Source organism: Enterobacter sp. BIDMC 29 (assembly GCF_019378755.1).
Taxonomy (GTDB): Bacteria; Pseudomonadota; Gammaproteobacteria; order Enterobacterales; family Enterobacteriaceae; genus Enterobacter; species Enterobacter ludwigii.
Genome location: NZ_CP080000.1, coordinates 4,773,638 through 4,826,223, shown reverse-complemented (window position 1 = coordinate 4,826,223; position 52,586 = coordinate 4,773,638). Strand labels below are relative to the sequence as shown.

Here is a 52,586-nt window from a genome sequence, read left to right as displayed (position 1 = left end):
CTGCCGCAGTTCAAAATGGACGGAAAACTGATCTTCGAACGCGATATGGGTCTTCTGGCGGAGGGTTATACCCAGACGCTTGAGCCACGTATGCAGTATCTGTACGTCCCGTATCGCGATCAGAGCAACATTCAGAACTATGACTCCTCATTCCTGCAGTCTGACTACAGCGGTCTGTTCCGCGACCGTACCTACGGTGGCCTCGACCGTATTGCGTCAGCAAACCAGTTAACGACCGGCGTCACAACACGCGTTTATGATGATGCCGCCGTTGAACGTTTTAACGTTTCTGTTGGTCAAATCTACTATTTCACCGAGTCCCGGACCGGTGATGACAACATTAACTGGGAGAAAGACGACAAAACGGGTTCTCTGGTGTGGGCGGGTGATACCTACTGGCGTATGACCGATCGCTGGGGTTTACGCGGGGGTGTGCAGTACGATACGCGTCTCAACAACGTTGCGACAAGCAGTGCGGCGATTGAATATCGTCGTGATGAAGACCGTATGCTGCAGTTGACCTATCGTTACGCCAGCCCGGAATATATTCAGGCCACGTTGCCAAACTATGCGAATACGGATCAGTACAAAGACGGCATCTCGCAGGTGGGTGGCGCAGCGAGTTGGCCAATCGCCGATCGCTGGTCAATCGTCGGTGCTTACTACTTTGACACCAACACCAGTAAACCTGCTGACCAGATGGTTGGTCTGCAATATAACTCCTGCTGCTACGCGCTGCGTGTCGGTTACGAACGTAAGCTTAACGGCTGGGATACCAAGAATGAACAGGGCAAATACGATAACGTGATTGGCTTTAATGTCGAACTGCGCGGCCTGAGCTCCAACTACGGCCTGGGCACGCAGCAGATGCTGCGCTCGAACATTCTGCCGTACCGCAGTTCCTTGTAATGTGCTTAATTTGCAACGTAATCCGCTTTGCGGTTAATTGAAATGGAAAAAGTATGAAGAACTGGAAAACGCTGCTGCTCGGTGTCGCTATGGTTGCGAATACCAGCTTCGCGGCCCCCCAGGTTGTTGATAAGGTCGCCGCTGTGGTTAACAACGGCGTCGTGCTCGAAAGCGACGTTGACGGTTTGATGAAATCTGTGAAGCTCAATTCGGGTGAAGCAGGTCAGCAACTCCCGGATGACGCTACCCTGCGCCATCAGATCCTGGAACGTCTGATCATGGATCAGATTGTCCTGCAAATGGGTCAGAAAATGGGTGTGAAGGTCACTGACGAGCAGCTCGATCAGGCCATTGCTAACATCGCGAAGCAGAACAACATGAGCCTGGACCAGATGCGCAGCCGTCTGGCCTATGATGGCATCAGCTATGCAACGTACCGTAATCAGATCCGTAAAGAGATGCTGATTTCGGAAGTGCGCAACAATGAAGTCCGTCGTCGCGTCACGATCCTGCCTCAGGAAGTGGACGCGCTGGCAAAACAGGTGGGTAACCAGAACGACGCCAGCACCGAACTGAACCTGAGCCACATTCTGATCCCGCTGCCAGAGAACCCAACCTCCGACCAGGCTGCGGAAGCTGAAAGCCAGGCGCGTTCGATTGTCGAGCAGGCACGTAACGGCGGTGACTTTGGCAAACTGGCCATCACCTACTCCGCTGACCAACAGGCGCTGAAAGGCGGCCAGATGGGCTGGGGACGTATCCAGGAGCTGCCTTCCATCTTTGCCCAGGCGCTGAGCACGGCGAAGAAAGGTGACATCGTGGGTCCCATCCGTTCAGGCGTGGGCTTCCACATCCTGAAAGTGAACGATCTGCGCGGTCAGAGTCAGAACATTTCTGTTACCGAAGTTCACGCTCGCCATATTCTCCTCAAGCCGTCACCTATCATGACTGACGATCAGGCGCGCGTGAAACTGCAACAGATTGCTGCAGACATCAAGAGCGGAAAAACCTCGTTTGCGAATGCCGCGAAAGAGTTCTCTCAGGATCCCGGCTCTGCTAATCAGGGCGGCGATCTGGGCTGGGCGGCCGCAGATATCTACGATCCTGCGTTCCGTGACGCACTGATGAAGCTGAACAAAGGCCAGATGAGCGCCCCGGTGCACTCCTCCTTCGGCTGGCATCTGATCGAACTGTTGGATACCCGCAATGTTGATAAAACGGACGCGGCGCAGAAAGACAGAGCCTACCGCATGCTGTTTAACCGTAAGTTCTCTGAAGAAGCAGCAACCTGGATGCAGGAACAACGCGCCAGCGCTTATGTGAAAGTACTGAGTAACTAATGAAACAGCATCGTGTTGTGATCACTCCCGGCGAACCTGCCGGGATTGGGCCTGACCTCGTTGTCCAGCTCGCCCAGCGCAGCTGGCCGGTGGAACTGGTTGTCTGCGCTGATGCAACACTGTTACAAGACCGGGCAACGCTGCTCGGTCTGCCTTTAACGCTCATCCCCTACGTTGAAGGCCAGCAGCCTGCACCACAGCAAGCCGGCACGCTTACGCTTCTTCCTGTTCCACTTCGTACTCCCGTCATCCCGGGTCAGCTCAGTACCGAAAACGGCCACTATGTTGTAGAGACGCTGGCGCGTGCCTGCGACGGTTGCCTGAAGGGTGAATTTGCCGCCCTGATCACCGGTCCCGTGCACAAAGGCGTTATCAACGAGGCGGGGATACCGTTTACCGGGCACACGGAGTTCTTTGAAGAGCGCTCACACAGCCCGAAAGTGGTCATGATGCTGGCGACAGAAGCAATGCGCGTTGCCCTCGTGACGACCCATTTGCCCATCAGGGCCATTCCGGATGCCATTACTCCGTCTCTTTTACGGGAGATCATCGGGATCCTGCATCACGACCTGCAAACCAAATTCGGCATCAAACAGCCGCATGTGCTGGTCTGCGGCCTGAACCCGCACGCCGGTGAAGGCGGACATATGGGTACCGAAGAGATCGACACCATTATTCCGGTGCTTGAAGAAATGCGGGCAAAAGGGATGAACTTAAGCGGGCCGTTGCCTGCCGATACCCTTTTCCAGCCAAAATACCTGGATAATGCGGACGCCGTGCTCGCGATGTACCACGATCAAGGCCTGCCCGTGCTAAAATACCAGGGCTTTGGCCGCGGGGTGAATATCACCCTCGGTTTACCTTTTATTCGAACGTCCGTTGACCACGGTACTGCGCTGGATCTGGCAGGCCAGGGGAAAGCGGATGTCGGCAGTTTTATTACGGCGCTTAATCTCGCCATCAAAATGATTGTTAATACTCAATGACTAATCGAGTCCATCAGGGCCACTTAGCCCGAAAACGCTTCGGGCAAAACTTCCTCAACGATCAGTTCGTGATCGACAGTATCGTGTCTGCCATTAATCCGCAGAAAGGTCAGGCTATGGTCGAAATCGGCCCGGGTCTTGCCGCTCTGACTGAACCCGTAGGCGAACGCCTGGACGAACTGACCGTTATCGAACTCGATCGCGATCTCGCCGCACGCCTGCAAACTCATCCGTTCCTGGGGCCAAAGCTGACGATTTATCAGCAGGATGCCATGACCATGAACTTTGGTGAGCTGTCGGAAAAAATGGGCCAACCGCTGCGCGTGTTCGGTAACCTGCCGTACAACATTTCCACACCGCTAATGTTCCACCTGTTTAGCTATACTGATGCCATTGCCGACATGCACTTCATGTTGCAAAAAGAGGTGGTTAACCGTCTGGTTGCAGGGCCGAACAGTAAAGCGTATGGTCGTTTGAGCGTGATGGCGCAATATTTCTGCAACGTGATCCCGGTGCTCGAAGTACCGCCAACCGCCTTTACGCCGCCACCAAAAGTGGACTCTGCGGTAGTGCGTCTTGTACCGCATAAAATAATGCCGTACCCGGTGAAAGACCTGCGCGTGCTGAGCCGCATTACTACGGAAGCGTTTAACCAGCGCCGTAAAACGATCCGTAACAGCCTGGGCAATCTGTTTACCGTTGAAGTGCTGACTGAGTTGGGTATTGACCCGGCAATGCGTGCAGAAAATATTTCCGTAGAACAGTACTGCAAGCTGGCTAATTACATCAGCGAAAATGCGCCGCCGAAGGAGAGTTAAGCCATGATTGATTCGCCCCGCGTATGTGTCCATGTACAAAGCGTTTATGTTGAATCCCAGTCTTCACCGGATGAAGAACGTTTTGTCTTCGCTTACACCGTGACCATTCGCAATCTGGGGCGGATGCCTGTGCAACTGCTTGGGCGCTACTGGCTTATCACCAACGGCAACGGCCGCGAAATCGAAGTTCAGGGTGAAGGTGTGGTTGGTGAACAGCCCCACATCGACCCTGGCGAAGAGTATCAATATACCAGCGGTGCCGTGATCGAAACGCCGCTGGGTACCATGCAGGGCCATTACGAAATGGTCGACGTCGATGGCAATGTGTTCCGCGTTGCTATTCCTGTGTTCCGTCTCGCCGTTACAACACTCATTCATTAATCTAATGTCTACATATCTGATTGGCGACGTTCACGGTTGCTACGATGAACTGATCGCATTGTTAAAACAGGTCGACTTTACGCCTGGACAAGATACGCTCTGGCTGACGGGCGATTTAGTGGCGCGTGGCCCTGGCTCGCTGGACGTTCTACGCTTCGTCAAATCACTGGGCGACAGCGTGCGCATGGTACTGGGCAACCACGATCTGCATTTGCTGGCCGTCTTTGCCGGGATCAGTCGCAACAAACCCAAAGATCGTCTCTCGCCTTTGCTGGATGCCCCGGACGCGGATGTTCTCATCAACTGGCTACGCCGCCAGCCGCTGCTGCAGATCGATGAAGAGAAAAAACTGGTCATGGCGCATGCCGGGATCACCCCTCAGTGGGATCTTGAGACGGCGAAAACCTGTGCGCGTGACGTTGAAGCGGTGCTGGCAAGCGACTCGTATCCTTTCTTCCTCGACGCGATGTACGGCGATATGCCGAATCACTGGAGCGAAGATCTTAGCGGTCTGGCCCGCCTGCGCTTTATTACGAACGCTTTCACCCGCATGCGTTTTTGCTTCCCGAACGGGCAGCTGGATATGTATTGCAAAGAGACACCGGAAAGCGCCCCTGCGCCTCTTAAGCCGTGGTTTGCCATTCCCGGTCCGGTGACCAACGCCTATCACGTGGTGTTTGGCCACTGGGCGTCGCTTGAAGGAAAAGGCACACCGGAGGGGATCTACGGTCTCGATACCGGCTGCTGCTGGGGTGGAGAATTAACCTGCTTGCGCTGGGAAGATAAAACGTACTTTGTTCAGCCATCCAACCGACAGCTGGACTTAGGGGAAGACGAGGCCGTTGCCTCCTGATGAGGATTTCCCTCCCCCGGACGGGAGAGGGACATTCACTTAGCGACGTTCCAGAATTTCGAAGCAGTAGCTGTGGGAGTTCTGCGCATCCGCGTCGTGGAATTCACTGAAGACAGATTCCCACTCATCAGGATCGTAGTCCGGGAAATGCGTATCCCCTTCCACTTCCGCATCAATGTGGGTCAGATACAGCTTCTGTGCTTTCGGCAGGAACTGTTCGTACACACGCCCACCGCCAATCACCATGATCTCTTCGGCATTACCGCATGCGGCAATGGCCTCGTCTACGGACTTCACCCATTCGACGCGATCGTCAGTGCCAGGCTGGCTACTGATAACGATATTTTTACGGCCCGGTAATGGACGACCAATCGACTCCCAGGTCAGGCGGCCCATCACTACCGGCTTGTTTAACGTAGTACGTTTAAACCATGCGAGATCGGCAGGCAGGTTCCACGGCATGGCATTTTCCATACCGATAACACGGTCCACCGCCAGCGCTGCAATCAGACTGATCATTGAAAATTTCCCGGATGCAAAAAATTGCCGCCACTATACGGAAAGCTTAATCTTTCGTCGACTGGCGGCTGAGTAAAGATAGAGAAATTTTTTAATATTGCTGGCAACTCCACTTCACGCGGAAGGTTTACTCTCCGGTTCGTCCGCCGGATCGCCGGTATGCTTGCCCTCTTCCGTGCCCTGCCAGCCGTGACGCTGGATAAGCGACAGGTGATTGCGGTCCTCGTTAATGATTTCCGTCAGCATCGCGCTGGTGCGTTTAAACACCGCTGCACGCTCGGTGGCTGTGCTGCCCGCCATCGCCACCATCTCTTCCACCATCTCGGTATTAAAGCGGCGGAACAGGTCCGCACGTTCACGGGCTTCATAGGCACCTAGCCCCAGATTTTCCAGCGCCATCCGGCCAGACTTGAGCGCACCTTCGAACGTTTCACGCTCTGGCGCCTCCACCCCTGCCTGACGCAGCCGGATGTAGTGATCCACATCGCGGGCGCGAGAGATAATGGTCAGCTCGGGGAAGTGTTCCTTGACCAGCTCCACCATCTGCATGCTGGTCTCCGGATCGTCGATTGCGTTAATCAACACTTCGGCTTTCGCCGCCCCGGCGGACTCCAGCAGATCGACACGCGTTGCATCCCCGTAAAACACTTTCATGTCGAATTTCCGCAGGGTCTCAACATGGTCGGGATCGTGGTCGAGGATCACCATTTTGACCCCGCTCGACAACAGCAAACGGCCCACGATCTGCCCGAAGCGACCAAACCCGGCGATGATCACCCGTGGCTGCTCCTCGTCGATCTCGTCGGCTTCGCGTTCTTGCTCGCTCCCCGTTTTTTCCAGACGCGCCAGCACCACCAGCAGAACAGGCGTTGCGGCCATCGACAGTGCGACGGCAAGCGTCAGCGCTTTCGCCCACTCAGCATCCAGTACGTTGGCCATCTGTGCCGCGCCAAAGACCACGAATGCAAACTCACTCCCCTGCCCCAGCAGTACGGCAAACCAACGACGCTGCTTGTTGGGCACCGTTAATGGACGCGCTATCAGCCACAGCATGCCCATCTTAATGACCAGGAAACCGACCAGCAGGATGAGGATCCGCAGCGGATGCGTTACCAGCGTGCCAAAGTCGATAGACATCCCCACGCCGATGAAAAACAGCCCCAGCAATAATCCCTTAAACGGCTCGATATCACTTTCCAGCGCATGGCGATATTCAGAGCTGGCCAGCAGCACCCCGGCCAGGAACGCCCCCATAGCCATCGATAGGCCGGCTTCCTCAAGCAGCAAACCAAAGCCAAACACCAGGAACAGCGCAACGGCACTGAAAACTTCACGCAGGCCGGAGCGAGCGACAAAGCGCAGCAGTGGTCGGGTCACGTAGCGGCCAAGCAGAATAACCAGCGCCAGGGCACCAACCACTTTCAGCGCGGAAAGCGCAAAAGCTCCCATGGTCGTTGAGGCACCGCTTGCGGCCAGCAGCGGGATCATCGCCACCAGCGGGATGGCGGCAATATCCTGGAACAGCAGCACCGAAAACGCGCTGCGCCCCATCTGAGAGACCGTCAGGTTACGCTCGTTCATTGCCTGCATGGCAATGGCTGTTGAGGAGAGTGCCAGCGTCAGGCCGATGAGTGTCGCAACTTTCCAGTCCATGCCCAGCAGGATACAGAACCCACCCAGCAGCAGACCACAGGCCACCATCTGCAACGCTCCCCCACCAAATACCGAAGCGCGCAGTTTCCATAACCGCCGCGGATCCAGCTCCAGGCCAATTACAAACAGCATCAGCACGACGCCGATCTCAGCGAAATGGAGAATCGCCTCGGCATCGGTCACCAGACGGAAGCCCCACGGTCCAATGACACAGCCGGCAATGAGGTAACCCAGCACCGAACCCAGCCCCAGACGTACCGCCACGGGTACAATCAGCGCAGCCGCGCCGAGGTAAATCAGCGCCTGTATCAGCGTATGGCTATCCATTGTTCGCCTCCTGCCACTCAAGTAACCGTTGTTTATAATGGCGTGCCTGCGCCTGCAACGTCTCATCATCGCAAACGAACGTACAGTGCATCGCAAAAGGAGGGAGCCAGTTCAGCCCACAATAGAGCGCCGTCGCCTGCAGCGGCTGTGACAGCACCTCAAAGCCCGGGAAAGCACCAATATCGAAGTGGCTTTCTCCCCCGCCGGTGGTCACGGCCCACATCAGGCTTTTACCTTTAAGCGCGTGACCGTTGTGGCCATACGCCCAGCCGTGGGAAAAGACTTTATCGATCCACAGTTTGAGGAGCGGAGGGGTGCTGTACCATTGCATCGGATGCTGCCAGATAATTAAATCGGCACGAGAGAGCGCCTCCTGTTCGGCGGCGATATCGATATTAAAATCGGGATAAAGTTGATAGAGGGAACGTATCTCTACGTTATCAAGCGTCCTTACCTGCTCAAGCATCCGTTTATTTGCATGCGAGTGATGCGGATACGGATGTGCGTAAATTATCAGAATCATTAATTAGCCTGTTGTTTTACTGCCTTCTTTTACCAAAAGAGTGTAGTCAGTAATTCAACAGGCTAATAGTGAATATTATTGACGGGCTAACGTCAGAAATCTGAACTAGTTATCCAGTTCGCCCATGGATTTCACCTGGTCACGGTTGATCTGTTCAGTTTGACCCGTTTCGGCGTTTTTATAGGAAACCAGACCGGTGTCATCATCGACCTGCGGCTTACCGTCAGTCACTATCGTACGGCCATCCGTGGTTTTTACTGCCTGATTAGATGAACAGCCCGCAACGGTAAACATGGCGGTGGCAGCCAGAACGGACGCGATCAGTAGTTTATTTTGCATGGTGTTTTCCCCTGCTCTCAGTTGAATTTCGTTATCGACCTAACCATTTTAGGCTAACTGACTGAATGCGGTTGGAAAACCAGAAGGTTCTGAAGGTGGGAATAATACCCGGCAGCGAATACTGCCGGGTATGTTGGCTTACTTGTTAATCTGGGCGTGCATTTCCTGAACGGAAATCACCTTCTCGGTGGCATCAGCGTTCAGTGCCATCGCGGTGGCGAAACCACCGTTAAGGGTGGTGTCGTAATGCACTTTGTACTGCAGCGCGCTGCGGCGAATCAGCTTGGAGTCTTCAATCGCCTGACGACCTGCGGTGGTGTTAATGATGTAGGTGTATTCGCCATTCTTGATGCGATCCTGAATGTGCGGACGACCTTCATGCACCTTGTTCACCAGACGCGGATTAATGCCCGCTTCACCCAGCACAATGGCCGTGCCGTGGGTTGCATCCAGCTCGAAGCCCTGTTTCAGCAGCTTAGCCGCCAGGTCAACCACGCGCTCTTTATCGCCTTCGCGAACAGAGAGCAGCGCACGGCCAGATTTTTTCATGGTGGAGTTACTGCCTAACTGCGCCTTCGCGAACGCTTCTGCGAAGGTGCGGCCCACGCCCATCACTTCCCCGGTAGAACGCATTTCTGGCCCTAACAGCGGGTCGACGCCCGGGAATTTGTTGAACGGCAGTACCACTTCTTTCACCGAGTAGTACGGTGGGATAATTTCTTTCGTCACGCCCTGCTGTGCCAGCGTCTGGCCCGCCATCACGCGCGCCGCCACTTTCGCCAGCGGAACACCGGTAGCTTTGGAGACGAACGGTACGGTACGTGCTGCGCGCGGGTTCACTTCAATCAGGTAGACTTCGTTGTCTTTAACAGCGAACTGGACGTTCATCAGACCGCGAACCTGCAGTTCGAAGGCCAGCTTCTGCACCTGCTGGCGCATCACGTCCTGAATTTCCTGGCTCAGGGTGTACGCTGGCAGGGAACATGCGGAGTCACCGGAGTGAACGCCTGCCTGTTCGATGTGCTCCATGATACCGCCAATCAGCACCATTTCGCCGTCACAGATGGCATCCACATCCACTTCAACGGCATCGTCGAGGAAACGGTCGAGCAGAACCGGCGCATCGTTGGACACGCTCACTGCCGTCTGGAAGTAGCGACGCAGGTCAGCTTCGTCGTAGACGATTTCCATCGCGCGGCCGCCCAGCACGTACGAAGGACGTACCACCAGCGGGTAGCCAATCTCTTTCGCCTTCTCAACAGCCATCTCGATAGCGGTGACGGTGGCATTGGCTGGCTGTTTCAGCTTCAGACGGTCAACCGCCTGCTGGAAACGCTCACGGTCTTCTGCACGGTCGATTGCATCCGGGCTGGTACCGATTACCGGCACACCAGCGGCTTCCAGCGCGCGCGCCAGTTTCAGTGGGGTCTGGCCACCGTATTGCACGATAACGCCTTTAGGCTTCTCGATACGCACGATTTCCAGCACATCTTCCAGCGTTACCGGCTCAAAGTAGAGGCGGTCGGAGGTATCGTAGTCGGTCGACACGGTTTCCGGGTTACAGTTGACCATGATGGTCTCGTAACCGTCTTCGCGCAGTGCCAGGGAGGCGTGAACGCAGCAGTAGTCAAACTCAATGCCCTGGCCGATACGGTTAGGACCGCCGCCCAGCACCATAATCTTGTCGCGGTCGACGGACGGATTCGCTTCACACTCATCTTCATACGTGGAGTACATGTAAGCGGTGTCGGTCGCGAACTCCGCTGCACAGGTATCCACGCGTTTGTAGACCGGGTGCAGGTCATACTGGTCACGCAGCTTGCGGATTTCCGCTTCACGTACGCCCGCCAGTTTGGCCAGACGCGCATCGGCGAAGCCTTTACGCTTCAGTACGCGCAGGAAGTCAGCGTCCAGGCCATTGATGCCCAGGTCCGCGACTCTTTCTTCCAGACGTACCAGCTCTTCAATCTGCACCAGGAACCAGCGGTCGATGTTGGTCAGGTTGAACACGCCATCAACAGAGAGGCCCGCACGGAACGCATCTGCGATGTACCAGATACGCTCTGCGCCTGCGTCTTTCAGCTCGCGGCGAATTTTGGTCAGCGCTTCAGGGTCTTCCAGGCTCACTTTCGGGTCAAAACCCGTGGCCCCCACTTCCAGGCCGCGCAGCGCTTTCTGCAGGGATTCCTGCTGAGTACGCCCAATCGCCATCACTTCGCCAACAGATTTCATCTGCGTGGTCAGACGGTCGTTTGCGCCAGCGAACTTCTCGAAGTTAAAGCGAGGGATCTTGGTCACAACGTAGTCGATGGACGGCTCGAAGGACGCTGGAGTGCGACCACCGGTGATGTCGTTCATCAGCTCATCGAGGGTATATCCCACCGCCAGTTTCGCGGCCACTTTCGCAATCGGGAAGCCGGTGGCTTTCGAGGCCAGCGCGGAGGAGCGAGAAACACGCGGGTTCATTTCGATAACAATCAGGCGACCGTTTTTCGGGTTCACGGCAAACTGAACGTTAGAGCCACCCGTTTCTACGCCGATTTCACGCAGTACCGCCATCGAGGCGTTACGCATGATTTGATACTCTTTGTCGGTCAGCGTCTGGGCTGGCGCTACGGTGATGGAGTCGCCGGTGTGGATACCCATCGCATCGAAGTTTTCGATGGAGCAGACGATGATGCAGTTGTCGTTTTTATCACGCACCACTTCCATCTCGTACTCTTTCCAGCCAATCAGCGATTCATCAATCAGCAGCTCTTTGGTGGGGGAGAGATCCAGACCGCGTTCACAAATCTCTTCGAACTCTTCGCGGTTGTAGGCAATACCGCCGCCGGTGCCACCCATGGTGAAGGATGGACGGATAATGCACGGATAACCAACGTCAGCCGCCACGGCCAGCGCTTCTTCCATGGTATGTGCGATACCGGAACGCGCAGTGTCGAGGCCGATTTTCTTCATCGCCACGTCGAAGCGACGACGGTCTTCAGCTTTATCAATGGCATCGGCTGTCGCACCAATCATGGTCACGCCGAACTCTTCCAGCACGCCCTGACGTTCCAGCTCCAGCGCGCAGTTCAGCGCCGTCTGGCCGCCCATGGTAGGCAGAACCGCGTCCGGACGCTCTTTTTCGATGATTTTGCGTACCACTTCCCAGTGAATCGGCTCGATGTAGGTTGCATCTGCCATTTCCGGGTCAGTCATGATGGTGGCCGGGTTAGAGTTCACCAGGATAACGCGGTAACCCTCTTCGCGCAGGGCTTTACACGCCTGGGCACCGGAGTAGTCGAATTCGCAGGCCTGGCCGATCACAATCGGGCCAGCGCCAAGGATCAGGATGCTTTTTATGTCTGTACGTTTTGGCATGGTCTTCTCGGCTCCTGATTATTTAGCGGTCTTACGGTATTGCTCAATAAGTTCGATGAAGTGATCGAACAGCGGCGCGGCATCGTGCGGGCCCGGGCTGGCTTCAGGGTGGCCCTGGAAGCTGAACGCTGGCTTATCGGTACGATGAATCCCCTGCAGGGTGCCATCGAACAGAGACTTGTGGGTCACGCGCAGGTTAGCAGGCATTGACGCCTCATCCACTGCGAAGCCGTGGTTCTGTGCCGTAATCATTACCGTGTTGTTATCGATATCTTTCACCGGGTGGTTCCCACCGTGGTGACCGAACTTCATCTTCACGGTGTTAGCACCGCTCGCCAGCGCCAGCAGCTGATGACCCAGACAGATGCCGAATACCGGGATATCGGTTTCCAGGAAGGATTTAATGGCGTCGATAGCGTAATCGCACGGTGCCGGGTCGCCAGGACCGTTGGACAGGAAGATACCGTCCGGATTCATCTTCAGTACCTCTTCAGCAGAGGTTTTCGCCGGGACGACCGTCAGGCGGCAGCCGCGGTCGACCAGCATACGCAGGATGTTGCGCTTGGCACCAAAATCGTACGCCACCACGTGGAATGGCAGGTCGCTCTCTTTTTTCGCTTCCGGCAGGTCTCCCGCCAGCGTCCAGCTTCCCTGCGTCCAGCTGTAGGCTTCTGCTGTGGTCACTTCTTTCGCCAGGTCCATGCCGTTCAGACCCGGGAAAGCTTTCGCTTTTTCCAGCGCCAGGGCTGCATCGAGGTTATCTCCTGCGATGATACAACCGTTTTGTGCACCCTTCTCGCGCAGCAGACGCGTCAGCTTACGGGTATCGATATCAGCAATCGCCACGATGTTATGGCGCTTCAGGTAGGAAGAGAGGTCCTCGGTATTGCGGTAGTTGCTGGCAATCAGCGGCAGGTCGCGAATGACCAGGCCTTGCGCATGTACCTGAGAGGATTCTTCGTCAGCAGCATTGGTGCCGACATTGCCGATATGAGGATAAGTAAGAGTAACGATTTGGCGAGAATAGGAAGGATCAGTGAGGATTTCTTGATAACCGGTCATTGAAGTATTGAAAACGACTTCCCCAACCGCCGAACCCGTTGCCCCTATGGCCCGACCGATAAACTGGGTTCCGTCTTCCAGAACCAATAGCGCTGACTTAATCAAAACACCCTCCAGAGAATATTCACTCACTTTATTTGCATATTAATTCATAACCGCGTCATGAATCAATGCAAATGTGTTGCCAGCGGATTTTTGGCAAACGGCGGCATTCTGGGGATTTGGTGGCTAAAAGTCAACTTAAAACGGAGATTTGTCATATTCTTTTGCGAGCCTGAGAGAGCCAGGAGAGCTTAAGCGGCAAAAAGATCAGGTAAATCACTGCGGGAAACGCTTGCGCGGCAAGTTTAATGGGAAAGACAGCTTCGTGGCATCAAAAAGTGGACCGGACGGTCAAAATTTACATTCAGATAACACAAAACACGAAGAAGAGATGAACTTTAGTGTGTAAATTCATGAAATCATGATGAAAGACATAAAATAAAAGGGCAATAAAATATTGCCCTATGCAATCAAAGCATTACGACTGCAATAACCACATCACGATGGGTAATAACGGTTACAAATTGTTGAGATCGAGCACATCTCGCATATCAAAAAGACCATTTCCCTTGCCTTTTAACCACAAGGCGGAGCGTACAGCGCCATTTGCAAACGTCATCCGGCTGGATGCCTTATGCGTAATCTCGACGCGTTCCCCAATATCGGCGAACATCGCCGTATGTTCGCCGACGATATCGCCCGCGCGGACGGTAGCAAAACCAATCGTGCCGGGAACACGTTCACCGGTGTGCCCTTCACGGGTGTAGACCGCGCAGTCTTTCAAATCTTTATCCAGTGCATGAGCAATCGCTTCCCCCATCGCCAGCGCCGTACCGGATGGCGCGTCGACTTTATAACGATGGTGCGCTTCAACAATCTCAATGTCGGTATAACTGCCCATGACCTTCGCTGCCTTCTCCAGCAGCTTCAGCATGACGTTCACCCCCACGCTAAAGTTTGCGGCGAAGACAATCGCAATCTCGTGTGAGGCATCCTGAATGGCCTGCTTCCCGGCATCATCAAAACCGGTGGTGCCGATCACCATTCCTTTACCGTGCTGACGGCAAAATGCCAGATGCGTGAGCGTGCCTTCCGGACGGGTAAAATCGATGAACACATCAAAGTCATCTTTTACCGCCTCCAGGCTGCTCTGCACGGTAACGCCTGTCTTACCCGCGCCCGCCAGCTCACCCGCGTCAGCGCCAAGCAACGATGAGCCGTCACGCTCCAGCGCCGCGCCCAGTGCCACGCCATCCATCTGTAGTGCCGCCTGAATCAGCTGGCGACCCATACGTCCACCCGCGCCCGCAATGGCGACACGGATCTGTGCATCATGCATAGTTATTCTCTTACGTTAAAATGATGTAAACCGTTTTCAGATTAACTAGCCTTTGCAGATGCTGCCAACTGAAAACGACGATAATTAGAATTTAATGATAAACAGGAAGAAATATCAGCAAAAGGCATAATCTTCAGCGAAAACCGCATGATTCGCGGACCACCAGCGCGGGCGGTAAAATAATGCGTTTCGCCGGCTCCCGGTTCCCCTGTATCCGGCTGAAAAGCAGCTCGCCGGCCTTACGCCCTATCTCCTTCGCGGCAACGGAGACGGTAGTCAGTGCAGGCTGTACCAGCCCGGCCTCGGTAATATCGTCAAAGCCCACCAGGGCAAAATGGCGTCCCGGCTCGCGTCCCATTTTGCGTAAACACTGCATAACGCCAAGGGCAACAATGTCCTGATAACACACTGCCGCGGTAATTTGCGGATGGTTCATCAACAACGCTTCCGCCACGCGCGCGCCATCACTCTGGCTTGCCTGTGAGGTGACGATCCATTCGGGATTCGGCGTCACACCATACTCCAGTAATTTACTGGTAAATCCGCCGATACGCTGAGCGCGAGACCCCGAATTCAGGCTACCGCCGATAAAGGCAATCTGACGATGCCCCATCCTCAGAAGATGCTCTGTCGCCATTTGGGTGCCAAGGAAGTTATCGGTTCCCACAAAATCAAAGTCCGGATCGTTTAGCGGTCGCACGACCATAATTGCCGGAATATTGCGTCGCTTAAGACCATCGAAAAAGGCCTGCGGGGTTTCTCGCGCGGCACACAGCACCATGCCACAGACGTTGTTACGCATCAGCGAATCCACAAACTTTTGCTGTCGCTCGGACGACTCTTCGCTGTTTGCCAGAAACAGCAGAAGGTCGTGGCGTTCCATCTCATGGCTTAGACCTGCCGTCATTTCGCCATAAAAAGGGTTCGTGATGTCATGCAACAGGAGCCCCACCTGATTACTGCTGCGGTTTCGCAGGTTGGCTGCCGTCTGATTGTAAACATAGCCCGATTCATCCAGCGCCTGAAGTACGCGCTCCCGGGTCCGTTGCGAGATCCGCCCTTTATTACACAGCACCATTGATACGGTGGCGGTTGAAACCCCGGCGCGTTTTGCCACATCAGCCAGCGTGATACCCGTCATGATCGCTCCTTGTCGTTCACATCAGATTAATCGAATAACCTCAATTTTGCACTTTTGCGCGTGAGCCCCTTCACATAATGGCCGCCTTTTCGCCACTTATCGCCAGAACTGGCGGGTTAATCGCGTTAATCACCCTTCCCAAACAAGGTTAATCGAATAACCTTAAGCAACGAAGACGGAGAGAAAAGATGGCAACTTACGATAAATTCCCGGAAGTCGCAGTAGAGGGGTATGACGATTGTGCCTGGCAGGGCTGGGACGCGATTGTGCGCGAGCTTACCCGCAGAGCGGGTCAATATACACGCACCGTACTGGTCATTGACTGCTACCCCGGCGTCAGGCTGGAGGAACTGGAGACAAAACTGCTGCCAGCATTGGGGGCCACGCTGACGCTCAATGCCGAACAGATGCGTCTCGACGAACACGCTTTAAGCCGGCTGCTGGCCCGACATCTCACTGACGACCGCGTCTTCGGCGTGCTCTCCTGCCACCAGCTCGAGGAATTCATCGACCCGGTGAAACGCGAGGCGTTGCAGGCGCAGGTCGAACTGTGCCGCGAAGGGATAATCGTTATTTACGGGCCGGGTGCCGCGCTGGTTAATGCAGGCGATATTCTGGTCTACGCCGATTTACCGCGCTGGGAGATCCAGCAGCGCATGCGCAGCGGTGAACTGGCTAACTGGGGCGCGGCGAACCAACACGAGGATATTCTGCGTCGCTACAAACGCGCCTTTTTCATTGAATGGCGCGTATTCGATCGTCACAAAACCCCGCTGCTACGGCGTACTGATTTTCTCCTGGATACCACCCAGGCGGATAATCCGGCGATGGTCGGCGGCGATGCGCTGCGCGCCGGGTTGCAACATACCACCCAACGTCCTTTTCGTGTAGTGCCCTTTTTCGACCCCGGCGTCTGGGGCGGACAATGGATGAAACAGAAATTCGATCTCGATCCCTCTGCGCCTAACTACGCATGGTGTTTTGACTGCGTGCCCGAGGAAAACAGCCTGTTGCTTCGTTACGGCGCGGTGCGGATCGAGATCCCCTCTCAGGATTTGGTGCTGCTGCACCCCCGGGCGCTGCTGGGTGAAAAAGTGCATGCCCGTTTTGGTGCGGAATTTCCCATCCGCTTTGACCTGCTAGATACCCTCGGCGGGCAGAACCTGAGTTTTCAGGTGCATCCGACCACGGAGTACATACAGCAGCATTTTGGTATGCATTACACCCAGGATGAGAGCTATTACATCCTTGAGGCAGAGCCAGGGGCTCAGGTGTATCTGGGGACCCGAACGGGTACCCGGCCCGAAGAGATGATGGACGACCTCAGACGGGCCAGCCGCGGTGAAAAGCCGTTCGACGACGCCCGCTTCGTCAATCATCTTGCGGCGAACAAGCACGATCATTTTTTGATCCCCGCCGGTACGGTTCACTGTTCTGGAGCAGGAACCGTGGTACTTGAGATCAGCGCCACGCCATACATTTTCACCTTCAAGCTCTGGGACTGGGGACGACTGGGAATGGATGGGCAGCCCCGCCCGGTTCATCTGGCGCATGGCGAAAAGGTGATCGACTGGCAACGCGATACGCAGTGGGTCGAACAGCATCTTGTGAATCAGTGTGAACCCCTCGGCGAAGACACCGGCTGGCGCGAAGAGCGGACCGGGCTTCACGAGCGTGAATTCATCGAAACGCGTCGCCACTGGTTCAGTGAACCGGTAACGCACTCCCCCCACGGAGGTGTGAATGTCCTTAATCTTGTTGAAGGTGAAGAGGCGACGGTAGACAGCCCCGGCGGCGCATTCGCCCCGTTCGTCGTGCACTACGCAGAAACGTTTATCGTCCCCGCTGACGCAGGCGAATACCGTATTTCTCCGTCAGGGCCGAGCTGTGGTAAATCCATTGCCACCATTAAAGCCTGGGTAAGAGGTTAACCATGATTCACATTATTGTGGCGACACACGGCCCGCTGGCCACCGCCCTGCTGGAAAGCGGAAAAATGGTGTATGGCGATCTTCCTCATCGACAGGCGGTATGTCTGAACGCACAGGCTGGCATAGCGGGGTTTCGCCGTGATTTCGCTGCGGCATACCACCGCGCAGGTGCGGGCGCAGACGGCATCGTCGTCCTGTGCGATATGCAGAGCGGAACGCCGTGGAATGTGGCCTGTGAATACGCGTTTAATCCCCAGACGCATCCACCGGTCGCCGTGGTGGCGGGAGTCAACTTCCCCATGCTCTTGCTCACCGACGACATTCTGATGGCCCGGGATGTCCATGCCGCCGCCGCGCAGCTCATCGAATTAACGCAGCCCACCCTGGTTCAGGCAAAACGGGTGGAATCCGCCCAGAACGACGATTTCTAAGGAGCTTATATGAGCATTTCGTTTGTACGTATTGACGACCGGGTGATCCACGGGCAGCTCGTCACGCGCTGGGCCAAAGAGCTGCCCTGTGATGGCATCGTGGCAATTGACGATGCCGTCGCGGCCGATCCGCTGCTCTCGTCGGTAATGAAAGGCGCGGTGTCAGATACCAGAGTGTGGCTGTTCGATACCCTGACCGCCATCGAAAAGCTGCCGAAAGTGATTGCCAGCGATAAGCGCTACTTCGTGATTGGCAAATCGCCTGTCACCCTGCAACGCCTTGAACAGGCAGGCATAAGCCTGAAGAACGGCAATGGCAAAATTAACGTCGGGCCAATGAGTGCCCGCGCCAACACCACCACCATTGGCCCTAATCAGTCCGTAACGCCAGAGGAGGCAGCAGCCTTTGACTGGCTGACTGAACAGGGACATGCCATCGAGTTTCGTCTGGTGCCCGATGCCAGTTTTTACAGCTGGCAGGACGCCCGGCAAAAACTGAAATAAGGAGCGCATGATGATTTTCGAAGCTTCTCTCATCGGTCTGCTTTGCTATCTCGGTGCACTCAGTAGTCCCTGGCTGTTTGGCCTGACGGGCGGCTGGTATCTCATCTCCCGCCCGCTGGTTTCGGGGATGCTGGTGGGCCTGATTCTGGGCGACGTTAAAACCGGGATCATGATTGGTGTGGCGGTGCAGGCCGTTTATATCGCGATGGTCACCCCCGGCGGTTCAATGCCTGCCGACCTCAATTTTGTCGCTTATCCCGCTATCGCGCTGGGCATTCTGTCGGGCAAAGGGCCAGAGGTGGCCGTGGCGCTGGCGGCGACCATTGGCATTGCCGGAACGATCCTGTTTAACGCCATGATGGTATTGAACTCGTTCTGGAACCACCGCGCCGACGTGGCGCTTGAGCTCGGCGATGAGCGCGGAATTTATCTTAACAGCGCAGTCTGGCCGCAGGTGATGAACTTTGTTCTGCGCTTTGTGCCGACGTTTATCGCCGTCTATTTTGGCGCGCAGTACATCAGCGGGTTTATGGACAGTCTGCCCGGCATCGTGCTTTCGACCATGAACGTGCTGGGGGGCATCTTACCGGCCGTTGGGATCGCCATCCTGCTTAAGCAGATCATCAAAAGCTACAGCATGCTGATCTACTTCCTGGTGGGCTTCATATGCATTGTGTTCCTGAAGCTCAACATGGTGGCGCTGGTGATTGTGGGCGCCCTGCTGGCGTTAATTCATTACAACTACAAGCCGGAAGCGCCGCAGGCTGTCACGCCGGGTAGGCCCGCCGACGATGAGGATGAATTCTGATGGAAGACCGTAAACTGACCCGAAAAGATCTGCGCCGCTGCTGGCGAGCGTGGATGATGCATAACCTCTCTTCGATGAGCTTCGAGCGTCTGGAATCGTTCGGCTTCTGTCTGAGCATGTTACCGGTCGCCAAAAAACTCTATCCGGATGCCGCCCAGCGCACCGAGATGCTGCGCCGCCACGCCTCGTTTTACAACACGGAGCCGCAGATCGGTGCCATCGTAAACGGTATGGCGCTTGGGCTGGAAGAGAAAAAAGCCAACGGCGAGCCCATTGATGGCGAAACGATCAATACCCTGAAGGTGGGGCTGATGGGGCCAATCGCGGGGATTGGTGACTCAATGATCCCCGGCATGCTGATCCCCATTTTGCTGAGCATCGGTATGGCGCTTGCCGCCGGAGGAAATGTTCTTGGCCCGTTGTTCTACACCGTCGCCTGGCTGGCCATCATTATCCCGGGATCCTGGTTTCTGTTTCTGAAAGGCTATCAGATGGGCTCAGGGTCGGTCGAGATGCTGGTGAGCAGCAAGTCAACGCGACTGCGCGAAGCTTTGTCTCTGCTGGGTGTATTTGTGATGGGCGGCGTGGCGGCAAGCTACGTTAAGCTGGGCACCGGGCTGGAATTTATCACCCGTGACGGGGTTAACATCCATGTTCAGCAGATGCTTGACGGTATCTTCCCGCAGCTATTACCGCTTCTGGTGGTTCTGGGCACCTGGTATTTGATGGCGAAACGTGGCGTCTCCCCGGTCAGGGCCATGATTGTGTTGCTTGCGCTGGCGGCGCTGGGCGTCGCATCAGGTCTGTTTGCCGGATAAGACAGCCGGGGCAATGCCCCGGTTTTTTTATGGGTGGAAGTTATGCCACAGCTCGGCCACTTTATCCGGGCGAGAGATAAACTGAAAGCGAGCAGGATCGGCAATAAATTGCGTATAGACAGGCTCATCCGTCAGGCCGAATTCGCTGTAGCGACGCGGTGTGATCATCTGTAGCCGCCCCGGCAGATAATGCGTGTTGTGCTGCCAGATGATATGGCTCCCCTGCAGCAGCGGATACCAGGCCAGTCCTTTACGCGCCCGCACGGCTTCATATTCAAAACCATATTCCCTGTCGCACCACGCACCGAAGGTCAGCGGTTCATCCGGCGAGGCAGAGATAGTGGCATGCCCCCAGCCAGGCGGAACCAGGACCTTTTCACCCGGCCCGGCCAGTACGGCGAAACAGCGCCCGGGATCGTCCGCAACAAACTCCTGCATATAGATAATGGCGCGCCCCTGCCAGATTTCATACAGCTCGGGCGGAGACCAGCCGCTGTGACGGCTTTTACAGTGAACATGCCCCTGGCTGCGGATCGGCTCTTCACCCAGCGTTCCCGTCGCGTAGGTCACGACCCCAAACAGCAGCATGCGTTTTTTCAGCTCCTGCCGGTCTGCCAGACGGGCGACATCCATCGCGATAGCATAAACGTCTTCCGGCCCTGAGCAGTCAGGATCCCGTAACGACGCGCGGATCTCATCAAGCGTACGGACCTCTGGCATCGGGCCGGTGACGTCATCACCGTAGCTGAACCCCAGCGGGTGCCGGGTGATGGTCATGTCGAGCCCAAAGTTATCCATTCTGAACCTCCCAGCCACCGTCAGTGGCCAATACCCGCACGGCAAAACCGTGGGGTAACGCGGCATAGTCGTGTCCGGCGACGGCGGGCCAGACCGCGAGTGAAGAGAGCGTGGTCTCACCGGTATTGATTAAACGGTGGGCGGTAAAAGGCGCAATAATATGGACGGATCCCGGCATCACGCACTCCAGACGGGTTTCGCCGGATGTCGTCTGGAGTAAAAGCAGGCCACTTCCCCGCAGTCCAAAATAGACTTCGCCCTGTTCACGACGTTGATGAAAATGGCCGCGGGTCATAAAAAATTCCCGGCCAATTTTACCTGCATGTAAATGGGTAACGCCGACAAACAACGCCCCTTCCTGTGCAGGCGATTCCAGCATTTCGACGTCATACACCGTCTGATGCGGATCGCATTGTGCCCAGGCGTCTCGATCGGCAAACAAACCATTGAGATCGGCAAGGCGTGTGGATTTAAGAATAAGTGCGCCGCGGGCAAGTGTACCACTGGCCCAGGCCACCAGAGGCGGCAGGATAATATCTGAAGTCATCGTCTTCTCCGGCCCGAGGAGAACAACCCGCCCAGCATAACAATTTAAACGATTAACCTGCGCATCAAAGGCGCAATGTGTCAGGTGAATCACAGTTAATCAGCGATAAAAATGCCGGCCACTGACGTGGCCGGCATTCGGGTCATGCGCGAGGAAACTTACTCGACTTCGCGTGCGTCGATACGCAGCTCTTTCGGGACCTCGAAAACAATATTCTCTTCGCGTCCTTCCAGCGGGACCGCTTCGCCGCCGCCCAGTTCCTGCAGACGGGAAATCACGTTCTGCACCAGGATATCCGGAGCCGAGGCGCCGGCGGTTACCCCGACACAGGCCACGTTTTTCACCCACGCTTCCTGGATATCGCTGGAATCATCAATCAGATAGGCCGCTTTCCCCATTCGCTGCGCAAGTTCAGCCAGACGGTTGGAGTTAGAGGAATTTTTCGAACCGACAACCAGCACCACGTCCGCCTGTTCAGCCAGAGCACGCACCGCTTCCTGGCGATTGGTGGTGGCGTAGCAAATGTCGTCCTTACGCGGGCCGACGATTTTCGGGAAGCGCTGGCGCAGGGCGTCAATCACGTCCGACGTATCGTCAACGGAGAGCGTCGTCTGGGTCATAAACGAGAGACGCGTTTCATTTTTGACGTTCAGCGTAAACACATCTTCCGGCGACTCCACCAGGTACATCCCCCCTTCCGGGTTGCTGTACTGGCCCATGGTACCTTCGACTTCCGGGTGGCCGGCATGGCCAATCAGGATCGACTCTTCACCACGACGGCTGGCGCGCGCCACTTCCATATGCACTTTGGTCACTAATGGGCAGGTGGCGTCGAACACGGTCAGATCGCGGCTTTTCGCTTCGTTACGCACCGCCTGAGAAACCCCGTGCGCGGAGAAAATCAGGATCGCGCCGTCAGGCACTTCGCTGATCTGCTCAATGAAGATCGCGCCACGCTCGCGCAGGCTGTCGACGACATAACGGTTATGCACCACTTCGTGACGCACATAAATCGGCGCGCCGTAAATCTCGAGCGCGTTTTCAACAATGCTGATAGCGCGGTCTACACCGGCGCAAAAGCCGCGCGGGTTAGCCAACAGGATCTGCATTTCAGGCCTCCAGTACCGGATCGATCTCCAGCACTTCAATATCAAAATGGACGGTGCGCCCGGCAAGCGGATGGTTGAAGTCAACGGTGATGGAGTCACCATTGATTTCGCGGATCACGCCAGGCATTTCGCTGCCATCCATAGCGGTAAAGAGCATGATCGCCCCGATTTCCGGCTCACCTGCATCCATAAACTCGCGGCGCGAGAAGTACTGAACAAGGTCCGGGCTTGGCACGCCAAACGCGGCATCCGGCTCCAGCGAAAATGCCTTTTTCTCGCCTTCTTTCAGGCCAAGCAGCTGTTGCTCAAGACCTTCAGACAGGGAGGTGTCGCCGAGACGAAACAGGGCGGGTTTGCCGTTATTGCGGGTGGATTCAGCCGTGGAGCCATCATCCAGTTTCAGCGTGAAATGAACGAGAACCGCGCTGTTGCTCTGTACGGATTTAGACATGCAAATTGCTCGCTTGTTTTGACCCACCGGTGAGAGACGGGAGGCCAGACATTCTGTAGGCCGGGGGCGCATGCGCCACCCGGCATTTACATTTAAGCCTGTTTCTTCGCGGCCGCGTTCGGCAAGAAGCCTTCCAGCACGATTAACGCCGCGCCGATGCAAATTGCGCTGTCGGCGAGGTTAAAGGTCGCAAAGTGCCAGTCGCCGACATAGAAGTCGATCATATCGACCACAAAGCCGTGCCACAGGCGATCAAACAGGTTGCCCAGCGCGCCACCGATAATCAGCGCATAGGCGATGTTATTTAGCTTTTGTGTTGCCTTCGAACGGTACATCAGCAGCGATAGCACCACGCAGATACCGATAGCGATACCTGCAAAGAACCAGCGCTGCCAGCCACCGCTGTCAGCAAGGAAACTAAACGCCGCACCGTAGTTACGTGCGTAATGCAGGTTAAGCGACGGGAACAGCGACACCGTCTCCCCCAGAGCAAAATTCTGGAGGATCAGGAACTTGCTGCCCAGATCGATAATCAGCACTACCACCACCAGCCACAGCCAGCGCAGTCCTGTTGAACAGAGAGTTTTACTCATCAGGCAAACTTACGTTTCTCGCCGTCACCGGCGACGTTGCTGACACAGCGTCCGCAGATATCTGCGTGTTCCGCCACCTGGCCGACATCAGTGGTGTAATGCCAGCAACGCGGGCATTTATCACCTTCGGCTTTGCTCAGTGCGACTTTCAGTCCTTTGAGCAGTTCGCTCTGCTGTGCATCAGCAGACGCCTGGGCATAATCCGCAACTTTCGCACCGGAGGTCAACAGGACAAATCGTAATTCATCGCCCAGCGCCGTCAGTTTCGCCGCCAGCTCTGGCTCGGCGTACAGGGTAACTGCCGCTTCCAGCGAGCCGCCGACTTTCTTGTCTGCACGCGCCTGCTCGATAACCTTGTTCACTTCGCCACGCACTTTCAGCAGCTCGTCCCAGAAGGCATCGTTCATCGCTTCGGTGCTGGAGAGATCGAACAGACCTTCATACCACTCGCCGGTGAAGACATACTTCTCACGGTCGCCTGGCAGGTAACCCCAGATTTCATCTGCGGTGAAGGACATGATCGGTGCCATCCAGCGAACCAGCGCTTCTGCGATGTGGAACAGCGCAGTCTGGCAGCTACGACGCGCCACGCTGTCCGCTTTCGCGGTGTACTGGCGGTCTTTGATGATGTCGAGGTAGAACGAGCCCATCTCGATGGAGCAGAAGCGCATCAGGCGCTGCACCACTTCGTGGAAATCGTAAGATTCGTAAGCCTTCAGGATATCTTCCTGTGCCGCTTTCGCGCAGCCTACCGCCCAGCGATCCAGCACCACCATCTCTTCCGGTTTCACCATATCTTTTACCGGATCGAACCCGTTCAGGTTCGCCAGCAGGAAGCGCGCGGTGTTACGGATACGACGATAGCTGTCGGCAGCACGTTTCAGGATCTCGTCCGACACCGCCATTTCGCCGGTATAGTCGGTAGAAGCAACCCACAGACGCAGAATGTCCGCGCCCAGTTTGTTCATCACGTCCTGCGGAGAGACGGTGTTACCGATCGATTTAGACATCTTACGGCCCTGACCATCCACGGTGAAACCGTGGGTCAGCACCTGGCGATACGGTGCTTTACCTTTCATGGCGGTGGAAATCATCAGCGATGACATGAACCAGCCGCGGTGTTGGTCAGAACCTTCCAGATACATATCTGCCGCGTGGCCGGCAAATTCCGGACGCACGTCAACAACAGACGCGTGCGTTGAACCGGAGTCAAACCACACGTCCAGGGTATCAGGCACTTTCTCGTAGTTGTCTGCATCAGCGCCCAGGATGTCGCGGGAATCGAGATCCCACCATGCCTGAATGCCGTCAACTTCAACACGCTTCGCGACTTCTTCCATCAGCGCCAGGGTGTTCGGGTGCAGTTCCTGTGTCTCTTTGTGCACGAACAGAGACATTGGCACGCCCCAGGTACGCTGACGGGAGATACACCAGTCAGGACGGTTAGCGACCATGGATTCGATACGCGCCTGACCCCAGTCCGGGATCCACTGCACGCCTTTGATCTCTTTCAGGGACTGCTCGCGCAGGCCTTTCTGATCCATGCTGATGAACCACTGTGGGGTCGCACGGAAGATGATCGGAGATTTGTGACGCCAGCAGCACGGATAGCTGTGCTGCATTTTCTCAACGTGCAGCAGCGCGCCGCTGGTGCGCAGCATGTCAACGATGATGTCGTTCGCTTTGAAGACGTTGATACCGTCCAGCGCCGGGTAGGTGCCTGGCAGGTAAGAACCGTCAGGACCCACCGGGTTAGCGATTTCAAGACCGTATTTCAGGCTGATGCTGTAGTCGTCAGGACCGTGGCCACCGGCGGTATGTACCGCACCGGTACCCGCATCCAGCGTCACGTGATCGCCCAGAATCGCCGGCACATCGAAGTCCAGGAACGGGTGTTTGAAGCGCATCAGCTCCAGCGCGTCACCTTTCACGGTGCCCAGCACGGTGTAGTCGGCGATGTTCGCGCGTTTCAGCACGCTTTCGACCAGATCTTTCGCCAGGATCAGCGCCTGACCGTCAACCTGCACCAGCGCGTACTCGAACTCACCGGACAGGGAGATCGCGCGGTTTGCTGGCAGCGTCCACGGGGTGGTGGTCCAGATAACCAGCGAGATGGGGCCGTTGACAGAGGTCACGCCAAATTTGGCTTTCACCGCCTCCTGATCGACCGCGTGGAAGGCCACGTCGATAGACGGAGAGGTTTTGTCGTAATACTCCACTTCCGCTTCTGCCAGCGCAGAACGGCAGTCCACGCACCAGTGCACCGGCTTCGCGCCTTTGTGCAGATGGCCGTTACCGATGATTTTACCCAGCGCACGGATGATGTTGGCTTCGGTTTTGAAGTCCATGGTCAGGTACGGACGTGACCAGTCACCCAGCACGCCCAGGCGGATAAAGTCCTGACGCTGACCGTCAACCTGCGTAGCCGCGTATTCGCGACATTTTGCGCGGAATTCTGCTGCGGTGAACTTCTCACCCGGCTTACCAAACTCTTGCTCAACTTTCAGTTCAATTGGCAGACCATGGCAGTCCCAGCCCGGAACGTAAGGCGAGTCATATCCCGCGAGGCCTTTGGACTTCACGATAATGTCTTTCAGAATCTTGTTTACAGAGTGACCAATATGAATGCTGCCATTCGCATATGGAGGGCCATCATGCAGAATGAAGGTTTTTTTGCCTTTTTTGGCTGCACGGATGATGCCGTACAGGTCATCATCGGTCCAACGCGCCAGCATTCCCGGTTCGCGCTTGGCGAGATCGCCGCGCATCGGGAACCCTGTTTCCGGCAAATTCAGGGTTGATTTATAGTCACTCATCAGATTCTCGGTTCCGTATTTTTCACGTAGGCATTTAAGCCGGGTTTACTCGCCCAAAAAACTCGCGGGCCGTTAATTCATCTCGCGCGATTTGCGCCTTTAGTTCATCCAGCGAAGCAAATCGCTGCTCATTGCGTATTTTTTTACGCAGTATCACATCTATATGGCGACCATAAAGGTCCATTACAACGTCCAGCAGGTGCACTTCTAATTGTTGACGGACACCGGCGACTGTAGGACGTGTGCCAATATTGGCGACACCGAAATACGGTTTATCGCCCAGACCAGCCACTTCCACCGCATATACCCCTTTAACCGGGGAGACCTGACGACGTAGCGGTATATTCGCCGTCGGGAAACCTATGGTGCGGCCCAGCGCATCGCCATGAACCACACGGCCTGAAATGCTAAACGGATGTCCCAGCAGCGTTTCCGCCGTATCCAGTTCATCGTTGGCCAGCGCTTGACGCACCGCAGTGCTGCTAACCCGGACGCCGCCTTCGCAAAAGGTCATTGCGCTGGTGACATCAAAGCCGTACTCGAGGCCAGCCTTCTGTAATAGCAAGAAATCGCCCTGACGACCAGCGCCAAAGCGGAAATCATCACCCACGGCCAGAAACTGCACGCCAAGGCGCCTGACCAGCAGGTCACTGACGAAATTTTGTGCTGTGAGCGCGGCAAAGCGGCGATCGAAACGCACGCACAATACGTAGTCCACCCCGGACTCTGCAAGGTAGCGCAACTTCTCGCGCAGGCGAGTGAGGCGAGCCGGTGATTTATCGCCGGCAAACAGCTCCAGCGGCTGCGGCTCAAAAATCATCACTACAACGGGCAGGCCACGCGCCTCCCCTTCTTTACGCAATCCCTGCAGCAGCGCCTGATGACCACGATGCACGCCGTCGAAATTACCAATGGTCAGCACGCACCCGTGCGGTGCTCTGCTGAGATTATGTATGCCGCGTATCAGCTTCATGTCTGGCTCAAAACAGTGAAAATCGCCAAAGTATACCTTGTACAGCGGTTAAGGTTAACCGGCGATTGTTCGCGCAAAACAGAAAGCCGTAATGATTTCATCAGGCTGACCTTTCACAGCAAAAAAATCTGCCCGTGAACTGCGTTTTTTGTGCCGAAAAGCTGTATTCACGAACGACAAGCTGGTAGAATCCTGCGCCATCACTACGTAACGTAGCGTCGCCAATCAACGGCGCTTATTTGCACAAATCCATTGACAAAAGAAGGTATAGAGGGCATATTCCTCGGCCTTTGAATTGTCCACATAGATCATATTTGGGAGTTGGACCTTGGCTAATATCAAATCAGCTAAGAAACGTGCTATCCAGTCTGAAAAGGCTCGTAAGCACAATGCAAGCCGTCGCTCTATGATGCGTACTTTCATCAAGAAAGTATACGCAGCTATCGAAGCTGGCGACAAAGCTGCTGCGCAGAACGCATTTAATGAAATGCAACCAATCGTGGATCGTCAGGCTGCTAAAGGTCTGATCCACAAAAACAAAGCAGCGCGTCATAAAGCAAACCTGACCGCGCAGATCAACAAACTGGCTTAATCGCCACTTGTTGTTGCTTGTTTTAAAAGAACCCGCTTAACGCGGGTTTTTTTATATCTTCAGATTGCCGGTGGCGTAAACAGCGCCGAGTAGTCGCGGTTACAGATGCGCTGTACCGCCGGATGTTGAATCATCCTTTCTGCAAATATCGCGTGATACTCCTCCATCACGTTATCGACCCGGCCAATCTCCGTAATCTTGTTATCTGAATAGAGATCGTGCACGTACAGTGTCGGTGCAACGAAGATGGCGTTATGCGCCTCACCAAAGGCTTTCATTAGCGCAGCATCATCAAACTCGCCGAGGATCTCCACCTTCAGTCCCTGAGAGTTAAACCAGTTCAGCAGTTTGCGCCCAAGCATGGAGCGCCGGCCTGGCACCAGCAAACGACGCTCCTCCAGACAGGCAGGAAACGGTTTTTCCGGCGGCGGGTTAATGCACCAGAAGCTGACCCCGCATTCGCCAATCTTCACAGAGAACAGCCCTTCCTGCTGCGTAGAGTCGATCGGGCAGTCCGAGATAATCATATCCAGCTTATGCTGGCTCAGCTGCTCCAGCAGCATCTCGTGCGTGGACTCAAAACAGCGCAGATGGATTTGCTCATCTTCGACCACCGCCGCATCCAGCACGCCGCTGACCAGCCGTTTTGACAACGCATCCGCCACGCCGACGTCAAAGAGCAGGTTTGACTCTTTGCGGTAGTTAACAATATCCAGCATCTCCTGGCTTAAGGTGAACATCTTATCCGCGTAGCGGAAAACCAGTTCGCCCAGCTCACTTGGCTCAATCCCACGGCCCTTGCGCTTAAAGAGCTTGCCCTGCAGCCGCTCTTCCAGCGCTTTGATTTGCCCGGTGATGGTCTGCGGCGTCAGGTAGAGCGCCTCTGCCGCCCCCACGACCGATCCCTGCTTATAGACGTGCCAGAAGTAGTAAAGGTGGTTGTAATTCAAATGAGACATCGTGTCTTCGCTCCCTGATCGTGTAGCGGGAGAAGGTGTTCTTCTCCCGGTTTCCTGTTATGCCTGAACGACCGGTCCGGACAGTTTGACCTTCAATAAGGTATAGCCAGTGACTGCGGCCAGTAACGATCCGATAAGGATACCCAGCTTCGCCCAGACGATAAGCTCAGGCGCATGGGCACCAAAAGCCAGCGTTGAGATAAAGATCGACATGGTAAACCCAATGCCGCACAGCACGCCCACCGCCATGATCTGCTTAAACGTGGTACCGTGCGGCAGTGACGCCAGCTTCAGCTTCAGCGCCAGCCAGCAGAACAGGCTAATACCCAGCGGCTTACCAATAAACAGTCCGGCAATAATGCCCAGCGGCAGCATTGAGGTCAGTCCCTCAAGGGTTACCCCTTCCAGCGAAACGCCTGCATTAGCGAAAGCAAACAGCGGCAGGATCATAAAGGCGACCCACGGGTGCAGCACATGCTCCAGCTGTTTAGCAGGCGATTTCCCCTCCTGCGGCTTAAGCGGAACGAAGAAGCCGACGATGACCCCGGCGAGCGTAGCGTGCACGCCTGATTTCAGTACCGCGGTCCACAGCACCATCCCCACCAGCACGTAGATCCCGATGCGGCGCACGTTGCAAATGTTCAACAGCGCCAGTACCGCAATCGCTCCTGCGGCAACGCTCAACGACAGGATCGACAGGTCGCTGGTGTAGAACAGCGCAATAATGACAATCGCGCCCAGGTCATCAATGATTGCCAGCGCCATCAGGAAGATTTTCAGTGCCACCGGCACGCGGCTTCCCAGCAAGGCCAGCACACCCAGGGCAAACGCGATATCCGTTGCTGCCGGAATAGCCCAGCCATGACGCGATACCGGATCCTGCCAGGTGAACACCAGGAAGAGCAACGCCGGAATGACCATCCCCCCGAATGCGGCAATCACCGGGAACGCGGCACGCTGACGGCTGGCAAGCGAACCCAGGACCAGCTCACGCTTAACCTCCAGTCCTACCAGCAGGAAAAACACGGCCATCAGTGCATCGTTGATCCACAGCAGCATGTTCTTGTTAATTTCCAGCGCCCCGACTTTCAGCTCGACGGGAGTTTCCAGAAACGCGTGGTAAAAGTCGCGTGTGAAACCCATATTGGCCAGCGCCATCGCGGCCGCAGCGGCAATAATCAGGATGATGCCGCCTGATGCTTCACTGCTAAAAAAACGGTGTATTAATTTCACGTAGGCTCTCTCTTACAGCAATACTTCGGTAAAACCATAATACCAGGCCAAACAGCTCGGCAAAAGCAGATTAATGTTGAGTATATATTCAGTTTTACCGAATGATAGCCATGAGGACAGCTACAAAAAGAAAAAGCCCGAAATCGCTTCCGGGCTTTTTGAGATGAACACCAGCTAACGGATCAGCGGGTCAAATCGTCGAAGAATTTTTTGACGCCATCGAAGAAGCTTTTGGAGCGCGGGCTGTTTTTCTCACCCGTCGGGCCGCCAAAACTTTCCTGCAGCTCTTTCAGCAGCTGTTTCTGCTTGTCGTTCAGGCCAACCGGGGTTTCAACCACCACGCGGCACAGCAGGTCGCCCTGCGCACCACCGCGAACGGATTTAACACCTTTACCACGCATGCGGAACAGCTTGCCGGTCTGGGTTTCGCCTGGAACCTTCAGATTGACGCGACCATCAAGCGTTGGCACTTCAATTTCGCCACCGAGTGCCGCCATGGCGAAGTTGATGGGCACTTCACAGTACAGGTTGTTGCCTTCACGCTCGAAGATGGCGTGCTGCTTGACCTGAACCTGAACGTACAGATCGCCTGCCGGTGCACCGTGCTCGCCGGCCTCACCTTCACCTGCCAGACGGATACGGTCGCCCGTGTCCACGCCTGCCGGGATTTTAACGGACAGCGTCTTGGTTTTCTCAACGCGACCATGACCGTGGCATTTTGTGCAGGGGTCTTTAATCAGCGTACCGCGACCATGACAGTGCGGACACGCCTGCTGCACGGCGAAGAAGCCCTGACGCATCTGTACCTGGCCGGAACCGTGACAGGTTGGACAGGTTTGCGGCTGGGTGCCTGCTTTCGCGCCGCTGCCGTGGCAAACGTCACACTCTTCCAGCGTCGGAATACGGATCTCTTTGGTGACGCCGCGTACGGCCTCTTCCAGCGTCAGATCCATGTTGTAGCGCAGGTCGGCGCCGCGCGCCGCGCGCTGACGGCCACGACCGCCGCCAAAAATGTCGCCGAAAACATCGCCAAAGATATCGCTGAAGTCAGCGCCGCCGCCAAAGCCGCCGCCACCGAATCCACCGCCGCCCATGCCGCCTTGTTCGAAGGCTGCGTGGCCGTACTGGTCATAGGCCGCACGTTTCTGTGCATCGGTCAGGACTTCGTAGGCTTCTTTGATCTCTTTAAATTTGGCTTCAGCCTCTTTGTCACCCTGGTTGCGATCCGGGTGGAATTTCATGGCCAGGCGCTTATACGCCTTTTTGATTTCACGCTCTTCCGCAGTTTTCGGAACGCCTAAAATCTCGTAATAGTCTTGCTTTGCCATTGGTTTTTTTAAGCCCCTTAACATGCGAGCACGGGCGTGGAGAGTTCTCCTACGCCCGTGCCGATTAATTACCCTGCATCAGGGCGATTATTTTTTGTCTTTCACTTCTTCGAACTCAGCGTCGACAACGTCGTCGTCTTTCGCGTTGTTCTGAGAAGCGTCAGCGCCAGCCTGCTGTTGGGCGTGCTGCTGCTGAGCGATTTCCATCAGCTTCTGAGAAGCCTGTGCCAGCTCCTGCATCTTCGCTTCGATATCCGCTTTGTCTTCGCCTTTCAGAGACGTTTCCAGCGCGCTCAGTGCAGCTTCGATAGCCGTTTTGTCTTCAGCTGGCAGTTTATCGCCGGCTTCTTCAACCTGCTTACGGGTGCTGTGCAGCAGATGGTCGCCCTGGTTGCGGGTCTGAACCAGCTCTTCGAACTTACGGTCAGATTCCGCGTTCGCTTCTGCTTCACGAACCATTTTCTGGATCTCTTCTTCGTTCAGACCGGAAGAGGCCTTAATGGTGATCTTCTGCTCTTTACCGCTGTTTTTGTCTTTCGCGGAAACGTGCAGGATACCGTCAGCATCGATATCGAAGGTTACTTCGATCTGCGGCATACCGCGTGGCGCCGGGTTGATGCCATCCAGGTTGAACTGACCCAGTGACTTGTTATCCGCCGCACGCTTACGCTCACCCTGCAGCACATGGATGGTTACTGCAGACTGGTTGTCTTCAGCAGTAGAGAACACCTGGCTGTGCTTAGTAGGGATAGTGGTGTTTTTGGTGATAAGCGCCGTCATCACACCGCCCATGGTTTCGATACCCAGAGACAGCGGGGTAACGTCCAGCAGCAGAACGTCTTTCACATCACCCGTCAACACACCACCCTGAACGGCAGCACCGATAGCCACTGCTTCGTCCGGGTTAACGTCTTTACGTGGCTCTTTACCAAAGAATTCAGCCACTTTCTTCTGAACCATTGGCATACGGGTCTGGCCACCGACGAGGATAACGTCGTTGATATCAGACACGGACAGGCCAGCATCCTGCAGAGCGACTTTCAGTGGCTCGATGGAACGGTTCACCAGGTCTTCAACCAGGCTTTCCAGTTTCGCACGGGTCACTTTAATGTTCATGTGTTTAGGACCGGTCGCGTCTGCAGTGATATACGGCAGGTTCACGTCGGTCTGCTGAGCGGAAGACAGTTCGATCTTCGCTTTCTCAGCGGCTTCTTTCAGGCGCTGCATTGCCAGCGGGTCGTTACGCAGGTCAATGCCCTGATCTTTCTTGAACTCGTCAACGAGGTAGTTGATCAGACGGGTATCGAAGTCTTCACCACCCAGGTGGGTATCACCGTTGGTTGCCAGAACTTCGAAGGTTTTTTCGCCATCAACTTCGTCGATTTCGATAATAGAGATATCGAAAGTACCACCACCCAGGTCGTAAACCGCGATAGTACGGTTGCCAACTTCTTTATCCAGACCGTAAGCCAGTGCCGCTGCGGTTGGTTCGTTGATGATACGTTTTACTTCCAGACCTGCAATACGGCCAGCATCTTTCGTTGCCTGACGCTGAGCATCGTTGAAGTAAGCAGGAACGGTGATAACAGCTTCAGTTACCGGTTCACCCAGGTAATCTTCTGCGGTTTTCTTCATTTTTTTCAGCACTTCAGCAGAGATCTGCGGTGGTGCCGTTTTGGTGCCTTTCACATCAAGCCATGCATCGCCGTTATCTGCTGCGATGATTTTGTAAGGCATGATAGAAACGTCACGCTGAACTTCTTCGTCCTGGAAGCGGCGGCCAATCAGGCGTTTAATCGCAAACAGGGTATTTTGCGGGTTTGTCACTGCCTGACGTTTAGCCGGCTGACCAACCAGAGTTTCACCATCCTGGGTATAAGCAATGATAGAAGGCGTGGTGCGATCGCCCTCGGCGTTCTCCAGCACGCGTGCGGTAGTGCCATCCATAATCGCTACACAAGAGTTGGTAGTACCCAGGTCGATACCAATAATTTTACCCATCTAAACGTCTCCACTTAAAATTCAGTCAACATGTGGTTGTGTACCTGTAATAAGGGCAGAACGTGCTTTTTCAACTGCCCACAATTGATTTTTTTCAGGTCCACACACTGCGGTTGACTACAAGATGGGGTCGCGCCAGCGTCCATCAAGGGGGAACGGTAAAAAAAATTTTTAATTTCACCCTGATGAGATCATAGACGGCATTGATTGCGCCCATTATGATGCCGCGCCCCGTCAGGGAGAACTGACGCGGGTTTAACCATTTCACCATATTAATGATGATTTTTTTGAGGACTTATGGGCAACACTAAGTTGGCTAATCCGGCTCCGCTGGGCCTGATGGGTTTTGGCATGACCACTATCCTGCTGAACCTGCACAACATCGGGATGTTCCCGATGGATGGCATTATCCTGGCGATGGGCATTTTTTACGGCGGTATCGCGCAAATCTTCGCGGGCCTGCTGGAATATAAGAAAGGCAACACCTTCGGCTTAACCGCATTCACCTCTTATGGTTCTTTCTGGCTGACCCTGGTCGCGATCCTGCTGATGCCTAAAATGGGCCTGGCAGACGCGGCAAACGCACATTTCCTGGGCGTTTACCTTGGTCTGTGGGGCGTCTTCACGCTGTTTATGTTCTTCGGCACCCTGAAAGGCAACCGCGCACTGCAGTTTGTTTTCCTGAGCCTGACCGTGCTGTTCGCCCTGCTGGCGATCGGCCACCTCGTGGATAACGAAAGCATCGTGCATATTGCCGGCTGGATTGGTCTGGTGTGCGGCGCAAGCGCTATCTACCTGGCAATGGGTGAAGTGCTGAACGAGCAGTTTGACCGCACCATCCTACCGATTGGTGAAAAACACTGATCCATCTGTCGTGTCCGCCTCGCGGGCACGACATCCCTGTTTCTGCCGAAGCCAAATGCCTAATACCAGCCCCATCACCGACAGCGCGAGCACATACCAGGCGGGAGCCATCGGGGATACTCCCATCAACACCGTGACCGCAATCGGCGTCAGCCCGCCAAAGATGGCGTAAGAGACGTTATAAGAGAAAGAGATCCCGGTGAAGCGGACCTCTGGCGGAAAAGCTCGCACCATCACATACGGCACTGCACCGACAACCCCCACGCACAGCCCGACCGTACCGTAGAGCAGGAACAGCTGTTCAGGATGGCTGCCTGCCAGGTGGTAAAACGCCCAGCTCGACGCAGCCAGCAGCAGACTGCCGATGATGAAAGTCAGGCCGGCACCGATACGGTCAACGGCCAGCCCCGCGGCCAGACAGCCAAAGCAGAGCATAATGGTGGCGATACTGTTTGCCTGCAACGTTACCGCCGGCGCAAAACCGTACTGCTTTTGCAGCCATACCGGAGACATCAAGATAACGACCACGATGCCTGCCGACAGCAGCCAGGTGAGCAGCATCGACACCACAACCGCGCTCCGGTGGCGCACCACCACGGCTTTTACCGGCAACTCCTGTGCCAGCGCCTTGCGCTGCTGCATCTCAAGGAAAATGGGTGTCTCCTGCAGCCAGCGGCGAAGATACATCGCCACCAGGCCAAACGCCCCGCCGAGCAGGAACGGTACGCGCCATCCCCAGTCGTGAACCGCCTGTTGCGTCATGCTGGTATTCACGATAGTGGCCACCACTGAACCGAGGAGGATACCGACAGTCAGCCCCGCCGTTAAGGTTCCACAGGCTATGCCGATGCGGCGCGCCGGCACATGCTCCGCCACAAACACCCAGGCCCCCGGCACTTCGCCGCCAATTGCCGCCCCCTGAAGAATGCGCATCAGCAACAGCAGCAGCGGAGCAACAATGCCCATTGAGGCGTAAGTGGGCAGTAGACCAATGGCCAGCGTCGGCACGGCCATCAGTAAAATGCTGAGCGTGAACATCTTCTTACGCCCGACCAGGTCACCAAAGTGGGCCATCACAATGCCACCCAGCGGTCGTGCCAGATACCCGGCGGCAAAAATGCCGAAGGTTTGCACCTGGCGCAACCACTCCGGGATATCTGCCGGGAAGAAAAGTTCCCCCACCACGGCGGCGAAGAAGACGAAGATGATGAAGTCGTAAAACTCCAGCGCACCGCCTAAGGCCGCGAGCGTGAGGGTTTTATAGTCCTGTCGATTCAGAGGTCGGGTGTTATGTGACATAGCGAACCATTTGGCTTGTATTGTGGATTTATTTTTACAGAAAACGTAAAGAAAAAATTACTATACCGTAAAACCCTTACCACGCCACCGTCGCTTCAGCTAATGTCACATATTGATTAATTTCAGGAGATTGTCTCGCGACGGGCGTTTTTAGGACGAAAAGCTGCTACCACTTTCTCATCGGTTTCCACATACGGGCCGTCAAGCAACTGTATACAATACGGTACACTTGCAAAAATCCCGTGCACGATCACGCTGCCATCTTCCGCTTTCAGTCCTTCAAGCGTCTCTTTGATGGACTTCGGCTGGCCCGGCAAATTCAGAATCAATGCCTGCTTGCGGATCACCCCGACCTGACGGGAGAGGATCGCCGTCGGGACAAAGTGTAGACTGATCTGGCGCATCTGCTCACCGAAGCCAGGCATCTCACGATCGGCAACCGCCAGCGTGGCATCCGGAGTGACGTCCCGGCGCGCAGGTCCGGTGCCTCCCGTGGTCAATACCAGGTGGCAGCTCATCTCATCCACCAGCTCACAGAGTGTCTGTTCGATAATTGGCTGCTCGTCAGGGATCAGGCGGGTCTGGATCTCAAAGGGGGTTGTCAACGCACTGCCCAGCCATTCTTCCAGCGCGGGGATGCCTTTATCCTGATAAACACCGCTGGAGGCGCGGTCAGAAATCGACACTAAGCCGATGCGTAAGGTATTCATATCCATTCCATTCAAAAAAGTACTGCTTAAAGGGAATGATACACGCAGAGGGGAAATTCAGACAGAGTACGAAAGAAGTAGCGTGACCGGGAACCCGGTCACGCAGAATGATTACAGCAGGTCGCCGATCATTTTTTCCAGTTTTTCCTGGTCGATAGCAAACTTACGGATACCGTCCGCCAGTTTATCTACAGCCATTGGATCCTGGTTATGCTGCCACAGGAACTCAGATTCAGTGATGCGCTCCGGACGCGCTTTCACTTCACCGGTGTAGGACAGTTTACGCTCGATAGCACCTTCGCTTTCAGCCAGCTCTTTCAGCAGTGCCGGGGCGATGGTCAGGCGGTCACAGCCAGCCAGTTCGATGATTTCACCTACGTTACGGAAGCTTGCGCCCATCACCACAGTCTCATAACCGTGCTGTTTGTAGTATTCGTAGATTTCGGTCACGGAAACGACGCCTGGATCTTCAGATGCCGCGTACTCTTTCTTATCCGTGTTGGCTTTGTACCAGTCCAGAATACGGCCAACGAATGGAGAAATCAGGTATACGCCGGCTTCCGCACATGCACGCGCCTGTGCGAAGGAGAACAGCAGCGTCAGGTTACAGTTGATACCGTCTTTTTCCAGCTGTTCAGCTGCACGAATACCCTGCCAGGTTGACGCCAGTTTGATCAGGATGCGGTCATTGCTGATGCCGGCATCGTTGTACATTTTGATCAGACGTTTTGCTTTGGCGATAGACGCTTCGGTGTCGTAGGAGAGACGTGCGTCAACTTCGGTAGAGATGCGGCCAGGAACCAGTTTCAGAATTTCCAGACCAATGTTCACGGCCAGTTTATCAGTGGCATCAACAACCTGCTGCGCGCGGTCGTTGCTCTGTGCTTTCGCCCAGGTCACTGCGTCGTCAATCAGTTTGCGATACTCAGGGATCTGTGCGGCGTTAAGGATCAGAGAAGGGTTGGTGGTGGCATCCTGCGGCTGGTACAGCTTCATTGCCGCGATATCTCCGGTGTCAGCTACGACAGTGGTGAACTGACGAAGGGAGGTCAATTTATCCGTCATGATAGTGTTTCTCTTTTAACGTGCCCTGGATAATTCACGCTACCGACAGCATGCCTGCAGCGGAAAAATGACAGGTTTACTTGTTAGGGGGATGTAACCGGTCTGCCCTGATGATAACACGACGGAGGGGTAGCGCAACCGCAGACAGTGCGCTTAGACAGAGTATGATAAACTCAGAATATTAACAGGCTGCTAGGTAACAGCATGTCCAATCAGTGGTAGCGCTTACATATTCATTTTGGCATCAACAAGAGGGACGTTAATGCCTGATTTCCTTTTCTTTATTAATGAAGTCCTTTGGGGTTCGATAATGATATACCTGCTGCTGGGGGCAGGTATTTGGTTTACGCTACGCAGCGGGTTTATCCAGTTTCGTTATATTCGCAAATTTGGCAGAAGTCTGAAAAACAGCGTCACGCCCCAGCCGGGCGGATTAACCTCTTTCCAGGCCCTCTGCACCAGCATTGCCGCACGCCTCGGCAGCGGTAATATGGCGGGGGTGGCACTGGCCATCAGCGCCGGTGGCCCGGGCGCCGTTTTCTGGATGTGGGTCACGGCGCTTATCGGGATGGCCACCTCCTTTGCCGAAAGCGCCCTCGCCCAACTCTACAAAGAAAAAGATAAAAACGGACAGTTTCGCGGCGGCCCGGCCTGGTACATGGCGCGTGGCTTAGGAATGCGCTGGATGGGCGTGCTGTTTTCGCTGTTTTTACTGCTCGCGTACGGTCTGATTTTTAATACCGTTCAGGCGAATTCTGTCGCCCATGCCTTGCGCTATGCCTTTGCGTGTCCGGAGTTGATCACCGGGCTTGTTTTAGCCCTCTGTATCCTGCTGACCATTTCGACCGGCCTAAAAGGTGTCGCCCGCCTGATGCAGTGGCTGGTGCCGGTCATGGCGCTGCTGTGGGTTGCCGCCAGCCTGTTCGTCGCCGCACGGCATATCGAGCAGGTGCCGGAAGTGATTGCAACCATCTTCAAAAGCGCATTTGGCTGGCGCGAGGCGGCATCGGGCGCACTGGGCTATACCTTCAGCCAGGCGCTGATGTCGGGCTTTCAGCGCGGAATGTTCTCCAATGAAGCCGGTATGGGATCAACGCCCAATGCCGCAGCCGCCGCCGCGTCCTGGCCGCCTCACCCGGCAGCACAAGGCATTGTTCAGATGATTGGCGTTTTTACGGACACCATTATTATCTGTTCCGCCAGCGCCATGATCCTGCTGCTGGCCGGTCCGGTACCTCACTCATCGGAAACAGCCGGCATACAACTGCTTCAGCAGGCACTGGTGAATCTGACGGGCGGCTGGGGAGCCGGTTTTGTCTCGCTCATCCTGCTGTTATTCGCCTTCAGCTCGATTGTTGTGAATTACCTCTACGCCGAAAATAACCTTATTTTCCTGAAAGTGGACTCCCGCCGTATGATCACGCTGCTGCGCCTCGGGGTGATACTGATGGTGTTAGCAGGTTCGCTGCTCAGCATGCCGCTGGTCTGGCAACTGGCGGATGTCTTTATGGCGCTCATGGCCATCACTAACCTGACGGCGATCCTGCTGCTCTCACCCGTGGTTACGCTTATCGCACGGGACTATCTTCGTCAGCGCAAACTGGGCGTACCGCCGGTCTTTGATGCCTCGCGTTATCCCGACATCCAGGCGCAAATTGCGCCCGGCACCTGGGATGATTTGCCACGGCAATAACAGCTATCGATCAATTGAGGGCGATTTTTTGCTAAAGTCGCTCTAAATTTCCTGCAAGGACTGGATATGCTGATTCTGATTTCACCTGCTAAAACGCTCGATTACCAGAGCCCGCTCGCCACCGAGCGCTATACCCAGCCTGAACTGCTGGACTATTCGCAACAGCTGATTCACGTCGCGCGTAAGCTCTCTGCGCCACAAATTGCCTCGGTGATGAGCATCAGCGACAAACTGGCGGATCTTAACGCGACCCGTTTCCATGAGTGGCACCCGGACTTCACGCCGAACAACGCCCGCCAGGCGCTTCTGGCGTTTAAAGGTGATGTGTATACCGGCCTGCAGGCGGAAGATTTTAGCGAAGCCGATTTCGACTTCGCCCAGCAGCATCTGCGCATGTTGTCAGGTCTGTACGGCGTGCTGCGCCCGTTGGACCTGATGCAGCCGTATCGTCTGGAGATGGGTATCCGCCTGGAAAACCCTAAAGGCAAAGATCTGTACCATTTCTGGGGCGATATCATCACCGACAAACTGAACGCTGCGCTGCGTGCTCAGGGCGATAATGTGGTGATCAATCTGGCCTCCGATGAATACTACAAATCGGTGAAGCCGAAAAAGCTGGATGCGGAAATTATCAAGCCCGTTTTCCTCGATGAGAAAAACGGCAAGTTCAAGGTCATCAGCTTCTACGCCAAAAAAGCGCGTGGGCTGATGAGCCGCTACATCATTCAGAACCGCCTGACGAAGCCGGAGCAACTGACTGGCTTCAACAGCGAAGGCTACTTCTTCGATGAAGAAGCGTCGGGAAAAGGCGAACTGGTGTTTAAGCGCCACGAGCAGTAAAACAAACCCCGCCAGATGGCGGGGTTTTGCATTAATGGTGTTTCCAGTCCGGGCCAGGACGCGGGTCGTCGTGACGATCGTGATGGTGGTCATCATGATGACGATCGTGATGCTCGTCATGTGGGCGCCAGTGATTATCGCGCCAGTCATAGTGAGCCTTCCACCAGTCATGGTCGCGCCAGCGGCCACCATCCCAGTAGTGACCACGATTATCCTGATCGCCAATCTGCAGTTTTACCGCAGGGACGAGGGTGATTTCAGAGGCCTGAACCGCCATCGGAGCGACCAGCATCATTGAAAGCACCAGCAGAGCAGGTTTCAGTTTAGACATAGGTGACTCCTTATTCATTTACCCGATGTGGGCCGATGTAAGGAGAATACGTGAGGAGGACGGGGGATGTTATTCTCTGCAATCCTAATCGCTAAGTGACCGCATTTATTGGGAATTTCTGCTTTTTTACTGCTATTTTTCTCCTTAATTTCTCCATAAAAAAAGCCGGGTAAGTTTCACCTTACCCGGCCTGCATTGGAGGACAGAACCGTTATCCGCGCGTCATCATCAACTTACGCAGCGCGGCGAAATCCGCGGGCAGTTCATGCGAAAGCAGCGGCAGGTCCGCACGCTCGGCCAGCTCTTTTGGCAGCGGCAGCGTTTCACCCAGAATAACTTCCACGCTCTCTTTGAACTTCGCCGGATGAGCCGTTCCCAGGAACAGGCCATACTCCCCCGGATTCAGCTGATCGCGCAGCGCACGGTAAGCGATCGCCGCATGCGGTTCAGAGGTGTACCCCGCCGCTTTCAGCTCACGCATAGTGGCTTTGGTGGTCTCATCCGTCACCGCGGCGTAACCCAGATCGCCCAGACGCCAGACCTTACGGCGGAACAGCTCTTCCACACGCGGCCAGTTGTTCGGCTGGCTTACGTCCATCGCATTCGAAAGCGTCGCCTGCGTGGCGTTCGGTGCCCATTTACCGTCTTTCAGGAAGCGCGGCACGGTGTCGTTGGCGTTGGTGGCGGCGATAAAGCGTTTTACCGGCAGGCCGAGCGATTTCGCCAGCAGGCCCGCCGTCAGGTCACCAAAGTTGCCGCTTGGTACGGAGACGACCAGCTGATTGCGCGCCTCCTGTGGCAGCTGTGCAACCGCTTCGAAGTAGTAGCAGATCTGCGCCAGCAGACGGCTGATGTTAATGGAGTTCGCCGAGTTCAGACCCAGCGCCACTTTCAGCTCTTCATCATCGAAGGCCTGCTTGACCAGCGCCTGACAGGCATCGAAATCGCCGTTAATTGCCACGGTTTCAATGTTGCCCCCGAGCGTACAGAACAGTTTTTCCTGCAGCGGACTGATTTTGCCTTTCGGGTAGAGGATCACCACGCGAACGTTCTTCAGACCATAGAACGCATGGGCAACGGCCGCACCGGTATCGCCGGAGGTCGCCGTCAGAATCGTTACCGGTTTGTCGCCGCTGATGTGGGTCAGCATCTGCGCCATAAAGCGGCCACCGAAGTCTTTAAACGCCAGGGTTGGACCGTGGAACAGCTCAAGGCAGCCGACATCCGGCTCAACCTGCTTAACCGGTGCCGGGAAAGCGAACGCTGCACGCACGCGCTCTTCCAGCAGCTCCTGCGGGATTTCATCGCCGATAAAGGCAGAGAGAATTTTAGTGCTGCGGGTGACAAAGTCCTGCTTCAGCAGTTCATCAATGTCGGTCAGCTGAAATTCCGGCAGGTCATGGGGGAAGAACAGCCCCTGATTTTTGCCCAGTCCCTGAGTCACCGCCTGCGCGAAGCTGACCTGCTCGTTATGATCTTTAAGGTTGTAGAGTTTCATTCGTTATCCCAGTACTCGTGCGCCAGCCGTGTCCAGACGGCAAATATGAACAAAGCCTTCCTGATTTTGCAGGTAGTGTTTAGAGAGCCAGTCCGCCACGCGCTGCGCCGTGTCTGGCTTATCGCACAGGGCGAACAGCGTCGGGCCGGAGCCGGAGATACCGCACGCCAGTGCGCCGGTATCCATTGACGCCTGTCGCGCCTCGTTAAAGCCAGGCAGCAGCTTAGTGCGGTACGGCTCGGCGATAACGTCTTTCATTAATTTTGCTGCCAGCTGCGGCTGACGGGTGTAGCAGGCGTGTATAAAGCCGGCCAGATGACGTCCGTGAGCGATACAGTCCTGACGACGATACTGCGCAGGCAGGATCGCACGCGCTTCAGCGGTGGATACCTTAATGCCGGGATAGGCCAGCACCCACAGCCACTCATCAAACCCTGGCACCTGCTGGCTGATGATGCCATTTTCTTCAATCATCAGCTGCATACCGCCGAGGAAGCAGGGGGCGACGTTGTCATAATGAATGCTGCCGGAGATGCGCCCTTCCAGTTCGCCCATTAACCCGAGCAGACGGTTATTATTCAGTGGCTTGCCGCAGTGCTCATTCATGGCCACCAGTCCGGCGACCACGGAGCAGGCGCTGGAACCCAGGCCAGAGCCAATCGGCATACTTTTTTCCAGCGTCATGGCGACCGGCACATTTTTGCCGATCTCCTGACAGAACCGCTCCCAGCACTGATAAACGATATTCTCGCGCGGGTCTGTCGGCAGTTTGCTGGCGAAGCGGCCCACGTTATTCAGGCTAAAGCTCTCTGCCGCTTCAACCGTTACCGTATCGCCCAGCAGCGAACCATCAACCGGCGTCACCGCCGCACCCAGCACATCAAATCCGACGCTCATATTGGCGCTGGAAGCCGGGGCATAAACTTTCACCATGTTAAACTCCTAACTTCCATGACAGGGTCCGCAGCAAATCGGCAAATACACCCGCCGCGGTAACATCATTCCCTGCGCCATAGCCGCGAAGCACCAGCGGCAGTGGCTGATAATAGTGGCTGTAAAACGCGAGGGCGTTTTCGCCGTTTTTTACTTTGTACAGCGGGTCGTTGCCATCCACTTCAGCAATCTTCACGCGGCACATACCATCGTCTTCAATATTGCCAACATAGCGCAATACCTTACCTTCATCACGGGCTTTCGCAACGCGTGCGGCAAAGGCGTCGTCTAGCTGCGCTAAATTGGCCATAAAGGTGTTCACGTCACCGCTGTCGTCAAACCCGGCAGGCAGAACAGGCTCAATCACGATATCGGAAAGCTCCAGCTCACGGCCCGTTTCACGCACCAGTATGAGCAACTTACGCGCCACATCCATACCGGAGAGATCGTCTCGCGGATCCGGCTCGGTGTACCCCAGTTCACGCGCGGCACGGGTCGCTTCCGACAGGCTCATGCCCTCATCCAGCTTGCCGAAGATAAACGACAGCGAGCCGGAAAGAATGCCGGAGAAACGCTGCAGTTCATCCCCCGCGTTCAGCAGGTTTTGCAGGTTCTCGATCACCGGCAGGCCCGCGCCCACGTTGGTGTCGTAGAGGAACTTACGCCGTGACTTGCTCGCCGCCAGACGCAGCTGGTGATAGTAATCCATCGACGAGGTGTTGGCCTTTTTGTTTGGCGTCACCACGTGGAAACCTTCGCGCAGGAAATCGGCGTACTGATCGGCCACCGCCTGGTTCGAGGTACAATCGACAATGACCGGGTTAAGCAGGTGATACTCTTTCACCAGGCGGATCAACCGGCCCAGATTAAAGGGCTCTTTGGCATCATTCAGCTCAGCCTGCCAGTTTTCCAGGTTCAGGCCATGAACGTTGGTCAGCAGCGCTTTAGAGTTCGCGATACCGCACACGCGCAGATCAATGTGCTTTTTCTTCAACCACTCCTGCTGACGCTTCACCTGCTCCAGCAGCGCGCCACCCACACCGCCCACGCCAATCAGGAACAGCTCGATCACCTGATCGGTGTTGAACAGCATCTGATGAACCACGCGAACGCCGGTTGTCGCATCGTCGTTGTCAACAACCACCGAGATTGAACGCTCAGATGATCCCTGGGCAATGGCCACAATGTTGATGTTGGCCCTGGCCAGCGCGGCAAAGAATTTGGCCGAGATACCGCGCAGCGTACGCATACCGTCGCCCACCACCGAGATAACCGCCAGGCGTTCCTGGATAGAAAGCGGCTCCAGCAGCTCTTCTTTCAGCTCAAGGTAAAACTCTTCTTCCAGCGCACGACGGGCGCGCAGACAATCCCCCTGCGGTACGCAGAAGCTGATGCTGTATTCAGAAGAGGACTGAGTGATCAGCACAACCGAGATACCGTTGCGGGACATGGCCGCGAAAACGCGGGCCGCCATACCGACCATGCCTTTCATTCCCGGGCCGGAAACGCTGAACATGGCCATATTGTTCAGGTTAGAAATGCCTTTCACCGGCAGGCCGTCTTCATCGGTACTGGCGCCAATCAGCGTGCCTGGCGCTTGCGGGTTACCGGTGTTTTTAATCAGGCAAGGGATCTGGAACTGGGCAATGGGAGAGATGGTGCGAGGGTGAAGAACTTTAGCGCCGAAGTAGGAAAGCTCCATCGCTTCCTGGTATGACATCGACTTCAGCAGCCTGGCGTCCGGCACCTGGCGCGGATCGCAGGTGTATACACCGTCGACGTCAGTCCAGATCTCACAACAGTCGGCGCGTAAACAGGCTGCCAGCACGGCAGCAGAGTAGTCGGAGCCGTTACGGCCCAGTACGACAAGTTCACCCTTCTCGTTTCCGGCGGTGAAACCCGCCATCAGGATCATATGGTCAGACGGAATTTTGCTCGCGGCAATACGACGGGTTGATTCGGCTATATCAACGGTAGACTCGAGGTAGTGGCCCACCGCCAGCAGTTTTTCAACGGGATCGATAACCGACACATTGTGGCCACGCGCTTCCAGCAGGCCCGCCATGATGGCAATCGACAATTTTTCACCACGGCAGATTAACGCCGCGTTGATGCTGTCCGGGCACTGACCTAAAAGGCTGATACCGTGCAGCACGTGTTTGATTTGGGCGAACTCTTGCTCAACAAAGGATTTCAGCTGTGCGAGCGGGAAACCCGGCTGCGCCTCCGCCAGTCCCTGCAGCAGCTCAGCGAAGATACGCTCGGCGTCGCTCAAGTTCGGGAGTGCATCCTGGCCACCGATGGTCTTTTCAATCATCGCCACCAGGTGGTTGGTGATTTTTGCCGGGGCAGAGAGCACGGTCGCGACCTGCCCCTGCCTGGCGTTGCTCTCCAGGATATCGGCAACACGCAGAAAACGTTCTGCATTTGCCACTGATGTACCGCCGAACTTCAACACTCGCATGGTTCTACCTCGTTTCCTTTAGCCGAAAAAAAAGCCCGCACTGTTTGGGTGCGGGCTTTTTTCTGTTTTTCCTGTACGCGTCAGCCCGCATCATTTCCTGTGGTAATGATGATGGTTGTTGTAATGGTGGTGATGCTGATGCGTTTCATGGATGTTGTGTACTCTGTCATTATTATCTGTCTGTGCTGTATTCTTTTAGGGTTAAAGGATTGGGCACCTTAAGTCAATGAATTTTTAATTTGATCACAATTCGGGACGCTCTCACGTCCCGCTGCTTGCAGATTTATTTTCATCCGATTCCCCCAGACGCACCCCACCCAGACAGACGGATGCGCCATAGTAAAAACTTATGACAGCATTTTACTCGGCCAATTTTTTTTCAATATCATGCAGCAAACGGTGCAACATTGCCGTGTCTCGCTGCTCAAGACGCCCAAGTCGCTGATGCAGCCAGTCCGCCATTTTTTGATCTTCCGCGACACCGAGTTGTAATAACAGATGGTCAACGCGAGCGCGCAGCGCGGCCAGTTGGTTTTCATCTGCCCCTTCAGCCTGGGGTTGAGGAATTTGTATTAGGGAGGCTAATTGATAGCAATACACCATTACCGCCTGGCCTAAATTCAGCGACGGATAATCCGCCACCATCGGCGCACCGGTCAGGACGTCCGCCAACGCCAGCTCCTCGTTCGTCAGACCGGAATCTTCCCGCCCAAAGACCAGCGCGGCCTTCGTCAGCCACTGGCTTTTCTCCGTTAACATCGGCAACAGTTCCGCCGGCGTGGCGTAATAGTGGAACTTTGCCCGGCTGCGTGCCGTGGTCGCCACGGTAAAAGAAATGTCGTGCAGCGCAGCGGCGAGCGTGTCGTAAGTGGTTATATTATCGAGAATATCCCCTGAACCGTGCGCCACCCAACGGGCCGCGGGCTCGAGGTGCGCCTGGCTGTCCACGATGCGAAGATCGGTAAACCCCATGGTCTTCATGGCACGCGCCGCAGCGCCTATATTTTCGGCTCTGGCTGGGGCGACCAGTACAATCGACAGATGCATTTATGCTCTCTTTTTAATCAGTTAGCGGATAAAAATGTGATGCACTTCAACATATTACGCGGCGCGAATTTACAAAAATGCAACACAAATCACCGAAATAGCGTTTCAGAACAAATTAAAAACGCTAAACTATTTTGTGGCTGAACAATCAGTTAGAATGTTAACAGAAGGCTATTATCCTTATGTTTTATAATGGTAATGACCTCATGAATACTCTTTTCTGATTGGATTCGTATCGTTTATAAATCAAGGTACGCAACTAGTTGGTTTATTGAAAAATTGTGACAAAGGCTAGCATTCGGCTACGATGATTTCATCAAACTGTTAACGTGCTACAATTGAACTTGATATATGTCAACGAAGCGTAGTTTTATTGGGTGTCTGGTGTCACTTAGCCTGTTATGTTGCTGTTAAAATGGTTAGGATGACAGCCGTTTTTGACACTGTCGGGTCCAAAGGGAAAGTACCCACGACCAAGCTAATGATGTTGTTGACGTTGATGGAAAGTGCATCAAGAACGCAATTACGTACTTTAGTCACGTTAGGCCGGTCATGTTAATTTGCGACATGCATCAGGCAGGTCAGGGACTTTTGTACTTCCTGTTTCGATTTAGTTGGCAATTTAGGTAGCAAACATGCAGACCCCGCACATTCTTATCGTTGAAGACGAGTTGGTAACACGCAACACGTTAAAGAGCATTTTCGAAGCAGAAGGCTACGATGTCTTTGAAGCGACCGATGGCGCAGAGATGCATCAGATCCTTTCTGAAAATGATATCAACCTGGTGATCATGGATATCAACCTGCCGGGCAAAAACGGCCTTCTTCTGGCGCGCGAACTGCGTGAACAGGCGAACGTCGCGTTAATGTTCCTGACAGGCCGTGATAACGAAGTTGATAAAATCCTTGGCCTGGAAATCGGTGCGGATGACTACATCACTAAACCGTTTAATCCACGCGAGTTAACCATTCGTGCACGCAACCTGCTGTCCCGCACCATGAACCTGGGCACGGTCAGCGAAGAGCGTCGTAGCGTAGACAGCTACAAGTTCAACGGCTGGGAACTTGATATCAATAGCCGTTCACTGATTAGCCCGAACGGTGAGCAGTATAAACTGCCGCGCAGTGAATTCCGCGCGATGCTGCACTTCTGTGAAAATCCGGGCAAAATTCAGTCCCGTGCAGAACTGCTGAAGAAAATGACCGGCCGTGAGCTGAAGCCGCACGACCGTACCGTAGACGTGACCATCCGTCGTATCCGTAAACATTTCGAATCTACGCCTGATACGCCGGAAATTATCGCCACTATTCACGGTGAAGGTTATCGTTTCTGCGGCGACCTGCAGGAGTAATCCGGCAACTGAAGTAAAAAAACGGCGCTTTCGCGCCGTTTTTTATTTCCAGACTCGCATCGTATCCGCATCAGGTTCAACGGGGGGGACGGGACGCTTCGGCTGGGAGAGCGAATACCAGTCAAGGTGACGCGTCAGGTACATGACCGCAAACAGTGCCATCGCCAGTACGGCAGCTCCCAGCAGCAACGCGCTATCCTCAGAACGCAGCAGGAACCACATCACGACATCCAGCCCCAGCAGCGCCAGAATAAACACTCCGCTTCGCCTCCAGCTTTTCAGTACCGCCTGCAGGTACACACCATTCATCATCGCGCCGACAAGGCTTGCAATAATCCAGGCCGGCGTAAACCCGACATGCTCAGACAGGGCAAGTAAGACGAGATAGAACAGGACCAGCGACAACCCCACCAGCAGATACTGCATTGGGTGCAGACGCAATCCGGTGAGGGTTTCGAACACGAAGAAGGCCATAAACGTCAGGGCAATCAGTAAAATAGCGTATTTGATCGCGCGGTCTGTCAGCTGGTACTGATCCGCTGGCGTGGCAACCGTCACGCTAAAGGCCGGGATAGAACTCCACTCCGGTGACTCGCCCTCGGCAAACCAGCTTTGCATGTTGTTAGCAAACCAGCTGCTCTGCCAGTTTGCCTGGAAACCAGACTCGCTAATCTGATGTTTAACAGGCAAGTAGTATCCCATAAATCCCGGGTGCGGCCAGTTACTGCTCAGCGTCATTTCACTGTTACGCCCGACCGGCACCACCGCAAAACTGCCCGTCCCTGCCAGGTTAAACGACATATCAAGGGCGAGCGTTTTCGGCTCAAGGGCTTTATCACTCAGCGGAATATGAATACCGGCAAGTGTGCCATACACGCCGGTTCCCGGTTCTACGCTGAGCGCCTCACCGTTGATTTTTGCGACCTTCACCGTACCAATGCCCCGGGCATCACCCACGCCAATCACCAGGAATGGCTGCCCCAGCGTCATGGTTTCGCCCTTCAGCTGCGCCATTTTCTCCGTCGAAAACTGCGCTTTTATTTTGAGATCGGTGTTCCAGATTTGCCCGTCATAAATACCGATGCTTCTGGACTCCACGTGCTGATTTCCCTCAACGAGCAGAGATTCCGGCAGGATAAAGTGCAGGTAGCTTTTTTTGTATTCGACCTTTTTCTCATCCTCAAGTTTGTAAAAAACCTCGGTGACAGGAATGGCAATCAGCGGTCCTACCAGCTTTTGCGGCCCGCTGGTGCTTTGGCGAAGCGAGTGTTCAACATCGTTACGGTAGCTCTCACGCTCCGAAATCAGGTTACTGACCATAAAGAGCGGGACTAACAACAGCAGAATGCACCCCAGCAGGGTGCTTACTTTCCAGAACAGGGGGGATTTCATCATTACGTCTCCTTTGTGATGAGGAGAGCGTACCGGGGCTATGTGGGGCCAGTTTGAAGTTATGTGAAGTGACGGTGAAGTGTTAGCGTGGCTTTCACGCCGCCTTCTGGCTGGTTATGCAGAGCAATGTCCCCCTGATGCAGACGCGCCACCTCCTGCACGAATGCCAGACCCAGCCCGCTGCTTTTCAACCCGTTCTCGCGAGGGAGCGAGTAAAAACGTTCAAAAATACGCGCCATGGCATAGTCCGGGATCCCGCTTCCGCTGTCGCTTACGGTAAGCCGGATCTCGGTTGGCGTCTCCTCGGCAGCCAGCTGAAGCGTCCCGCCCTGCGGAGTAAAATCGATGGCGTTATCCAGCAAATTGCCCAGCGCCTGTTCAAGCAGCTCGGGGTCGCCCTGCACCTGCAGCGAAGTGGGCTGGCAGGTCAGGATGATATTTTTCGCCGTGATAACGGCGGAGCGTGAATCCGCAAGCCGTGAAAACAGCGTGCTGATACTCACGCTCACCGGCTCTATCTCTACCCGGTTTTCAAGACGCGCCTGAGAGAGCAGTTTTTCCACCAGCGACTGCATACGCGCGTTTTGCACCAGAATATTATCGATAAACCGCGCGGCCACCGCCGGCGGTGGCTGCTCATTAAGGATCTCTGCCGCGCCGCGGATTGCCGCCAGCGGGCTTTTGAGTTCGTGAGTAAGCGCATGCACATAATGCTCGATGTAATTCTTACCCTCGAGGCGAATGCGCATATTTTCCAGCGCCTGCGCCAGCTTTCGTAGCTCACTGCTGCCGGGGTTAGGCAGCGGGAGAGGCATGTCCGTGGTCACCGCATCGGCATAGCGCGACAATCTGCCAATGGAACGATTGATCCATCCCGCCACCAGCAGACCAATCAGCAGGGCAATCCCGAGCAGTGCCCCACCCGCCCACAGGATCCGCCGCTCGCTACGGTGAATAACCGGTGCCATGGCGCTGTTAGGTTTTCCGACCGACAACACGCCGATAATGTTGCCCCTGTCCATTACCGGTGCGGCAACATACATCACCGTACTTTCCGGATCGTCAGGGTTGCTCTGGGTGCTGCGCGCGCCATATTCCCCGCGAAGCGTCAGCCAGACGTCATTCCAGCGGGAGTAGTCTTTTCCTACCGCCAGGCCCGCCGAATCAAACACCACTTTGCCCGTGGCATCGGTCATGTAGACGTGGTACTCGTTGCGGACTTTATGAATGCCGCCAATGTTGGCGCGAAACGGCCGCTGATGGAGCCGTGAAAAGGCCTGCGCCAGCTGGCCCTCCTGCGAATTGCCTGCGAGCAGGTCGTCTCGCCCCACTTCCGCCAGCAGGGTCGCGGTGTCAATCAGCGTGCCTTCGGTGGCTCTGCGCACGCCGGGCTTAACCTCCTGCACGAAGATAGACAGTACAAACCACGCGGCGATAGCGACAATCAGGAAATAGCCCAGCAGCAGACGCATGCCAATACGCATTAATAAAGCCCCAGACTGTAACCCATCCCGCGATGGGTACTGATGGGCGAAAGCCCGTCATTGACCGCGCGCAGCTTGGCGCGCAAGGTTTTGATATGCGTATCCACGGTACGATCGAAGCTATCGCCGTCTTCGCCCCACACTTTGTCCATAAGCTGCTGGCGAGAAAAGACCCGGCCCGGCGCCTGCAGCAATGTTTTGAGCAGCAGGAACTCGTAGCGCGTGAGCGGTAAAGGCTCCCCATACCAGCTGATTCTGGCGGCGGGTTCATTCAGTTCAAACTGCCCGATACGAATGATCTCGGCAGGGGCGGTGGATTTTTGTAACCGCCGTAGAATAGTCCTCACCCGGGCACAGACTTCACGCGGGGAGAAGGGTTTGGCGACATAATCATCCGCGCCCATCTCCAGTCCGAGCAGCTTATCCACCTCGTCACTTCGCGCCGTCAGGAACAGGATCGGCAGTGACGGATGCTGCGCCAGAAGCTGACGGCAGAGTTCAAAGCCGCTGATGTCAGGCAACCCGACATCCAGAATCGCCAGCGCGGGGACCTGCCGCCGCGCCTCTTCCAGTACCGGTAACCCACGCCCGAAAGCCTTCACCGCAAACCCCTCCTGCTGAAGCATGTAGAGTAGCGTGTCGGCGATACTGATTTCGTCCTCAACCAGCCAGACCAGAGGTTGCTGCATGATTCATCCCTGAATTAGTGCCATGGCATGATTGGCACGGCGCTGATGGCGTTTTTCGGTGAGCCTTCAACCACTTTGTCGGAATAGGCCAGATAGGCGAGCGTGTTGCGTTTGGCGTCATAAAAACGCACCACCTGCAGCTTTTTAAACACCAGCGAGGTCCGTTTCTGGAAAACCACGTCGCCCTGCGCTTTGCCGTTTTTGATTTTGTCACTCAGCTCCACAGGGCCGACCTGCTGGCAGGAGATAGCCGCATCAGAGGTATCTTCAGCCAGCCCAAGCCCGCCTTTAATGCCCCCGGTTTTCGCCCGACTAACGTAGCAGGTGACGTTTTTCACGTCCGGATCATCAAACGCCTCCACCACAATCTTGTGGTCCGGGCCGAACACTTTGAAAACGGTATCGACAGAACCAATCTGTTCCGCCTGCGCGGCGTGCCCCACCGTCAACATCAGGGCAGTGAAGATCAAAGTCTTGTATTTCATATTGTTACCATTTTTAAGAATTACGCTGAGCGATTATTCAACACTGTAGACAAAAATGTAGCAAGATCACAGGATTAGAATATATTCACCCAAAACGAGGAACAAAAGGCATTAATGAGCAAAAAAAACACTGAATGCTAAAACATCAAAAAATGCTATTATCCGCTAACCTGTTATCAGGCACCTGCTGTTTTAAGGATGAGGATAGTATATGGATCAGGCTGGAATTATTCGCGACCTGCTCACCTGGCTGGAAGGTCATCTCGACCAGCCTTTGTCACTGGATAATGTGGCGGCTAAAGCAGGCTATTCCAAGTGGCATCTGCAAAGGATGTTCAAGGATGTCACCGGTCATGCTATCGGGGCCTATATCCGCGCACGTCGTCTGTCAAAATCAGCGGTGGCATTACGCCTGACCGCGCGGCCGATTCTGGATATTGCACTGCAATATCGTTTCGACTCGCAGCAAACCTTTACCCGCGCCTTTAAAAAACAGTTCTCGTTAACGCCAGCGCTCTATCGCCGCTCGCCTGACTGGAGCTCGTTTGGCATGCGTCCGCCGCTGCGTCTGGGTGAGTTTGCAATGCCGAAATATGAATTTATCACCCTGCCAGAAACGCACCTGATTGGTACGACGCAAAGCTACTCCTGTTCGCTGGAGCAGATTTCCGAATTCCGTCATCAGATGCGCGTTCAGTTCTGGCGCGACTTCCTGAGCCATGCGCCGGCGATCCCGCCCATCCTGTATGGTCTCAACGAAACGCACCCAAGCCAGGAAAAAGACGACGAGCAGGAGGTGTTCTACACCACCGCGTTAACGCCAGAACTGGCGAATGGCTATATTCAGGGTTCAAAGCCCGTGGTGCTGGAAGGCGGCGAATACGTGATGTTCGCTTATGAAGGGCTGGGAACGGGTGTACAGGAATTTATCCTGACCGTTTACGGAACCTGCA

General features: G+C 55.2%; 50 protein-coding genes, 1 pseudogene and 1 other annotated feature (1 of these 52 cut by a window edge). Of the genes and pseudogenes, 17 read left to right on the top strand and 34 right to left on the bottom strand.

Annotated elements, in window-relative coordinates; all coding sequences use genetic code 11:
* The 6 genes from lptD to apaH all read left to right on the top strand — a co-directional run.
* The coding region (gene lptD, locus JTA15_RS20995; RefSeq protein WP_219372685.1) for an LPS assembly protein LptD at positions 1–909 on the top strand (909 nt) is incomplete at its 5' end.
* A 53-nt stretch (positions 910–962) separates the two neighbouring features.
* Complete coding sequence (gene surA / locus JTA15_RS20990) at positions 963–2,249, top strand: peptidylprolyl isomerase SurA (protein WP_014168597.1); 1,287 nt, start codon at positions 963–965, stop codon at positions 2,247–2,249.
* Positions 2,249–3,235, top strand: a complete 987-nt coding sequence (pdxA, locus tag JTA15_RS20985) for a 4-hydroxythreonine-4-phosphate dehydrogenase PdxA (protein ID WP_020882559.1) — start codon at positions 2,249–2,251, stop codon at positions 3,233–3,235. Before surA ends, pdxA begins: the two co-directional genes overlap by 1 nt.
* A complete protein-coding gene (gene rsmA / locus JTA15_RS20980) occupies positions 3,232–4,053 on the top strand; it encodes a 16S rRNA (adenine(1518)-N(6)/adenine(1519)-N(6))-dimethyltransferase RsmA (protein WP_014168595.1) in 822 nt (273 codons plus the stop codon). Before pdxA ends, rsmA begins: the two co-directional genes overlap by 4 nt.
* Positions 4,054–4,056: 3 nt before the next feature.
* Entirely contained in the window at positions 4,057–4,434 is a 378-nt protein-coding gene (gene apaG / locus JTA15_RS20975; RefSeq protein WP_014168594.1) for a Co2+/Mg2+ efflux protein ApaG, read from the top strand.
* A gap of 4 nt (positions 4,435–4,438) precedes the next feature.
* Positions 4,439–5,287, top strand: coding sequence for a bis(5'-nucleosyl)-tetraphosphatase (symmetrical) ApaH (gene apaH / locus JTA15_RS20970; RefSeq protein ID WP_219372684.1), 849 nt, complete (start codon positions 4,439–4,441; stop codon positions 5,285–5,287).
* Positions 5,288–5,326: 39 nt separating this feature from the next.
* Here apaH and folA read toward each other — a convergent pair whose 3' ends face one another.
* The 8 genes from folA to JTA15_RS20930 all read right to left on the bottom strand — a co-directional run bounded on the left by folA (position 5,327) and on the right by JTA15_RS20930 (position 15,595).
* Complete coding sequence (gene folA / locus JTA15_RS20965) at positions 5,327–5,806, bottom strand: type 3 dihydrofolate reductase (protein WP_008502023.1); 480 nt, start codon at positions 5,804–5,806, stop codon at positions 5,327–5,329.
* Between the two features lie 114 nt (positions 5,807–5,920).
* Complete coding sequence (gene kefC, locus JTA15_RS20960; protein ID WP_020882558.1) at positions 5,921–7,786, bottom strand: glutathione-regulated potassium-efflux system protein KefC; 1,866 nt, start codon at positions 7,784–7,786, stop codon at positions 5,921–5,923.
* Positions 7,779–8,309 (bottom strand): glutathione-regulated potassium-efflux system oxidoreductase KefF, encoded by a 531-nt coding sequence (gene kefF / locus JTA15_RS20955; RefSeq protein WP_020882557.1) that lies wholly within the window; start codon positions 8,307–8,309, stop codon positions 7,779–7,781. The genes kefC and kefF overlap by 8 nt, the downstream gene beginning before the upstream one ends.
* A gap of 105 nt (positions 8,310–8,414) precedes the next feature.
* A complete protein-coding gene (locus tag JTA15_RS20950; RefSeq protein WP_010427047.1) occupies positions 8,415–8,648 on the bottom strand; it encodes a YgdI/YgdR family lipoprotein in 234 nt (77 codons plus the stop codon).
* 138 nt (positions 8,649–8,786) lie between these two features.
* On the bottom strand, positions 8,787–12,011 hold the full coding sequence (carB, locus tag JTA15_RS20945) for a carbamoyl-phosphate synthase large subunit (protein ID WP_014168589.1): 3,225 nt from the start codon (positions 12,009–12,011) through the stop codon (positions 8,787–8,789).
* A gap of 18 nt (positions 12,012–12,029) precedes the next feature.
* Complete coding sequence (gene carA, locus JTA15_RS20940) at positions 12,030–13,178, bottom strand: glutamine-hydrolyzing carbamoyl-phosphate synthase small subunit (RefSeq protein WP_020882556.1); 1,149 nt, start codon at positions 13,176–13,178, stop codon at positions 12,030–12,032.
* 454 nt (positions 13,179–13,632) lie between these two features.
* Positions 13,633–14,454, bottom strand: a complete 822-nt coding sequence (gene dapB / locus JTA15_RS20935; RefSeq protein ID WP_047955034.1) for a 4-hydroxy-tetrahydrodipicolinate reductase — start codon at positions 14,452–14,454, stop codon at positions 13,633–13,635.
* A 133-nt stretch (positions 14,455–14,587) separates the two neighbouring features.
* A complete protein-coding gene (locus tag JTA15_RS20930; RefSeq protein WP_020882554.1) occupies positions 14,588–15,595 on the bottom strand; it encodes a LacI family DNA-binding transcriptional regulator in 1,008 nt (335 codons plus the stop codon).
* 188 nt (positions 15,596–15,783) lie between these two features.
* Between JTA15_RS20930 and JTA15_RS20925 the strand changes: the two genes are divergently transcribed.
* From JTA15_RS20925 to JTA15_RS20905, 5 genes are read left to right on the top strand one after another with little or no spacing between them, the layout of a single operon-like run.
* A complete protein-coding gene (locus JTA15_RS20925) occupies positions 15,784–17,526 on the top strand; it encodes a class I mannose-6-phosphate isomerase (protein WP_219372683.1) in 1,743 nt (580 codons plus the stop codon).
* 2 nt (positions 17,527–17,528) lie between these two features.
* The gene (locus tag JTA15_RS20920; RefSeq protein ID WP_025205457.1) at positions 17,529–17,957 is read left to right on the top strand and encodes a PTS sugar transporter subunit IIA; all 429 of its coding nucleotides are present in this window, start codon (positions 17,529–17,531) and stop codon (positions 17,955–17,957) included.
* A gap of 9 nt (positions 17,958–17,966) precedes the next feature.
* Positions 17,967–18,461: a PTS sugar transporter subunit IIB gene (locus JTA15_RS20915; RefSeq protein ID WP_025205458.1), complete on the top strand. Its 495-nt coding sequence runs from the start codon at positions 17,967–17,969 to the stop codon at positions 18,459–18,461.
* Between the two features lie 10 nt (positions 18,462–18,471).
* Complete coding sequence (locus tag JTA15_RS20910; protein ID WP_025205460.1) at positions 18,472–19,269, top strand: PTS sugar transporter subunit IIC; 798 nt, start codon at positions 18,472–18,474, stop codon at positions 19,267–19,269.
* Positions 19,269–20,087, top strand: a complete 819-nt coding sequence (locus JTA15_RS20905) for a PTS system mannose/fructose/sorbose family transporter subunit IID (protein ID WP_040018597.1) — start codon at positions 19,269–19,271, stop codon at positions 20,085–20,087. Before JTA15_RS20910 ends, JTA15_RS20905 begins: the two co-directional genes overlap by 1 nt.
* A gap of 27 nt (positions 20,088–20,114) precedes the next feature.
* On the opposite strand, the gene JTA15_RS20900 is transcribed toward JTA15_RS20905, so the two are convergent.
* The 8 genes and pseudogenes from JTA15_RS20900 to JTA15_RS21870 form a co-directional block, all read right to left on the bottom strand.
* Positions 20,115–20,885 carry a glucose-6-phosphate isomerase family protein gene (locus tag JTA15_RS20900; protein WP_059306838.1) on the bottom strand — a complete coding sequence of 257 codons (771 nt, stop codon included), beginning with the start codon at positions 20,883–20,885 and terminating at the stop codon, positions 20,115–20,117.
* Positions 20,878–21,432: a glucose-6-phosphate isomerase family protein gene (locus JTA15_RS20895; protein ID WP_032681684.1), complete on the bottom strand. Its 555-nt coding sequence runs from the start codon at positions 21,430–21,432 to the stop codon at positions 20,878–20,880. The genes JTA15_RS20900 and JTA15_RS20895 overlap by 8 nt, the downstream gene beginning before the upstream one ends.
* A 158-nt stretch (positions 21,433–21,590) precedes the next feature.
* Positions 21,591–22,541 carry a 4-hydroxy-3-methylbut-2-enyl diphosphate reductase gene (ispH, locus tag JTA15_RS20890; RefSeq protein WP_020882547.1) on the bottom strand — a complete coding sequence of 317 codons (951 nt, stop codon included), beginning with the start codon at positions 22,539–22,541 and terminating at the stop codon, positions 21,591–21,593.
* A 1-nt stretch (position 22,542) separates the two neighbouring features.
* Positions 22,543–22,992, bottom strand: coding sequence for an FKBP-type peptidyl-prolyl cis-trans isomerase (gene fkpB, locus JTA15_RS20885; RefSeq protein WP_020882546.1), 450 nt, complete (start codon positions 22,990–22,992; stop codon positions 22,543–22,545).
* 92 nt (positions 22,993–23,084) lie between these two features.
* Entirely contained in the window at positions 23,085–23,585 is a 501-nt protein-coding gene (gene lspA / locus JTA15_RS20880) for a signal peptidase II (protein WP_020882545.1), read from the bottom strand.
* Positions 23,585–26,401, bottom strand: a complete 2,817-nt coding sequence (gene ileS / locus JTA15_RS20875; protein ID WP_047955029.1) for an isoleucine--tRNA ligase — start codon at positions 26,399–26,401, stop codon at positions 23,585–23,587. The genes lspA and ileS overlap by 1 nt, the downstream gene beginning before the upstream one ends.
* 34 nt (positions 26,402–26,435) lie before the next feature.
* Positions 26,436–27,374 (bottom strand): bifunctional riboflavin kinase/FAD synthetase, encoded by a 939-nt coding sequence (gene ribF, locus JTA15_RS20870; protein ID WP_014168574.1) that lies wholly within the window; start codon positions 27,372–27,374, stop codon positions 26,436–26,438.
* Between the two features lie 7 nt (positions 27,375–27,381).
* Positions 27,382–27,600 (bottom strand): annotated as a pseudogene (locus tag JTA15_RS21870) (DUF2575 domain-containing protein).
* A 102-nt stretch (positions 27,601–27,702) separates the two neighbouring features.
* On the opposite strand from JTA15_RS21870, the gene rpsT reads away from it, so the two are divergent.
* The gene (gene rpsT, locus JTA15_RS20865) at positions 27,703–27,966 is read left to right on the top strand and encodes a 30S ribosomal protein S20 (protein ID WP_008502037.1); all 264 of its coding nucleotides are present in this window, start codon (positions 27,703–27,705) and stop codon (positions 27,964–27,966) included.
* 59 nt (positions 27,967–28,025) lie between these two features.
* Here rpsT and nhaR read toward each other — a convergent pair whose 3' ends face one another.
* From nhaR to dnaK, 4 genes are all read right to left on the bottom strand, one after another.
* Positions 28,026–28,925: a transcriptional activator NhaR gene (gene nhaR / locus JTA15_RS20860; protein ID WP_014168572.1), complete on the bottom strand. Its 900-nt coding sequence runs from the start codon at positions 28,923–28,925 to the stop codon at positions 28,026–28,028.
* A 57-nt stretch (positions 28,926–28,982) separates the two neighbouring features.
* Positions 28,983–30,158, bottom strand: coding sequence for a Na+/H+ antiporter NhaA (nhaA, locus tag JTA15_RS20855; protein WP_151712091.1), 1,176 nt, complete (start codon positions 30,156–30,158; stop codon positions 28,983–28,985).
* 182 nt (positions 30,159–30,340) lie between these two features.
* The gene (gene dnaJ, locus JTA15_RS20850) at positions 30,341–31,486 is read right to left on the bottom strand and encodes a molecular chaperone DnaJ (protein ID WP_020882543.1); all 1,146 of its coding nucleotides are present in this window, start codon (positions 31,484–31,486) and stop codon (positions 30,341–30,343) included.
* A gap of 87 nt (positions 31,487–31,573) precedes the next feature.
* Entirely contained in the window at positions 31,574–33,487 is a 1,914-nt protein-coding gene (gene dnaK / locus JTA15_RS20845) for a molecular chaperone DnaK (RefSeq protein ID WP_014168568.1), read from the bottom strand.
* Between the two features lie 297 nt (positions 33,488–33,784).
* On the opposite strand from dnaK, the gene satP reads away from it, so the two are divergent.
* The gene (satP, locus tag JTA15_RS20840; protein WP_020882542.1) at positions 33,785–34,351 is read left to right on the top strand and encodes an acetate uptake transporter; all 567 of its coding nucleotides are present in this window, start codon (positions 33,785–33,787) and stop codon (positions 34,349–34,351) included.
* On the opposite strand, the gene JTA15_RS20835 is transcribed toward satP, so the two are convergent.
* From JTA15_RS20835 to tal, 3 genes are all read right to left on the bottom strand, one after another.
* Positions 34,328–35,650, bottom strand: coding sequence for an MFS transporter (locus JTA15_RS20835; protein ID WP_032681686.1), 1,323 nt, complete (start codon positions 35,648–35,650; stop codon positions 34,328–34,330). The two genes, satP and JTA15_RS20835, sit on opposite strands and share 24 nt — an antisense overlap.
* A 122-nt stretch (positions 35,651–35,772) precedes the next feature.
* Positions 35,773–36,360: a molybdopterin adenylyltransferase gene (mog, locus tag JTA15_RS20830; protein ID WP_020882540.1), complete on the bottom strand. Its 588-nt coding sequence runs from the start codon at positions 36,358–36,360 to the stop codon at positions 35,773–35,775.
* Positions 36,361–36,471: 111 nt separating this feature from the next.
* Positions 36,472–37,425: a transaldolase gene (gene tal, locus JTA15_RS20825; RefSeq protein WP_014168563.1), complete on the bottom strand. Its 954-nt coding sequence runs from the start codon at positions 37,423–37,425 to the stop codon at positions 36,472–36,474.
* A gap of 262 nt (positions 37,426–37,687) precedes the next feature.
* Between tal and JTA15_RS20820 the strand changes: the two genes are divergently transcribed.
* Entirely contained in the window at positions 37,688–39,118 is a 1,431-nt protein-coding gene (locus JTA15_RS20820) for a sodium:alanine symporter family protein (protein ID WP_219372682.1), read from the top strand.
* A 66-nt stretch (positions 39,119–39,184) separates the two neighbouring features.
* Complete coding sequence (yaaA, locus tag JTA15_RS20815) at positions 39,185–39,958, top strand: peroxide stress protein YaaA (protein ID WP_219372681.1); 774 nt, start codon at positions 39,185–39,187, stop codon at positions 39,956–39,958.
* A 31-nt stretch (positions 39,959–39,989) separates the two neighbouring features.
* Here the strand turns inward: yaaA and JTA15_RS20810 are convergent, their stop codons facing one another.
* The 7 genes from JTA15_RS20810 to yjjY form a co-directional block, all read right to left on the bottom strand.
* On the bottom strand, positions 39,990–40,289 hold the full coding sequence (locus JTA15_RS20810; protein ID WP_020882537.1) for a DUF2502 domain-containing protein: 300 nt from the start codon (positions 40,287–40,289) through the stop codon (positions 39,990–39,992).
* Positions 40,290–40,500: 211 nt separating this feature from the next.
* On the bottom strand, positions 40,501–41,787 hold the full coding sequence (gene thrC, locus JTA15_RS20805; RefSeq protein WP_219372680.1) for a threonine synthase: 1,287 nt from the start codon (positions 41,785–41,787) through the stop codon (positions 40,501–40,503).
* Positions 41,788–41,790: 3 nt separating this feature from the next.
* A complete protein-coding gene (gene thrB, locus JTA15_RS20800; RefSeq protein ID WP_014168558.1) occupies positions 41,791–42,720 on the bottom strand; it encodes a homoserine kinase in 930 nt (309 codons plus the stop codon).
* 1 nt (position 42,721) lies between these two features.
* Positions 42,722–45,184, bottom strand: coding sequence for a bifunctional aspartate kinase/homoserine dehydrogenase I (gene thrA / locus JTA15_RS20795; RefSeq protein WP_219372679.1), 2,463 nt, complete (start codon positions 45,182–45,184; stop codon positions 42,722–42,724).
* A gap of 24 nt (positions 45,185–45,208) precedes the next feature.
* Positions 45,209–45,326: a sequence feature (Thr leader region), on the bottom strand.
* Positions 45,265–45,333, bottom strand: coding sequence for a thr operon leader peptide (gene thrL / locus JTA15_RS20790; RefSeq protein WP_015572623.1), 69 nt, complete (start codon positions 45,331–45,333; stop codon positions 45,265–45,267). (Overlaps the previous feature by 62 nt.)
* Positions 45,334–45,544: 211 nt before the next feature.
* The gene (locus tag JTA15_RS20785; RefSeq protein WP_014168556.1) at positions 45,545–46,231 is read right to left on the bottom strand and encodes a tRNA/rRNA methyltransferase; all 687 of its coding nucleotides are present in this window, start codon (positions 46,229–46,231) and stop codon (positions 45,545–45,547) included.
* A gap of 399 nt (positions 46,232–46,630) precedes the next feature.
* Positions 46,631–46,771, bottom strand: a complete 141-nt coding sequence (gene yjjY, locus JTA15_RS20780) for a protein YjjY (protein ID WP_001541509.1) — start codon at positions 46,769–46,771, stop codon at positions 46,631–46,633.
* Positions 46,772–46,866: 95 nt separating this feature from the next.
* Between yjjY and arcA the strand changes: the two genes are divergently transcribed.
* Positions 46,867–47,583, top strand: coding sequence for a two-component system response regulator ArcA (gene arcA / locus JTA15_RS20775; RefSeq protein WP_003856501.1), 717 nt, complete (start codon positions 46,867–46,869; stop codon positions 47,581–47,583).
* Between the two features lie 42 nt (positions 47,584–47,625).
* Here arcA and creD read toward each other — a convergent pair whose 3' ends face one another.
* Genes creD through creA form a run of 4 tightly spaced genes read right to left on the bottom strand, consistent with a single transcriptional unit; the run spans position 47,626 to position 51,633 of the window.
* Positions 47,626–48,978: a cell envelope integrity protein CreD gene (gene creD / locus JTA15_RS20770; protein ID WP_086533229.1), complete on the bottom strand. Its 1,353-nt coding sequence runs from the start codon at positions 48,976–48,978 to the stop codon at positions 47,626–47,628.
* Between the two features lie 56 nt (positions 48,979–49,034).
* Positions 49,035–50,459: a two-component system sensor histidine kinase CreC gene (gene creC, locus JTA15_RS20765; RefSeq protein WP_219372678.1), complete on the bottom strand. Its 1,425-nt coding sequence runs from the start codon at positions 50,457–50,459 to the stop codon at positions 49,035–49,037.
* A complete protein-coding gene (creB, locus tag JTA15_RS20760; RefSeq protein ID WP_219372677.1) occupies positions 50,459–51,148 on the bottom strand; it encodes a two-component system response regulator CreB in 690 nt (229 codons plus the stop codon). Before creB ends, creC begins: the two co-directional genes overlap by 1 nt.
* Before the next feature lie 14 nt (positions 51,149–51,162).
* On the bottom strand, positions 51,163–51,633 hold the full coding sequence (gene creA, locus JTA15_RS20755) for a protein CreA (protein WP_014168552.1): 471 nt from the start codon (positions 51,631–51,633) through the stop codon (positions 51,163–51,165).
* A 211-nt stretch (positions 51,634–51,844) separates the two neighbouring features.
* On the opposite strand from creA, the gene robA reads away from it, so the two are divergent.
* Positions 51,845–52,586: the 5' portion of an MDR efflux pump AcrAB transcriptional activator RobA gene (gene robA / locus JTA15_RS20750; protein WP_219372676.1), read on the top strand. 128 nt of this gene lie beyond the right edge of the window; the window shows 742 of its 870 coding nt (coding positions 1–742); it begins with the start codon at positions 51,845–51,847; the stop codon falls past the right edge of the window.

Bases quoted from the DNA above. Each gene is read 5' to 3' on its own strand.
- JTA15_RS20820 (WP_219372682.1), top strand. From the start codon at position 37,688: ATGCCTGATTTCCTTTTCTTTATTAATGAAGTCCTTTGGGGTTCGATA.
- thrA (WP_219372679.1), bottom strand. From the start codon at position 45,184: ATGCGAGTGTTGAAGTTCGGCGGTACATCAGTGGCAAATGCAGAACGT.
- apaG (WP_014168594.1), top strand. From the start codon at position 4,057: ATGATTGATTCGCCCCGCGTATGTGTCCATGTACAAAGCGTTTATGTT.
- fkpB (WP_020882546.1), bottom strand. From the start codon at position 22,992: ATGTCTAAATCCGTACAGAGCAACAGCGCGGTTCTCGTTCATTTCACG.
- dnaJ (WP_020882543.1), bottom strand. From the start codon at position 31,486: ATGGCAAAGCAAGACTATTACGAGATTTTAGGCGTTCCGAAAACTGCG.
- dnaK (WP_014168568.1), bottom strand. From the start codon at position 33,487: ATGGGTAAAATTATTGGTATCGACCTGGGTACTACCAACTCTTGTGTA.
- JTA15_RS20915 (WP_025205458.1), top strand. From the start codon at position 17,967: ATGAGCATTTCGTTTGTACGTATTGACGACCGGGTGATCCACGGGCAG.
- rsmA (WP_014168595.1), top strand. From the start codon at position 3,232: ATGACTAATCGAGTCCATCAGGGCCACTTAGCCCGAAAACGCTTCGGG.
- kefF (WP_020882557.1), bottom strand. From the start codon at position 8,309: ATGATTCTGATAATTTACGCACATCCGTATCCGCATCACTCGCATGCA.
- JTA15_RS20905 (WP_040018597.1), top strand. From the start codon at position 19,269: ATGGAAGACCGTAAACTGACCCGAAAAGATCTGCGCCGCTGCTGGCGA.
- mog (WP_020882540.1), bottom strand. From the start codon at position 36,360: ATGAATACCTTACGCATCGGCTTAGTGTCGATTTCTGACCGCGCCTCC.
- kefC (WP_020882558.1), bottom strand. From the start codon at position 7,786: ATGGATAGCCATACGCTGATACAGGCGCTGATTTACCTCGGCGCGGCT.
- JTA15_RS20950 (WP_010427047.1), bottom strand. From the start codon at position 8,648: ATGCAAAATAAACTACTGATCGCGTCCGTTCTGGCTGCCACCGCCATG.
- ileS (WP_047955029.1), bottom strand. From the start codon at position 26,401: ATGAGTGACTATAAATCAACCCTGAATTTGCCGGAAACAGGGTTCCCG.
- creC (WP_219372678.1), bottom strand. From the start codon at position 50,459: ATGCGTATTGGCATGCGTCTGCTGCTGGGCTATTTCCTGATTGTCGCT.
- tal (WP_014168563.1), bottom strand. From the start codon at position 37,425: ATGACGGATAAATTGACCTCCCTTCGTCAGTTCACCACTGTCGTAGCT.
- ispH (WP_020882547.1), bottom strand. From the start codon at position 22,541: ATGCAGATCCTGTTGGCTAACCCGCGCGGCTTTTGCGCCGGTGTAGAC.
- creD (WP_086533229.1), bottom strand. From the start codon at position 48,978: ATGATGAAATCCCCCCTGTTCTGGAAAGTAAGCACCCTGCTGGGGTGC.
- JTA15_RS20930 (WP_020882554.1), bottom strand. From the start codon at position 15,595: ATGACGGGTATCACGCTGGCTGATGTGGCAAAACGCGCCGGGGTTTCA.
- yaaA (WP_219372681.1), top strand. From the start codon at position 39,185: ATGCTGATTCTGATTTCACCTGCTAAAACGCTCGATTACCAGAGCCCG.
- creB (WP_219372677.1), bottom strand. From the start codon at position 51,148: ATGCAGCAACCTCTGGTCTGGCTGGTTGAGGACGAAATCAGTATCGCC.
- JTA15_RS20835 (WP_032681686.1), bottom strand. From the start codon at position 35,650: ATGTCACATAACACCCGACCTCTGAATCGACAGGACTATAAAACCCTC.
- folA (WP_008502023.1), bottom strand. From the start codon at position 5,806: ATGATCAGTCTGATTGCAGCGCTGGCGGTGGACCGTGTTATCGGTATG.
- JTA15_RS20895 (WP_032681684.1), bottom strand. From the start codon at position 21,432: ATGACTTCAGATATTATCCTGCCGCCTCTGGTGGCCTGGGCCAGTGGT.
- JTA15_RS20810 (WP_020882537.1), bottom strand. From the start codon at position 40,289: ATGTCTAAACTGAAACCTGCTCTGCTGGTGCTTTCAATGATGCTGGTC.
- JTA15_RS20925 (WP_219372683.1), top strand. From the start codon at position 15,784: ATGGCAACTTACGATAAATTCCCGGAAGTCGCAGTAGAGGGGTATGAC.
- JTA15_RS20900 (WP_059306838.1), bottom strand. From the start codon at position 20,885: ATGGATAACTTTGGGCTCGACATGACCATCACCCGGCACCCGCTGGGG.
- pdxA (WP_020882559.1), top strand. From the start codon at position 2,249: ATGAAACAGCATCGTGTTGTGATCACTCCCGGCGAACCTGCCGGGATT.
- ribF (WP_014168574.1), bottom strand. From the start codon at position 27,374: ATGAAGCTGATACGCGGCATACATAATCTCAGCAGAGCACCGCACGGG.
- JTA15_RS20785 (WP_014168556.1), bottom strand. From the start codon at position 46,231: ATGCATCTGTCGATTGTACTGGTCGCCCCAGCCAGAGCCGAAAATATA.
- lspA (WP_020882545.1), bottom strand. From the start codon at position 23,585: ATGAGTAAAACTCTCTGTTCAACAGGACTGCGCTGGCTGTGGCTGGTG.
- JTA15_RS20910 (WP_025205460.1), top strand. From the start codon at position 18,472: ATGATTTTCGAAGCTTCTCTCATCGGTCTGCTTTGCTATCTCGGTGCA.
- surA (WP_014168597.1), top strand. From the start codon at position 963: ATGAAGAACTGGAAAACGCTGCTGCTCGGTGTCGCTATGGTTGCGAAT.
- arcA (WP_003856501.1), top strand. From the start codon at position 46,867: ATGCAGACCCCGCACATTCTTATCGTTGAAGACGAGTTGGTAACACGC.
- carB (WP_014168589.1), bottom strand. From the start codon at position 12,011: ATGCCAAAACGTACAGACATAAAAAGCATCCTGATCCTTGGCGCTGGC.
- nhaR (WP_014168572.1), bottom strand. From the start codon at position 28,925: ATGTCTCATTTGAATTACAACCACCTTTACTACTTCTGGCACGTCTAT.
- apaH (WP_219372684.1), top strand. From the start codon at position 4,439: ATGTCTACATATCTGATTGGCGACGTTCACGGTTGCTACGATGAACTG.
- satP (WP_020882542.1), top strand. From the start codon at position 33,785: ATGGGCAACACTAAGTTGGCTAATCCGGCTCCGCTGGGCCTGATGGGT.
- creA (WP_014168552.1), bottom strand. From the start codon at position 51,633: ATGAAATACAAGACTTTGATCTTCACTGCCCTGATGTTGACGGTGGGG.
- JTA15_RS20920 (WP_025205457.1), top strand. From the start codon at position 17,529: ATGATTCACATTATTGTGGCGACACACGGCCCGCTGGCCACCGCCCTG.
- thrB (WP_014168558.1), bottom strand. From the start codon at position 42,720: ATGGTGAAAGTTTATGCCCCGGCTTCCAGCGCCAATATGAGCGTCGGA.
- dapB (WP_047955034.1), bottom strand. From the start codon at position 14,454: ATGCATGATGCACAGATCCGTGTCGCCATTGCGGGCGCGGGTGGACGT.
- thrC (WP_219372680.1), bottom strand. From the start codon at position 41,787: ATGAAACTCTACAACCTTAAAGATCATAACGAGCAGGTCAGCTTCGCG.